Genomic DNA, 57,671 nt, shown 5'->3' on the forward strand with positions numbered 1-57,671 from the left:
CTCGCTTAAAGAAGGCGTTGAAATGGTTATGCCTGGTGACAACGTAGAAATGTCAGTAGAATTAATCCACCCAATCGCAATGGACGCTGGCTTACGCTTCGCGATCCGTGAAGGTGGTCGTACAGTTGGTGCGGGTGTAGTTTCTAAAGTAACTGCATAATCACTAAATGTGTGTAAAAAAGCGCCTCTTTGAGGCGCTTTTTTTATGCTTATTCAATGTGATAGGGAAATTGTCTGACAATATTTTTTAAAGCTGTCCTTTAGTGATAATTCACTGTCCTTAACTGAAATAATTACGCGTCAATAAAACCGTAATATGAACTCAAGAAAACCAATAAAAGTTTGAGTATTTCATAACTCAAAAAGGAGTTAGGCATGAACGCTAAAGTAAAGATCACTAATCGAGCAGGTGCAAGTTTCCCTGTGCGTCGCATGAATTTTGATTTTGATGCGGTACCAGAGTACTGGATGAATGGCTCAGCAGGTTTGACACATTTTATGACCGCATTGTCTGCTTTATTTCCCGCGGGTGAAATGTTCTTTATTGATAGTGTGCGTGCAGTACGTAAACACCCCGCGATCGCAAATAATGAAGCCCTACAAAAAGAAATTAGTGCTTTCATTGGTCAAGAAGCAATGCATACGCAAGAGCATGAGGGTTTTAATGCTTCTGCACAAAAATACGGTCATGATGTCGAAACACTTGATAAGGCAACGGGTCGTGTTATCCAAGGTGTGCGCAAAGTCTTTGCACGTATTGGTAAACCTGTTGGTATTACTCAAGAAATGGTGGATCTTACTGCAACTACGGCACTTGAGCATTTCACTGCAACGATTGCTTCACAGTTATTGGTAAACCCACATATTCAAGCCTTAATGACTGATGAAACCATGAAAAATATGTGGTTATGGCATGCGATTGAAGAAAATGAGCATAAAGCCGTAGCTTATGATGTATTTGAAGGTGTCTTTGGTCAGGGAATAAAGGCCTACGCACTCCGTACAGGTTCATTGATTGGCGCAATGGTGACATTATTCTTCGTACAAAGTTATTTTGTCGCTCGTTTATTAAAAGAAGATAACAAGCTTAATTTTGAAGCATTAAAAGATATTTATACCTATGGTTATAGCCCTTCAAAAGGCATCATCACTGGTATGGGTAAAGAAATGTTGATGTATTTTAAACCTGGTTTTCACCCGAATGATTTAGATACTTCAGGTTTGTTAAAAACGTGGAAAGCATATTTGGGTCTCTAATCTCAGCGCCGTGGTGACTTTTTGAGAAGGGCGATGTAAATCGCTCTTTTTTTTATTCAACTTTAGAAGCAAACTTTTTATAATGCGCATACCCTAGCCATAGAAAGATAAACGAAGATGATTCGTTTGATGCAAGACGCTGATGTACAGCAGGTTTACGATATTGAGCGCCGTGTACAAAGCCATCCTTGGACCATAAAACAATTTCAAGAATCGATTGCTGCCTATCAAAGTGCGGTGATTGAGCGACAAGGAAAAGTTGTAGGTTTTTGCATTTTACAACCCGTTCTAGATGAAGCAAATTTATTGTTAATGGCGATCGATCCGAGCCAGCAAGGCAGAGGATTAGGTTTTCAATTGCTCAATGAATCTATTGCTTTACTCAAAAATAACCCCATTCAAATCTTCTTAGAAGTGCGAGAAGGTAATCAACCAGCGATCCGTTTATATGAAAAAGCGGATTTTCATCAAATCGATTTGCGAAAGAATTATTATCCAAATGCCGATGGAACTCGTGAGCACGCCATTATTATGGTGAAGACTTGTGGTGATGATTTTGCAGCTTTATTTAAATAAAAGCGATGAAGAGTGATCAAATTTAAAGAAAGCATTCGTGAATAAACGGATGCTATTTTATTGAATATCTTTTGTTTGATCCCGTTTATTTAATAATAGGATTGTTCCAGCCGGAAGGTAAGGTGGTCATCAGGGAATCCCCCAGTTGGCTAATTTCTTCTTGGGTCAGTGGTCGGTTGAGTCGACGCCATTGTCCATCAAGCAGAAGTTCCAGTGGAATGTACTGAGATTTATAATTCATTTTTTGCGAATCGGGCACCCAATAGCCCAAGTAGACATATTGCAGTCCAAGCTTTTGTGCATGCTCAATTTGTTTCAGAATGGCAAAAGTACCTAGTGAGCGACGGCTTTCATCAGGATCAAAAAAGGTATATACCGCTGAAATACCATCATCAAGTGGATCACAGGTAGATACACTGATCAGTTGCTCATCTAACCACAGCTCTAAAAAGAAACTGTCAGTGCAGCTATTAATTAAAAATTTTTCAAATTGATCTTGGCTAGGTGGGTACATATCACCATCAGCATGCCGCTCATTAATGTAGCGTTCGTACAGCGCATAATGCTTTGCATCGGCATCTTGAGGGCGGCTAATTTTCACCGTTAAATCTTGATTCCGTTTCCACGCTTTTTTTTGCACGCTGTTCATTTGAAATTCATGAACAGGAACGCGAGAGGACAAACATTGGCGACAAAGATGACATTCAGGGCGATAGACAAAATCACCACTACGACGAAAACCCATGCGGGAAAGTTCGGATAACGTGACCACATCAATACGATGGACCGGGTCCAAAAATACCATCCGAGCAGATTTATTTTCTAAGTAGCTACAATCATGCGGAGGCGTGATGTAGTACTGTAATTCGTTCAACAGGGACTTTGGTTGATAGGAATTCATCGTAATATCCCTCTTTTATTGTCATGCGCTGAGACTTGCCCATTGCGCTATTGTTTTACTTGAAAATACACTGTCCTGATACTTTTTCCAATCGATAGAGGGTTGTTTAACAACATCTTGTAACGAATTAAGGTATTGTTGGCGAGAAAGTGTACTCGCACCTAAGCTTAAGAGGTGATCGTTGACCAATTGGCAATCAATCCATGGCAACTGATTCTCTTGCCCGATGAGCATTAAGGTGTAAAACGCCATTTTAGAGACATCTGTTCGTGTACTAAACATAGACTCGCCAAAGCAGCCATGTCCAATATTGACACCATAGAGGCCACCGACAACGATCTCGTTTTCCCAAACTTCAATGCTATAAGCATAGCCTGCGTCAAACAGCGCAGAATATCCCTGAATAATATCTTCTGAAATCCATGTTTCATTGGCATAACTACGCGGCAAAGAACATGAGCGAATTACAGTTTCAAACGCATGATTAATGGTGATCTTATAGTCCATTTTTTTCATGCTGCGTAATAACGATTTGCTTGGATGATAGTCCTGCGGTCGAATAATGCAGCGGGGTTCAGGACACCACCAACAAATTGGATCACCTTCACTGAACCATGGGAAAAGACCGTGACTATAGGCTTCAAACAGTGTGGAAGGGGAGAGGTCAGCACCGATGCAAATTAAGCCTTCACCTTCGGGATCGCATTCAACAGGATCGGGGAAAGTAAATTCAGAAGGAGGGAGTATCGGCATGCCAAGCTTCTTATTGAGTTACACGGATATTTATCATACATAAAAAAGCCGACCATCAGGTCGGCTAATTTTTAAAACTATTTAGCTAAGCAAATGACTGAAGCAAAAGATTATTCACCGAGTGCATCAAGATATTTTTCAGCATCGAGTGCAGCCATACAGCCTGAACCTGCAGAAGTAATGGCTTGACGGTAGATACTATCGGCAATATCACCCGCAGCAAATACGCCTGGAATAGACGTTTGTGTTGCGTTGCCTGCGGTGCCACTTTGAACTTGGATGTAGCCATCACGTAAGTTCAATTGACCTTCAAAAATACCGCTATTTGGTTTGTGACCAATCGCCACGAACATACCAGTGACATCAACGTTTTGAGTTGAATCATCTTGCGTAGATTTAATACGTACAGAAGTCACACCGGTGTTATCGCCAATAACTTCATCCACTTGGTGATTCCAGATAATACTGATTTTACCTTCTTTTTCTTTTGCAAAAAGATGATCTTGAAGGATTTTCTCTGAACGTAAAGTGTCACGACGGTGTACAAGAGTGACATGAGAAGCAATGTTTGAAAGATACAGCGCTTCTTCCACAGCAGTATTACCACCGCCGACAACCATGACTTTTTGATTTTTATAAAAGAAGCCATCACATGTTGCACATGCGCTTACGCCTTGACCCATGAAAGCAGCTTCTGATTCAAGACCTAAATATTGTGCAGTTGCACCTGTACAAATAATCAATGCATCACAAGTAAACTCTTCCATATCGCCTTTAAGCACGAACGGACGAACATTGAGGTCCACTTCGTTGATATGGTCATACACAATTTCTGTACCAAAACGTTCAGCATGAGCTTGCATTTGTTCCATTAGGGCAGGGCCTGTTAAACCTTCTGCACCACCTGGCCAGTTGTCTACTTCTGTCGTTGTAGTCAATTGACCGCCTAATTGAATACCTGCGATGAGTGTCGGTTTCAGGTTCGCACGGGCAGCGTATACCGCAGCGCTATAACCTGCAGGACCAGAACCTAAAATAATTAGACGTGAGTGACGAGCGCTCATCCGTAGAATCCTTTTTTTATATGATAATTTGTGGAATTATACGTCAAAGTTTGAAACGATTGTGTGAGATTAAAGTCGATATTATTGATCATCGAAATCGTTTTGAGCTATATAGAATAAAGTTAACAACTATACTTAAATTATCTTGCATCTTTTTTATTGAACAGGTGCATAATAACAGGTTTAGATTCAGCCCATTTTTGTTGTGGGTAATGACAAAAACATTCATGAAGAATTGGTTACAGGAACGTATATGACAGCGGTGTCGGGTGCATATGCACAGCGCTTAATAATGACATTATTCCTTGTTTCATTTGGGATATATCTGTTCCTTGCAACAGTCACATATACGCCATTTGATCCGGGATGGATGCATTTATCCAGTGATACTCAGCAAGTTTCAAATGCCAGCGGCGTCGCAGGCGCATGGATCGCTGATTTACTCTATGGATTTTTAGGTTGGGCAAGTCTGCTGATACCTGTCTATTTATTTCTCGAAGCAATTCAAGTCTGGTGGCCACGTAGTTTTCTAAACCGTCCATTTCGCTATGCCGCTCAGTTCTTTATTTTACTGGCAACTTCAAGTTTACTTTTCCTGTTTTGGAATGTTCCCGAAGATACTTTAGAAAATGCATCGGGCGGGATTATTGGTTATGAACTGGGTCAAAGTCTTGAACAAATTTTAACGGTCTATGGTGCAGCAGTATTTCTCATTGCATTTTGGATCATGTTGTTCACTTTGGCCTTTGGTATCAAGTGGAATAAGACATGGGCAACCATGAAATCGACACCGGCTTATCTCCAAGATTTGTTCTATCGCAATGTCCCTGAAGGAGATACTGCTTTTGACCGTACCGTACCATCTACTAAAAAAGAGAGTGCTGCTGCGCATGCATCAAAAGTGATTGCACCAGTCACACCCGCCCATGAGCATCATGCTGTAGAGGTTGACCCTGTAGTACGTGATCGTGTTGCTGAGCGTTTATTTGATGATATTGCTGATAAAGAATGGGCAGACAAAGAAGGCAATGCACAGCATTTATCTAAGGTAAATTCGCCGGAGACTGCCACACCATCCGATGAAGATTTTGAACATACTTTGGCGAAAGTGCGTCAGCTTGAGCAAGATCAACAACGTGTTGTTGCGACGGGAGAGGTTTGGCGTGCCTTGCATTCAAATGATGACCAACGGCACAAACAAGATATTGATGCTTTACTAAAAGCTGCAGAAGAAGAGCAGCCTGCCAATCAAACTGAATATTTCAACAAAGCAGCGGATGTGCATTCGACTTCTCCGACAGAAGCGGTGCAACCTGCTAAAAAATCAGTGGATTGGGATGATGATGAAATCTTCGATGAGCTGTTAGCGGCTGTCCCGAATGGTAAAACAGCGACTGATGTGCATAGCCCATTTAATACAGCACAAAGTGAAAGCCCTGCAACGCATTCAAATGATTTTGCAACAGGTACTGCTGCAACTGTTGTAGGATTAGGTGTGGCAGCTGCACAAACGACAACGCTCACCACACCGAAAAATATCAATGCTGAAGCTGAATTTAATGATCTCGATGATTTGCTGGTTGAAGAAGCAGAGCGAGCGATAGAACAGGTACAGCCAGTTCGTACAACCAGTAGTTATGCGCAATCTACGCCTTTGGTTCGTGCTGAAATCAATACACAGCCGCAGACTTTTGTATCTGATGATGAAAAAGCCTTAATCAGCTCGAATAAAGATGCTTTCCGTGAAGTGTGGCAAGAAACAGCAGGTAAGCCTGAAGACATCGATTTAGATCTCGAAGATGATTTTGACTTTGATGCGCCTTTAACCGATGCCTCTGGTCGTCCAATGTCTCGTGCGATGCAAGTGGCACAAAAACGTTTGGATTTACCGACTTTGCCGGGATTGGAAATATTAGATCCTGTAGATCCGAATAAGAAAGTTAATTTTACCGCAGAGCAATTGTCTCGCTTGTCTGAACTTTTAGAAATTAAGCTGCAAGAGTTTAATGTCAAAGCTAAAGTTGTAGAAGCACAGCCGGGCCCTGTCGTGACACGTTTTGAACTAGATTTGGCACCCGGTGTAAAAGCATCGAAAGTGACCAATATTTCACGTGACTTGGCACGCTCAATGTCTATGGCTTCTGTACGTGTGGTGGAAGTTATTCCGGGTAAACCGTATATCGGGATTGAAGTCCCAAATAGTTCACGTGAAATGGTTCGTCTTATTGAGCTGTTAGAAACGCCGGCATACCGTGATCCAAATGCCTTACTTAGTATGGCGATGGGTAAAGATATTTCGGGTAATCCTGTCTTGGCAGATTTGGCGAAAGCACCGCATATGTTGGTGGCAGGTACCACGGGTTCTGGTAAGTCAGTCGCAGTTAATGCCATGTTGTTGTCGATGTTGTTGAAATATACACCTGAGCAACTGCGACTCATCATGATTGACCCGAAACAGTTGGAACTTGCCAACTATAACGATATTCCACATTTATTAACGCCTGTTGTAACCGACATGAAAGATGCGGTGAGTGCATTGAACTGGTGTGTGAATGAAATGGAGCGTCGTTATAAGCTGATGTCTTTGATGAAAGTGCGTAAGCTGACTGACTTTAACCGCAAAATTGAAGAAGCAATGGCCAACGGGGAAGATCTCATCGATCCAACTTGGAAGCCAGATGACTCTGCAACCCAAAGTCGTGCGCCACGTTTACAGCCTATGCCGTTGATCGTAATTGTTGCCGACGAATTTGCCGACATGATCATGCAAGTGGGTAAAAAAGCTGAAGAAATGATTACCCGTCTTGCACAAAAATCACGTGCAGCAGGGATTCATTTGCTGTTGGCGACGCAGCGTCCAACCGTAGATGTAGTGACAGGTTTGATCAAAGCCAATATTCCAACGCGTGCTGCGCTACGTGTCAACAGTAAACTGGATTCACGTACTATCTTAGACGCTGGTGGTGCGGAAGACTTACTGGGCCATGGTGATATGTTATTCCTCGGACCGGGGAAAATTGAACCTGAACGGGTACATGGCGCGTTTATTTCAGACGATGAAGTGAACCGTATTTGTGATGCATGGCGTGAGCGCGGTGAACCGAATTATGTCGATGAAATCCTCACGCCTTATGATGAAGAGCCGACATCTCGCGGTTTTGAAGATGGTGATGGCGGATCAGATCGAGATGCTTTGTATGACCAATGCGTTAGCTTTGTACTGGAAACTCGTAAAGCTTCTACTTCTTCGCTGCAACGTAAATTTAGCCTCGGTTATAACCGTGCTGCACGGATTATTGATCAGATGGAAGAAAATGGCATCGTCAGTGGTATGGGACCAAATGGTAAGCGTGACATTTTGGTTTAATCAATTGGATTAGATCTTTCTCTAAAACCTGCTTCGGCAGGTTTTTTTATTTTTAGATTGAGAACTTATCTTGGTAGAACATGGACTGGGCCAGTTCGATAAAAGCTTTGCAGGCCGGGCTCATGAGTTTTTGATTTTTTACGGCGAGTCCAATCTGCCGTTGGGTATTTGGAAAGAGTGGACGTTTAACCACATGTGGATGTAGCGCCAACAGCTCAGCAGGCATAGCCATATCCGCAACGATAGCGATACCTTCTTGTAAATTCACCATATTTAAAATGGTTAAAAGTTGCGACATTTGATAGGTGATTTTGGGTTGAATTTGATGTTGTTGCAGTAACTTTTCCACATGAGACTGACTACCTGCACGGGTCATAATAAAGGGGTAATTTTGCAGGTCTTGGATATTTAAATGACTGTGTTTGGAAACTGAATAACTATCTGGAATCAAGGCAATGAAAATGTCTTGGATTAAAGGGAAAGTGAACAGCTGCGGCTTAGGGAGTACGGCAAAACCAACATCAATCTGACGTTCATAAATCCAACGAGACACTTCTGCATCGGTACCTTCTTCGACATAGATCTCAATGTGCGGATAGCGCTCTCGATACGCTTTTAATAGCTCTGGAAGCAGATGAATCGAACTAGAAGAACCAAAAGAGCCAATTCTCAGCGTCCCTTGTTGAATACCATGTGCGGCATGCACTTCTTGTTGCATGATTTGTGCGGTATTAATGACTTCTTTGGCATGTAGTAATAACTGCTGACCGATGTGGGTCAGACTTATTTCGCCTTGTTCACGGCTAAATAAGCTGACATTCCAATGTTGCTCTAAACTTTTTAAGGCATGCGAGACAGCTGACTGAGTAATTCCCAGCTGCCGAGCAGCGAGAGTAAAGCTTTGTTGTTCTGCGACTTTAATAAAAATTTCAAGCTGAGAAAATGTCATTGCCATGAGTAATTACTCATTTTGTTATGAGTTTAGATGAGGATTATATTGTGCTACATAAATGGTTAAAGATGAAATAGCTTGTTTATTTCAAGGCGTACAGCATGAATATCGTCGTCGCATTGTTTCCCCTCGTTGCATTAATCGCGATGGGCTATGTGCTTAAATATACACAGTTTGTTCAGGATGAATTTTGGGCAAATTCAGAAAAAATCAATTACTATGTTTTATTTCCTGTGCTGCTTTTTTTGAATGTTTCAGCCGTGCAATTGGATCTGAACACTGTTTCACGAATGTTGACAGTACTGGTTGCGGGCACCTGTTTGATCAGCATCGTGTTGTGGGGAATCAAGCAGTTTATGCATATCCCCGTGCAGCGTTTTGGCGTGTATATCCAAAGTCATATCCGTTTTAATACCTATATTGGTTTGTCGCTCATGGGTGCTTTATTTGGCTCCACAGGCATGCAGATGTTTGCCATGTTAATTGCCGTTGCCGTGCCCTTAGTCAATATTATTTCAGTCTTGGCGTTTTCAAATTTAAGCCTGAAGCAATTGGGGCAGACCTGTCAGTCCATCGCAAAAAATCCCTTAATTTTAGGTTGTGTGGTAGGGGTATTGTTTAATTTATCAGGCTTGAGTCTGTTTAAAGGCTTACCTGAGTTATTAAAAATATTGGCAGCCATGAGTTTACCGCTCGGACTACTTTCCGTTGGGGCAGCATTACAGTTTCAGCAAATGCGCGCCGATCTACGTCGTTTAAGTTTAAATACGATAGGGCGTCTCATGTTAATGCCATGTATTGCTTATCTATTGAGTACTTGGATGGGTTTGACTGATTTTGAGCGGATGATTTTAGTGGTCTTTTTTGCTTTGCCAACTGCATCTTCGTCTTATATTTTGACACGCTATTATCAAGGCGATTCACAAATGATGGCGGCCATTATTAGTGTACAAACCATTGGTTTTGGCTTGATGTTTCCATTGCTCATGTTGATCGTGCATTAATCATGCTGAAATACTATCACGCTGATTTTAAATAAGATAAAAAAAGCCCACATCATGCGGGCTTTTTTTTCGGTACTCGAAATTAAGCAAATTTTGCCAATACTTCGAGGAAACCTGCGCTTTGACGTGGATATTGAGCAATCACGTCATGAATACGCTGACCTTCAGGATTAGTTGCGTTCACATCACGGCCATCGGCAACGAATTGAGTCAAAAGACGCTCATAGTCATTTGGACGCATATGTTTGAAAGCATGGTAAAGCACGTGAAAGTCGCCATTCACTCCTTCAGGAGGAAGCTGAGTAAGGTAGGCAAATACACGCTCATCTGACCATTCTTCGTTGAACGTTGCTGGCTGAGATAATGCCATCGCAATCTCCTTGCTGGTTTAAAAATACAAAAAGGCAAAAATGAGTACGCAAGTAAAATGGTTTTATTCGCCATCTCTAAGTTAAGCGACTCATTTTATGGTTGGATCTAAAGTTATTTTTTTTATCCCGTTTACTCGAAGCAAAGCTTTTGATCTAACAAAGGAATAAAACTAATCCAGCCCACTCGAAGCAAAGCTTCTCATCTTGCGGCTGGGTAAAGCAGCGCTTTACTGATCCAGCCTCACATTTTGCCTTGATTCAATTTACTTGGCTAATCAGAATTCAGATTAACGTTCTTCAGGCAAATTGATATTCATTTCAAGCATTTCAATATTCGCTTCAGAACGAACAGACATTTGAATATGTTGCTCATCTACACCACGAACATAGCGGTTTACTACTTGCATGATTTCTTTTTTCATCATGTCAATCTTGTCTTGGCTGAGGCGTTTACCTAAACCATTTTCAGATGCCACGATGACTTTTAAACGGTCTTTTGCCGTTTGTGCGCTTGAGGGTTTCTCGTCGCTGCTAAAAAGTTTGCTCCAAAATCCTGCCATGATTACGCTCCAAATAGACGTGCTAACCAACCCTTAGGTTTTACCGTAATGTGACGGTAAGGGCGTTCTTCACCAAGGAAACGTGCAACAAGATCATCATACGCTTGGCCAGCCGCTTCTTCTGTAAAGAGAATCACTGGTTTACCTTCGTTTGATGCTTGTAGAACGCTTTTACATTCAGGAATAACACCTAAAGTCGGTACGCGTAAAATATCTTTTGAAATGTCATCAATCGTCAACATCTCTTGCTTATCCGCACGTTCTGGATTGAAACGTGTAATACAGAGATGCTTACGGATACGACCTTCGTTTTGTTCTACTTTTTTGGTTTTGCTGTCGAGCATACCAATAATACGGTCAGAGTCACGTACCGAAGAAATTTCTGGGTTCGTCACAATGATCGCTTCATCAGCATGATACATTGCTAAAATTGCACCACGTTCGATACCCGCAGGTGAGTCACAAATAATGTAATCGAACTCTTGAGAAAGTTCGTCCATTACACGAGCTACACCTTCATCTGTTAACGCGTCTTTATCACGTGTTTGAGATGCTGGCAAAATGTAGAGATTTTCAATATCTTTATCGCGAATAAGCGCTTGTTGTAATCGAGCTTCGTTATTCAATACGTTTACAAAGTCATATACAACGCGGCGTTCACAGCCCATGATCAAGTCAAGGTTACGTAAACCCACATCAAAGTCGATCACAACAGTTTTGTGGCCGCGAAGGGCTAAACCTGTTGCAAAAGATGCGCTTGTAGTTGTTTTACCTACGCCACCTTTACCTGATGTTACGACAACAATTTTCGCCACCGAATCCACTCCTGTTATGGTTTAAATCCCCTTTTTTAATTAGGGGTTTGGTGATTATTTATACATTAAAATTGCAAAGCTTCAAATACTAGCTCTTGCTGGTCATTCAAATAAATATGTACTGGCTGTTTGACCACATGAGGTGGAATGTCATCAGCGACACAGTAAGTCCCTGCAATTGAAACCAATTCAGCTTCTAATGAATGGCAGAAAATACGTGCAGCCGTGTTCCCACCAGCTCCGGCAATGACTCTACCACGAGCACTACCATAAATATGTATATTTCCTGAAGCAATTACTTCTGAACCGCTATTAATCCCAGCATTAATAATGATATCGCCATGGTCTTGGACTAAACATTGACCTGTACGTAAGATTTCATTGTGATACGACGTAGCATGACGAATGGTTGGTACTTCGACTGCAGCAATTTTATCTTCGGTTTTTTCTTCTGCAGGCGCGGGTTCTTCAACCACTTGTTCGCGTGTCGGTTTAACTTGTTGTAGTTTGCGATCCGCAGGAACTACGGGAAATTGGATAGCACGTGCTTGGTCCGATAGCGGACCTTCAGTGACACCAATCGGTTGAATTTCAATACTAATAAGTAGTTGAATCAGTGCAATTAGTTCTTGATCAACCGTACTTTCAATCACGGCTAATGTTCCGGGTGGAAAAGCCTTTTGGAACATTGGAGTAAGTTGCTGGCGGATCGCATCATGATCATTGGTATCGAGGTGAATGCGAATCGCATTGACCATTTTGCCTTTTATCCGTATATCAGCCATATTGAATCCTTGAGACTTCTAACTATTACTTTTGTGCCGAAGTAGTTATGTTGTAAATAGAGCAAATCCTAGAACAATTTGCATGAATACTCTAGCGGAGTTCGCAATTATTTTTGACTAAGTGTTTATTCTGTAGCTTGGTCCTGTTCCTGCATAATCTGCTGCCACTGTTTTACTTTCACTTGCTTACGAATAGCCTCTAGACTTTCAAAAACCGCAGAGCGAACCAACTCATCCAGCTGGGCATTATTTTCGATTTCAATACGGCTAACACGCTGTGAAATGTCTAAATATAGATTGGGTTTTTGAGCCGTCGATGTATTGGGATAAGCCAATGGGGAAATTAAACCTTGGGTAATATTTTCACCCAAACGTTGCCCGATACTTTGAATCTGCTGTTCAATGCGGCTGCCAACGATTGGCACTAAGCGCAATAGCTGCGTGAGTTCTGGAGTGTCTTCGATGGCCTGACTGACGATTTGTCCGACATTTTTGGCGATCAATTCACGTTCAGTACGTAGCTCTTTGCTTAAATTTTCTTGCAAAATCTCAGCTAAAACTTGGGTGAACATCTCACGGTGATGCTGCACAAGATTACTAATTAGGTCTTTATGGGTTGTACTGGTATTGAGCTCATGCTTAACACCATCTAACACGGTAAGTACCACACGATCTGACAGTTCTTCCATCACGACTCGATAGTAGAACAATGCCTTTTTCTGCCATGCAGAAGGCACGATTTGATAGCCCATTTCATACAGTCGATAAGCAATAATGCCCGCACGAAATAAACGCAGGAAACGTAAATGCGGCACAATGGCTAAAATTTCGTACCAATGTATAAACGGGAAGAAGAACCAGCGCTGATGGTGCTTGTTGATGATGGCAATCGCCCAACGCACCAATAGTTCTACAATCAAAAAGATAATGAACCACGCTTCGGTGGTAATCACCCACGGATGCAAATGTTCACGGTAAAAACTCAGCACATCGGGCAGGTGGATACTGTTAAAGAACCAACTGCCAAGATTGCTCATAAGGAAAAAGTTCATGCACAGGCAGAACAAGTTAAAAACAATAATAAACACCATGAAAATGTCATAAATCAAAAACAGTTTGAATGACCAACTGTTTGGATTGACATGATGATATTTAGATTTCTTGTTTTGCGGCATGCTGTTCTGCGACATAAAACTTCTTCTTAATTATTCAGTAACTGAGTATTTAGCTTTCATACGAGTAATGAGTTGGTCTTTCTCCGTCCACAGCTCATCTACCCAATGCTGAAATTTTTCACGGAATTCTGCATCATCTTCATAGTTGCCGCCATGCACCCACGTTGGAATTTCAATTTTACGTAAATCCACGGCGATACGTGGAACTTCACCGAGCCAAAATTCGCCATAAGCTGGTGCACCATTTGGATAGACGATGGTCATATCTACGAGAGCATCAACTTGATCCCCTAAAATATTGAGTGCTAGTGCTAAACCACCCGCTTTCGGCTTAAGAAGGTTTTGATACGGTGATTGCTGCTGCGCATGTTTTTCAGGGGTGAAGCGAGTGCCTTCCAAATAGTTCAGCAGGGTAAAAGGCTGGCTCAATAACTGTTCACAAGATTTACGCGCTTCTTCCATATCTCGATATTTAAGTTCAGGATTTTTCGCGATTTGTTCTTTGCTGTGTCGTTTCATCATTGGAAAGCCTAAAATTTTAAAAGCTTGACCAACGAATGGAATGAAAATGAGTTCCCATTTGGTAAAGAAACGCGTCAGTGGCATACGGGTTAAACCAAAATATTGGTTGACTGTCGTATCGACCCAACTCTGATGATTACAGGTCATGAGATAGCGACCATGCAAATTTAAGTCGAGGCCTTCATCGATGGTGATATCCCATTTTGTGTTGGGTAAAACGTGATCAATTAACCAGTTATTGACCATTAGCCAACTGTTGGTAATTTTTATGTTGGTTTCATCAACCTTTTTTGATTTTTTAAAGAGTTTGGTTAGACCAAGGGCTAGTACAGGAGGACCATGGAAAAAAGTACTGCCTGTCATAACTGAACCGACGGTAAGTCCTTTGCTAATTTTTTTTAGTGTCGGTTGCTTATTTGTTTGAGATGACATATAAAAAGTCCTAGCGGAAATTGTCCAAATAATGATTGATTCTAATAAATATAGTTCGAGTTGATTAAATAAAAAAGGGCATCTGCAGAACTGTGAAGAAATTGTGATGGTATTAACAAATAAATCTCGTATTCATATTACAAATTGTAACTAAACGTTTTATTATTAACAAAAAATCAATGGTTCAGCCATTTGTTTTACTTCATCATTTCAACCATACAACAAAACACAAAGAAGGAGGCATGCAATGCGTGCACTAGTAATTTCGGCAGTAGTTGGGGCAATGGCACTTACTGGTTGTCAAAACATGGAATATGACAAAGCAGCAATCGGTACTGGTCTAGGTGCTCTTTTAGGCGCTGGTATTGCTTATTCTAATGCTGATAAAGACAAAATGGGTCAAGCAGCTGCAATTGGTGCTGTAGTTGGTGGTGGTGCAGGTCTTCTTCTTGATAAGAAAGAAAAACGTCTTAAACAAGAATTGGCTGGTACTGGTGTTGACGTAGGTCGTAATCCAGATGGTTCGATCAACCTTGTTATGCCATCAGTAACTTTCGCAACTAACTCTTCAACTATTCAATCTCAGTTCCAATCTGCGTTGAATGATGTTGCTAAAGTATTGCGTGAAGACGGTACTGCAAACAAACTTGCAATCGTTGTACACGGTCACACAGATAACACAGGTTCTGATGCGATCAACAACCCACTTTCTCAAAACCGTGCAAACTCAGTGAAAAACTACCTAGCGTCTCAAGGTATTTCTTCAACTCGTATTACTGCACGTGGTTACGGTTCAACTTCTCCAGTAGCGGATAACTCAACTGCTGCAGGTCGTGAACAAAACCGTCGCGTAGAAATCTCAGTTTACGAAACTAAATAAGTTTTAGTTCGAAACGAAAGGCCACCCTCGGGTGGCTTTTTTTATGGCATTTTTAATGACCGATAAAATACATTTTGCATTAGGCAAGATCGTTTCAGATGACTATAATCATCCTCGAATTAATAAGAGGAAAGACTATGTCACTGGCAAGTCAGTTGAACGACAAGCAACTTGAAGCAATGAAATACACTCAAGGACCCTTGTTAGTACTTGCAGGGGCAGGTTCAGGCAAAACATCGGTGATTACCCGTAAAATTGCCTATTTGGTGAAGCATTGTGGTATTCCTGCGCACCGTATCACCGCGATGACCTTTACCAACAAAGCTGCGCGTGAAATGAAAGAGCGTGTGACGAAGCTGATGAGCCGTGAAGAGGCAAAAGGGCTGTCGGTTTCTACATTCCATAACTTCGGGCTAAACATGCTCCGTTTGGAATTAAAAAATACACCACTGAAAAATAACTTTTCAATTTTAGATGCAGATGACTGCAAACGCATTTTGATGGACTTAATGCATCGCGACAATTTATCCGGTGCAGAAAGTAAAGAGCTGATTGCCAAAGCCATGAAAATGATTTCAGATTGGAAAAACGATCTGATTCCACCTGAGCAAGCGCATACCACCTGTGAAACAGCAGAAGACGTTCAGTTTGCACATCTGTATCAACTGTATGAGCGTAATTTACGTGCCTACAATGCTGTGGATTTTGATGATTTGATTGTCATGCCGACGCGCTTATTACAAGAAAATGCAGAAGTGCGCGATCGTTGGCAGAATCGAATCCGCTATTTATTGGTCGACGAATATCAAGATACCAACACCGCGCAATATATTTTGGTGAAATTACTCGTGGGTGTCATGGGACAGTTCACCGCGGTAGGTGATGATGACCAATCGATTTATGCATGGCGTGGTGCTAAGCCTGAGAATATGGCTTTATTGAAGGAAGATTTCCGTAATCTGAAAGTGATTAAGCTTGAGCAAAACTATCGCTCGACCAGTCGTATTTTAAAAGCTGCCAATACAGTTATTGGCAATAACCCACATATTTTCGATAAAAAGCTTTGGTCAGATAAAGGCCATGGTGAAGTGATCCGCGTGATTACTTGTCGTAATGACGATGATGAATCAGAACGCGTCGTAAAAGACTTAATTACACACAAGCTGATGAACGGTAAAAATTGGAAAGACTACGCCATTTTATACCGTGGTAATTTCCAAGCACGTGCTTTGGAGACACAGCTACGCCAAATGCAGATCCCGTATAAATTATCGGGTGGTCAGTCTTTCTTCGCTCGTGCTGAAATTAAGGACTTGATGAGCTACTTGCGTCTGATCATTAACCCTGAAGATGACAGCGCATTCTTACGAATTATCAATACACCAAAACGTGCGATTGGTCCTGTGACTTTGGAAAAGCTTGGTCTATTTGCGCAGGAAAGTAATTTGTCTTTGCTCAGTGCAGCAGGGGATCAGCGCTTGAGCATGGCGATTCCGAAAAAAGCTACAACCCAATTGGCTGAATTTGCAGACTTTATTTCGACCTTTACCCGTGAATTATTAGAAGATGATGAGCCTGTTCCCATTATTCGTCGCATGATGATTGAAGCAGGTTATATCGACTATGTTAAAGAGTCTGCTGCTACTCCTGCGCAGGAAAAAACCAAACTGGATAATATTGAAGTGCTATATAGCAGTATTCAAAGTTTGATAAACCGCGCTGAAGATGTAGATGAAAAGAACATTGAAAGTGTGATTCGTAAAATGGTGCTGCTCGATATGTTAGAACAGCAACAAGAAGAAGAAGACACCGATAAAGTCAATTTGTTAACACTTCATGCGTCGAAAGGTCTGGAATTTCCATTCGTTTATTTGATTGGTCTGGAAGAAGAAATTCTACCGCATAAAAACTCCATTGCTGCCGACACGGTTGAGGAAGAACGTCGACTGATGTATGTGGGGATTACTCGTGCACGTCAAGGTTTAACCATGACTCTTGCAGAGCAGCGTAAAGCCGGTGGTCAAATGCGACAAATGACACCAAGCCGTTTCTTGGACGAACTGCCACAAGATGAATTGGAGTGGTTAGGGCGCAAGAAAAAGCTGGCAGGGGATATCGATCCTAAACAGCAAGCACAGCATTATTTAGAAAATTTACGCGCGCTGATTAAGCGTTAAAGCTTAATGCGTAGAATATTTTATTTATTTTTTGAAATTCGTTTTATTGAAACAGGAATGAACCATGAAAGTTCAAGTTAAAGTTCTCGACACACGTTTAGGTACGGAATGGCCAATGCCAACTTATGCCACAGCAGGTTCGGCAGGTCTTGATCTCCGTGCATGTGTAGAAGAAACCACCGTAATTGAACCGGGTCAAACTGTTCTGGTAAAAACAGGCCTATCGATTTATATCGAAGACACTAACTTTGCAGGTTTAATTCTGCCACGTTCAGGCTTAGGTCATAAACACGGAATCGTGTTGGGTAACTTGGTCGGTTTGATTGATTCAGACTACCAAGGTGAATTGATGGTATCTGTTTGGAACCGTAGCCAAACGGCATTTAGCCTAGAGCCGGGTGAGCGTTTAGCACAATATGTTTTAGTGCCAGTTGTACAAGCTCAGTTTGATATTGTAGATGAGTTTGAAGCCACTGAACGTGGTGCAGGCGGTTTTGGTCATACAGGTAAAAACTAATCAGCGCGAGACTTTTGATCCAGTGTGTTGACAAGTAAATGCCTACAATCAAGTAGCGAATAAAAAACCATCCTCGTGATGGTTTTTATTTATATCATTTTATTTAAATTTTAATTTATTCAAATTCAAATTCAAATTCAAATCTATATTTAGAGTATTTTGGATCTTATCAGGATTTTTAATTCTGATGAGTTTACTTGGTTTATATTTTAGGGGTGAGGGTAAAGAATAATTAGAATTTTGTGTATTGGTTTAAATTTGATCGATTTACTATATTTATACACATTTGAATAAATAATCAAAAATATTTGAAAAGTAAAATATTTAAGACTGAATGATAATTTGATATTTTTATTAATTTAAGCTATTGATTTTATTTTAAAAATAAATTATTGGATAATTGTGAGTGTAATTTTTAGATCAGTATTTAAATATTATTAATTGATTGTTAACTAAATTTGTTATAAAAAAAGCTACACTTTTTTTCAGGATTTTATCCTTTAATTAAAAGCTTAAATTCTCAATAGAATTTTAGATTTTTTAATTAATAAAGATGTAATTAGAAGAACATAGTATGGGTTCACTGTTTAGTCACTTTCCGCAACATATTTTTCGTGCATATGACATTCGCGGGAAAATATCGCTCTTAAATGCTGATTTAGTTCAGTCAATTGCTTGTGGCTTAGTCAAACAATATTTAGATGTAGGGCAAAAGAGACTTGCCATTGGCTATGATGCGCGTTTAACCGGTCCAACCTATGCAAAAATAATTCAAAAAGTCTGCCATGAGGCTGGCCTTGAAGCGGAAATTATTGGCTGCTGCTCAAGCCCGATGTTGTATTTTATTGCGGGACAATTTCAAGGCAATGGCATTATGGTGACGGCGAGCCATAATCCAAAATCAGATAATGGTATCAAGTGGATTATCAAAGGTGAGCCACCTTGTCCAGAGATGATTCAACACGTTGCAGTCGAAGCACGAAATTGTTTTTCATCGGAACGTGTGCATTTGATGACTGAACTTGAGCCACACGAAATCAAGCCTGAATATTGTTTGGCCTATCAGAAATTTATTTTAGATGACATTCATTTACAGCAACCGCTTAAAGTTGTGATCGATGGCATGCATGGTTCAGCTGGGCATTGTGCAGCCTTATTATTAAATAAATTAGGCTGTGAAGTTTTGGCATTACGTTGCCAAGCTGATGGACATTTCCCTGATCATGCTCCAGATCCATCACAGCTCAAACATTTAACCCATCTCCGCCAAGCCATACAGCTACAAAAAGCCGATATTGGCATTGCTTTAGATGGTGATGGAGATCGTTTAGTGCTGATTGATGAAACTGGCAAAGTCGTTTCTGCAGATCGATTATTGTGTTTATTTGCTGAAATTTGTTTGACTCAAAAACCACATGCAGAAGTGGTGTTTGATGTGAAATGTTCAACGATGATTCGCGATACCGTGTGTGATCTAGATGCGCAGCCTGTCATGATTCGAACAGGTAGTAGTTTCTTGCGAAAATATATTTCCCAATCTAAAGGCAAAGCGGTTTTTGGTGGTGAATACGCAGGGCATTATGTTTTTAATGATGGTCGTGGTGGTGGCTATGACGACGGTCTATATGCTGCCTTAAGGGTCTTAGAATATATTCAAACTCAGGGGCTGACATTGTCAGAAGCTTTGGCGAAATATCCGGAGCGCTTTAGTACCGAAGATTTATATGTCAGTACGCATCAGCATGATCCAGCGGAAGTTTTAAAGCAGGTTGAAGCTAATTCTGCGCGAATTCCAGCACAAATCAGTAAAATTGATGGAATACGCCTTGATTTTGATGATGGATTTGGCATCATTCGAGCATCGAATACAGGTGAGTATTTCACTTTACGCTTTGATGCCAACTCATCAGCACGCTTAAAAGAAATACGAGATCTGTTTGTTTCCATGTTAGTTGAGCACTATCCAGACATTGCTCATGACATTCCAGATGCTCAATAAGGAGAGGCAAATGCCACATCAACATACTGGCATCGACAAAGCACAAATCCTGACGGAAGCTTTGCCGTATATTCAACGTTTTGCGGGTAAGACGCTGGTAGTGAAGTATGGTGGTAATGCCATGACCGATCCTGAGCTTGAGAGCTCATTTGCACGTGATATCGTGCTGCTGAAAACGGTTGGTTTAAATCCGATTGTGGTTCATGGCGGTGGTCCACAAGTGGATTCATTCCTCAAACAATTAGGCCGTGAGTCTGATCGTATCGACGGTATGCGCGTGACTGATCCTGCAACGATGGAAGTTGTCGAGATGGTCTTGGGCGGCAGCGTGAACAAATCGATTGTGAACTTAATCAATAAACACGGTGGCCGTGCAATTGGTTTAACGGGTAAAGATGGTAATTTGATCCGTGCGCAAAAATTATTGATGGAAAAAACAGCCGAAGATGGTTCAGTAAAACAGATTGATTTAGGTCTAGTTGGCGAAGTGGTTGGTGTGAAAACTGACGTACTTGAAATGTTTACCCAAAGCGATTTTATTCCTGTGATTGCACCATTAGGTGTAGACGAAGACGGCAACACCTATAACATCAATGCTGACTTGGTTGCAGGTAAAGTGGCTGAAGCATTGGGTGCGGAAAAGCTAATTTTATTGACCAATATCACGGGTGTTTTAGACGAAAATAAAAATCTGCTGACTGGGTTAACCACCCAAGAAGTCGATCGTTTGATTGAAACTGGCGTGATCTATGGCGGCATGATTCCGAAAGTTGGCTGTGCATTAGATGCAGTCAAAGGCGGCGTAATCAGCGCACATATTGTTGATGGTCGTGTACCTCATGCAACATTACTTGAAATCTTTACGGATCATGGTGTGGGTACATTAATCACCAATCGAACCAATGTGAAAAAAGCTTAAGATACTTAGCATTTTTTGATATAAAAAAGCCTCTTTTGAGGCTTTTTTATTATTTATCAGTTGGCTAAGTAACTTTTGAAAAGATCAAATAATGTATTTGCCCTGTTGGATTATAAAAACTCTTACAATGGCGCCGATTTTAGATTTACAACAACTAAAACTGTCATGCACAATAGAGAAATCATAGATTTACTGCTGAAATGATCGATATGTGCCAGCTGCTCGGAATGAATTGTGCGACTCCTACCGATATAACTTTTTCGTTTCGGGGATTTTCGCAGCGAGCAGGAATTACCTCAGATCATTGTGATGGCTTTGGTATCGCTTTTTTTGAAGATAAAGCATGTCGTTTATTTGTCGACAATCAATCTGCTGTAGAGTCTCCGATTGCTGAGCTGATCCGAAACTACCCGATTAAATCTCGCAATGTGATTGCACACATTCGTAAAGCGACACAAGGCAAAATTAATCTTGAAAACTCACATCCATTTAGTCGTGAATTGTGGGGCAGACAGTGGATTTTTGCACATAATGGCGACCTACATGGCTTTCAGCCTGAGCTCACAGGGCGCTTCAGCCCCGTCGGCAATACCGACAGTGAATTGGCCTTTTGCTATTTGCTCGAGCAAATGGTGAAACGTTTTGGTTATACCGAACCTACACTCGATCAGGTGTTTGATCTGTTATTAGAAATTTCTCCTAAAATTGCAGAACATGGCACCTTTAATTTTTGTTTGTCTAATGGGCAGGCGCTATTTAGTTATGCGATTACCAAGCTGCATTGGCTGGTTCGAGAGTTTCCATTTCAGCCTGCACAGTTGATTGATATTGATGTTGAAGTCGATTTTAGTGAAGTCACTACGCCTGAAGACCGTGTTGCCGTGATTACCACTGAACCCCTAACGCAAAACGAAGTTTGGACAGCATTTGAGCCGGGTGAAATGATTTTATTTCAACATGGTCGTCCGATACGTGCTGCAAAGACGGTTGTTGAACGTTTAGAACGTGAGCGGCTGGACCCATCTTTAAAACGTGTCACACGTGCAGATCAGTATTAATTTTGAATGAAAGATATTCATTATAAAAATGAATATCTTACACTTTATTGAATTAAGGGTGTTTTCTAAGATATTGAATTGATTAAAAAATATCTTAGCTTTATACTCGGGATTAAATAAATTAACATAATAAAAACAATTGATTACAATATAAATGGCAGTATTTCAATTAAAACCAACCTTTTTACTTCATTTTTATTTAAGTTCTTTAATTATATGATGAAATTTACGTGATAAGTCCTTCATATTTATAGGTGGTCGTAATGAAAATGAAATGGGTTCCAGAATACAATACTGGTATCGATGTGATTGACGATCAACACAAACGGATTCTTGACTACATCAATGAAATTGATGGCATTGACGCAAATACAGATCGTGATCGTGTAAAACAAATTCTGGAAAACATTATTGATTACACGCAATCACATTTTACCTTCGAAGAATCTTTACAAGAAGAAGCGGGTTATAAATATCGTGTGCCACATAAACGCGTACATGATTTATTTATTAAAAAAATTGAATCTTACCGTGACCGTTTTGAAATGGGGCATGCGATTGAAAATGAATTACATGAAGTGCTTTCAAAATGGCTGATTAACCATATTCAGCACGATGATGCTGATTATGTCGGTGCGGTTAAAGAAAATATGATGGGTATCATCAAAGAAAAAGAAAAGAAAAAAGGCAAAAATTGGTTTGCACGTTTCTTTTCATAACCTCAAAAAATGAAATAAAAACAATTAAATTCTAATAATATCATTTGCGCAGCAAATCACCTTTAAGGTGATTTGCTTTTTGTTTTTGATTTTCAAGGCACAGCAAGGCAAAATAGCGCTAGAATTTTCAAAGGAATTTGTCATGCAGGACAATGCGATGTCGAAATGGTTATCGCCACTGATGGCGTTCTGTTTATCTTTTATCATTATTGCAACTTTAGCACCGGTAACAGGTATTCAAATTGAACGTCAGCTAGATTTCTGGCTGTTGTGGCTAGGTACAATGCTTATTTTAGCTTTACCGCTATGTTATTTGGAAATTGCTTTAGCAAAACGTTCAAAAATTACAGCAGTTCAAGCACTGTCTTCGCTAACACGTGATGCGGATGCTTCACCCAAATGGCGTATAGTCGGTTGGCTTGCCGTAGTATTTATTCCATTTTTAGCAGGTGCCATGCTTTCAGCCGCGTCGCAATATGTGGCAATTTTTACAGCTAATGGCTTTGCCTATAGCATTATTTTGGCTGTCCTTGCGGTCATTGCATTTGCATTGTCGTTTGTACCACGCCAATTTTTAGTGATTTTGACCGCTATTGGTGTGATTGCTGCAGTAGTTTTAGCGAATGTTATGGGAACTGCCTTACCAGAGTGGAAAATGACTGCGCTCGAATTTAGTGAGTGGGGCAATGCAACTGTCTTGGCGCTCGTAGCAAGTGGTTTGGGGATGGGCTTGTATTGGCAGTCAAGTTTACCAGCCGTGAAGCAACAAGAGATTGCAAGCAAAACGGTATTTCCGATTTGGATCGCTCAACTTTTGGCAGTGGTTGCTTTTGCCTTTTTCGCAGCAAAAGCACAAGTATCTGCTTTAGCACTGGTTGTGGGTTTAGTCGCAGCTTCAGCATTGCTGATTCAAATGGCACGTGAACAATTACAACAACGCCAATTGGCCATAGTGGTGCAATGGGCGATTTTATTGGTTGCGGTTTTTGTATGGGCACTGAGCACTGTTGTTCCAGTATTTAATATTGCCTTGTTGATTTGGGGCTTAATTATTTGTCTGATTTATGCGATTTTCGCAGGTTGGATTATGAAGATTAGTCATCTACGTAAGTCAATGAACTTCAGTCATGAAACCTTTTATAATATTTGGCGTATTGCTGTACGTATCGTAGTGCCCTTGTCAATAATATTGGCATTGGTGGCTGTGATTGGGCAGTTATTCTAATGACAGCTCAGTTACAAGTGTGGGTGGCTTATGCGAGCGTGGAACAGCAGATATTAATTCCTCTAATCTTTAATCCCGGTATGACGGTTGAAGATGCTATTGTGCAAAGTGGCATTCGAAAACAAGTAGATTTACCAGAAGTATTAACACTAGGAATCTTCGGGGCGCGTGTAAGCGATTCATCTCAGTTACTTGAAGCAGGTGATCGTGTCGAAATCTATCGTGCATTAACCATTAATCCGAAAGATATTCGTCGTAATCGCGCCAAGAAAAATCCCGTTGGTCGTTATTGTCGAGGCAATCGTTTCAAACAATTGTACTTATAAAAAAAACCCCTAAATTTAGGGGTTTATTTTTATCTGAAAGCGACTATAGTGGTGGCGCAGTTAAAATCGCTTCTTTAGAACCTGGTAAGCCAGGTTGAGACTCTGGAATGGTTTCTAAGCCTTCAATTTTTTGAACGATACCGTTTTGGTCAAAGAAGATTTTTAAGTGTTGACCATGTGCAGCAGGAATCTTGGCTTTTTTAGCATATGTTCCTGGGGTATACTTATAAATGTAGTCCCAACGTAACGGATTCATTGGATCGGCAACAGTTGGACTACCTAGCAAAAAGCGAACTTGTTGGTGGCTCATTCCCACTTGAATTTTAGCCGCTTGTGCTTGAGTTAAAGGTGTACCTTGTGGAATATCAACTTTATAAACGCCCAAGGTTGAACAGCCTACGAGCAATGAAGTGACGAATAACGTCAGCATGATTTTTTGCATTTTGCTAAACTATCCCAAATTAATTATGATGCATTTGATCCAAGGATAGATCATACTGCATCTACACTTTGTTGCATATTCCAACTTTAATTTTGTTGAGAGACCTTTTTTCATGCCTATTTCAAATCAAGATTTACGTAAAGCTGGACTTAAAGTTACACTTCCACGAATTAAAATATTGGAATTGCTTGAAAATTCAAGACAACATCACTTAAGCGCAGAAGATATTTATAAGACTTTACTTGAACAGGGTGAAGATGTGGGTTTAGCAACTGTGTATCGCGTGTTAACACAGTTTGAAGCTGCAGGTATTATTCAACGCCATCATTTTGAAAACAATCATTCTGTTTTTGAGATTATGCAAGAAGATCACCATGACCATATTGTGTGTCAAAACTGCAATAAAGTGGTGGAATTTACTAATGATGTGATTGAGCATGAGCAACATCAAGTGGCAGAAAAATTTGGTTTCCAACTTACAGGTCACTCATTAAATCTTTATGGCTATTGTGATGCACCTGAATGCCAAGAAGCATATCGTAAAAAATAATCCGATGCGGATGAGAATAAATAAAAAAACAGACTTCATATGAAGTCTGTTTTTTTATTTCCGAAAGCATCATGCAGAATTAATGTTGACCATCAAAGGTAATATTTGAATTTGCACGCAGTAAATGCTCACCGCCTTCTTCAGACAATTTAATCTGTAGACGCAGGTCGTTCGGTGAATCGGCATGTTTGAGCGCATCTTTGTAGCTAATTTGCTTGGCTTTATATAGATCATATAAAGCTTGGTCAAAGGTTTGCATACCCAGTTCACGAGAACGCTTCATCAGGTCTTTAATTTCGTGCACTTCACCCTTACGGATTAAATCTGAAATTAAAGGTGAGTTGATCAAAATCTCAATGGCAGCACGACGTGAATTACCATCAATGGTTGGAATCAATTGCTGCGCAACCATTGCTTTTAAATTCAAAGACAAGTCCATGAACAGCTGACTATGACGATCCGCTTCAAAGAAGTGAATGATACGGTCGATGGCCTGGTTGGCGTTGTTGGCATGCAGAGTAGCAAAAACCAAGTGACCCGTTTCAGCAAAGGCAATCGCATAGTCCATGGTTTCACGTGAACGAATCTCACCAATCAGAATCACGTCTGGTGCCTGACGTAGCGTGTTCTTTAAGGCAACTTCGAAAGAGTCGGTATCAATCCCCACTTCACGTTGAGTAATGATACAACCTCGGTGCTGATGCACAAATTCAATCGGGTCTTCGATGGTAATGATATGACCTTTGCTATTTTCATTACGATAGCCAATCAAAGACGCCAAAGAGGTTGATTTACCCGTACCTGTTGCACCTACGAAAATAATAATGCCACGTTTGGTCATCGCCAATTCTTTTAAAATCGGCGGTAATTTCAACTCATCCATCGTTGGAATGACGGTTTCAATACGACGCAATACCATACCTGGCTGGTCACGTTGTTGAAATGCGCTGACACGAAAACGAGCAGATTTGCTGGTATTACTAATGGCAAAGTTACATTCACGCGTATCGGCAAATTCCTTACGCTGTTTTTCAGACATTATCGAATGTAAAATTTGACCGACAGTCGGACCCGGTAACTTAGTCGAGCCAATTGGCAAAATTTGCCCATTGATTTTAATCGAAGGTTCAACATCGGCTGTAATGAACAAATCCGATGCTTTTTTCTCCACCATATAATCAAGTAAGCCGTTAAAATCCATAACGATCGCCCCAAAAAAATAAAAAAATTACAAGAAAGATTCGGGTTGCTTCGCTGCAGTCCGTGCCGTCTGCGTACTAATAATGCCTTTTGCGACAAGATTTTTTAGGCTTTGATCGAGTGTGGTCATACCGTAGTTGGCACCCGTTTGAATCGCAGAATACATTTGCGCGACTTTGTTTTCACGAATCAAGTTACGGATCGCAGGAATACCGATCATGATTTCATGCGCAGCCACACGACCGCCACCATTTTTCTTGAGTAGGGTTTGTGAAATTACGGCTTGAAGTGATTCAGATAACATGGCACGAACCATGTCTTTTTCTTCAGCAGGGAATACGTCAATCACACGGTCAATGGTTTTTGCCGCAGAGGTGGTATGTAGAGTACCGAAGACCAAGTGACCTGTTTCAGCGGCTGTCAGTGCCAAACGAATGGTTTCAAGGTCACGCATCTCACCGACTAAGATAATATCCGGGTCTTCACGCAGTGCGGAACGAAGTGCTTCGTTAAAGCCGTGGGTATCACGGTGTACTTCACGTTGGTTGACCAAGCATTTTTTTGATTCGTGTACAAATTCGATCGGGTCTTCGACCGTTAAAATATGGTCATAACGGTTGTCGTTAATGTAATCAACCATCGCAGCAAGCGTGGTTGATTTACCCGAACCTGTTGGACCGGTCACCAATACGATGCCACGTGGATATTCACAAATATCTTTGAAGATTTGGCCCATGCCAAGATCTTCAATGGTTAGTACTTTTGAAGGAATGGTACGGAATACGGCACCAGCACCACGGTTTTGGTTAAATGCGTTCACACGGAAACGAGCCACACCAGGTACTTCAAATGAAAAGTCAGTTTCTAATTTTTCTTCGTAATCACGACGCTGTTTATCGTTCATGATGTCGTAAACCAATTTGTGCACTTCTTTGTGTTCAAGAGCAGGAAGGTTGATACGACGAACTTCACCATCCACACGAATCATTGGTGGCATACCAGAAGATAAATGTAAATCCGAAGCGTTATTTTTGGCAGCAAAGGCCAATAGTTCTGTAATGTCCATAAAATCCCCGAGATAAAAATTAAATCTTAATTATTTTGATAGAATAATAAGGCTTTCCCACAGCTTAACCAACACTTAGTTGCAGGGCAATGCAAAAAAAGATGAATGAAATGAGAACCCCGTCAATGAATAAACTTCAAGAAGCACGAAATCAAGTCTTGCAGCAAATTGAGCAGGCTTGCCAACTTGCGGGTCGACCACAGCAGTCGGTTGAATTGTTGGCTGTATCTAAGACGCATCCTGCTGAAATGCTAAGAGAAATGTATACAACGGGGCAACGATCATTTGGTGAAAATTATCTGCAAGAAGCGCTTGAAAAAATTGAGGCTTTGGCCGATTTAGAGATTGAATGGCATTTCATTGGTCATGTACAGCGAAATAAAACCAAACATTTGGCTTCAAACTTTGCATGGGTACATGGCGTCGATCGTTTGATTATTGCAGAGCGTTTATCAGCTCAACGTGACGTTTCACAACAGCCATTAAATATTTGTCTACAAGTGAATATTGATGATCAAGATTCAAAAGATGGTTGTGCTCCTGATGAAGTTGCAGAGTTGGTTCGTCAAATTAGTCTATTACCAAATTTAAAATTGCGCGGGCTCATGGTGATTCCTGCGCCTAACAATACTCAGGCTTTCTTTGATGCTCGGCAGCTCTTTGAGCAAGTTAAAGCAGAGCATGCCCACCCTGAAGATTGGGATACTTTAAGTATGGGAATGTCGGGCGATATGGTTGATGCTATTGCCGCAGGCTCAACTATGGTGCGTGTAGGCACAGCCTTATTTGGTGCACGTGATTATTCCAAATAATGACTATGCAAGTGCCGAGGTGCTGAGAACAAGGTGCCTTATGCACTTGCTAAATCCGCAATTATTTCAAAACGCAAAGCTAAAAAAAGTATTTCAATCAAAATAATTTAAATAAGCACATCATTTCCTCTTTCTCAAATTTTGAAACCCTCGGGTTCAAATTTGGGCTTTAAAATTGAACTTTCCAGCAAAGTTGCGTACAAAACAAGCAGGATGTCACGCACATTTTGAGATGAAAGTGATTTGATTTTTGGACAAATAGGAAAGTTCATGATGGCATATTATCAACTGATTCAGCGTAATACGGATGCGCAAGGCATTGTCACAGCACATTATCGTTCAACAGTCTTAGCACAGGGCGCATGGAATGAACATGAGCAACATATGGCACCTGCAACAGGCATTATTTGCGCAGAACTAGATCGATTTTTACCCCGTGAAGATGTGCGCATAGGGCGAATTAGTTTGGATATTTTAGGCTTAATTCCTGCGGGAGAGTTTGAAATAGTCAGTAAGGTGATACGCCCAGGTAAAACCATTGAGTTGATTGAGTCTGAAATGCGTGCTCAAGGCAAAGTTTGTATTGTGGCGCGAACGTGGCGCATGATGACGCAAAACAGTCAAATCGCTCATGGACTTGAAGACCAGTCGGTCAATGGACCTGAACAAGCGCCTCTTTGGGAGGGGATTCGTCAATGGCCCGGTGGTTTTATTCACTCTATTGAGGCACGAAGCCATGAACGACGAGCAGGTCGGGGTATTGTTTGGTTAAACACACCTCATGAAATGATTGAGGGCGAAACGAGTAGTGATTTCGTGCGCTTAATGGGGTTGGTTGATACAGCAAATGGCATTGTGCCACGTCAAGACTGGCCGTTTAAATGGGGTTTTCCAAATTTAGACCTTCAAATTCATTTGCATCGAATGCCGCAGGGGCAGTGGCTAGGTTTAGAAACTGTACAGCAATATGGTGACGACGGAATCGGATTAACCAGCTCAATCCTACATGATGTTAATGGCCCATTTGGACGTAGCGAACAAATCCTTACGCTGCGTAAAATTTCAGAATAGCAGATAACACAATGCAAATTTGATTGTGTTCATTGCTACTTTATATTGAAAGTATTAGGGATATTGTTAGGCCTTAATTATTCCAATCATGAATGCAATCAAATTCTGGGTTAGTTGAATTCCAGCTGTATGTTATTTGGATGAATCTGATCCGGTTATTGGTTACAGTGCTTAGCATAAGTCAACAATTTGCAGCACTATTGTTCAGCCTAGTTTTTTATACTGGCAAGATAAGTATTCTAATAAAGGGCAGAGCAATGAAAAATAGATGGATTGTGATTTGGAGTTTGTTGGGCGGTTTTTTTAGTTTAATTTTATCGGCCTGTAGTTCGGCACCAGTTCAGCAATCAGCAGATGACATGAGTTCAGATGTTCAAATTGAAAGTGAAATGGCTCAAGTATCTACACCGAGCATGACTGCCAGTCGAACTTCAGCTTCTTTAAGTAACAATAAAGTTAAGGATGAGCAGCGTCTTGGAACGAAATGGGGGGATGAAATCAGTTCATCGGTTAAACCCGTCAATTTAAAACGCTTAAGTTCAACGCCTATTGCTGAGTCGCAAATCCGTTATGCAGGAAAAGACTTTTCAGGGCGTAGTATTAACAGCATTTCCTTGGCGGCGGGCAAAGTTAGCTTTTCAGTGAAAGACGAGCGTGGACGTAATTTAGCCTTATATCGAGATGGGCAGCAATACTTTCTATCTGCTAATGATGGCCAAAGCTATGTATTGCATTATACCAATAACAGCCCACAAACCTTTGAGGTAGTGGCAAGTGTAGATGGTTTGGATGTATTAAATGGACAGCGTGCATCACGTTACAACAGTGGTTATGTGCTGTGGCCTTATAGTCATTTGGATATTGAAGGGTTCCGTAAGAGCAATAGTGCAGTGGCTTCATTTACCTTCAGTAAACCTAAAGATTCATATGCAGCGCACTCTACCAGTGGCTCGATTAACAATACAGGTGTGATTGGTACGGTTATTTATGAGCTAAATGCACCACGTGATCAAGTCAAACCTACAAGCCAATATGCCCCACCACCAAATGCTTTTCCTGCGGATTAAGGTGGATGTAGGACCATACACTTCTTTGTCATTCCTAAGTCAAGAAAATCAGGGCTGAGTGGAAAAATTCATTCAGCCTTTGCTTTCTAATCAGCTCTCAAATTTTGAATATCGTCAATATCACGCATCGTTAGATTGATTAACCATTTACTCAGGAACTCAGCATACAACTTCAATGGTACTTGCACCAGCACCGACAGGTTTGACTTGAATCTGTACTGGAATCCGTTCATGCATTTCATGTACATGCGAGATCAAGACAACTTTACGACCCTGGCTTTGTAAGTGATCGAGTGCATTCATCACCATATGTAAGGAGGCAGGGTCAAGCGTACCAAAACCTTCATCAATAAACAGTGATTCGAGCTTCATGGAGCCTGACGCCATATTGGCAATCGCTAAAGCCAGCGCTAAAGATACCAAGAAAGTTTCACCACCAGATAGGGAGAGGACAGGGCGGACTTCGCTGTTCATATCGAGGTCGATAATCGCTAGACTTAAACTGTCAGGAATACGATGTAATTGATAACGCTGTGAAAGAGGCTGTAATTGTTGGTTAGCATATTCCACCAAGATATCCAAATGATGCTCTTGGGCGATTTTCTTAAATTTCGTGCCTTCTTTGTGACCAATTAAGTCGTAGATGCGACCCCAACGATATTCTTCAGTTTTGATTTGCTCAATCTGTGATTGATATTTGGCGTAGTTACTTTGATTATTAGCATTCATACGCAGTTGCGCATCAGCTTCGTTAAACGCATTTTGCTGCTGCGCTTTCTCCGATGCCAATGTCATCAGTTTGCTTTGTAGCTCTTCAAAGCTGAGTTCAGGCTGTTGTTTGAGATGCTTTTGATACTGTTCTTCAAGCGTTTGCCATGAAGTCTTGGCAGTATCCAATGTGTACTGATGATTCAATAAGTTGTGACGGATGTCTTGGTGCTGGTCATGGTCAATCGTCAAACATTGTTCAATAAGACTTGGATAGAAATCAGGATGCGTTTCTTGCCATGTGGCAATGTGTTGGCTTGCCTGCTGAAGCTGTTGTGTATTTAAGCTGATTTGACTATTTAAATTTTGCTGTTTTAAAAGCAATTGCTGTAATACGTCTTCAGAGCCTTTGAGCTGCTGACGTATTTCAGTAATTGCGTGTTGTAATTGCTGCTGTTCTCGATCAAGCGTTGCTTGCCATTCGCTGACATACTGATACTGACGACCTGCATAGGTTTCGGTCAGAGTATTGAGTTGTTCACGTAAGTGTTTACCAGCGCTAGAAATCTCTGCCAATTGATCTAATTTTTCCTGAGATTGTTTTTGTAAAAATTCAAGTTTTAATTGCTGTTGATTCTGTTCAGCCTGCAACTGCTCACACTGTTTTTGTTGCTCATTGATCAGCGTCAATAACTGCTGACGTTGTTGTAATTCCTGCAAGATCTGTTGAGCATAATGAAGTGGATGCGCCTGCCAATGCTGTTGCTGCATGGTATTAAGTTGCTGAGTAATAGGTTCGATCAGGTATTCGAGTTGTTGTCGCTGTTGTATACCATATTGTAGTTGTTCAGCTTGTCGCTGTGTTGAACGCCATGTTTGGAGGGTGTGTTGATCTTGCTGTAAATCATCAAGCAGTTGTTGCGTTGTTTGCGTTGTTCGCGCTAAAGCCACTTGAATCTGTTGTAAAAGATCAGCAGAAGATTGCTGTGTATCAAAGTCCAACTGCTGTGATCGTAGTTCATTGTTAAACTTATGCTTCTGAACGCTGATGCTTTGTGAGAGTTCATCGATTTGACGCTGTTGTTGCTGCGTCGTTGCTTCGATTTTTGAAGATTGTATTTCTAATTGATTCAGCTGTTTGCACAGATGCTCGTGATCTTTTTTGGCTTGCTGTAATTGTTGGTCTTGCAATTGTTCCAAAGCATGCTTCAGCAAATCTTTATGTTCCACAAAGGGATGAGCATGGCTACCACAGACCATACAAGCTTCATTCGGTTTCAGTTGGGCGCGTAAATCTTGCACGCTCTGATGCTGTAGTAAACGCTGCTGTTCAAACATATGCTCGAGTTGTTGCAGGGACGTTTGGCTAAGTTGTACGTGTTGCTGCTGTGTAATGGTCTGCTGTTTTAAATCCGCTGCTTTTTTTGCATCGGCTTGTAATTGTCGTTGCAATTGCTGACATTGTTGCTCGTGCTGTGAGAGGTGTGTGGCTTGTTGTTCAAGACGTTCCAAAATGCGAGTAGCTTGATCTTGCTGCTGCAATGTTTGCTGAGTTTGCTGCGTTTTTTTCTCAAGTAAGGCAATGTCTTGGTATTGCGCTGACCATGACTGCATACGTTGTTTGAGGTCAGTGTATTGTTGTTGCAAGCTCTCTACTGACTGTTGCAATAATTCAGGTTGTTTGCTGTTCAAAGCTTGATATTGCTGTACATAATCATCTAGACGTTGTGCAGTGGTGGCAAATGTTGCATCAAAAATTGCCCATTGCTGTTGTTGCTGGAGTTGTTGTTCGAGTTGTTGCTTGCGTTGCAGCGCTTGATTTAAGTTTGCTTGCTGCTGAGCGAATTGTTGCTCAAGGGGTTGAACGTGGTGATGGGCAAATTGTTGGTGCTCAAGCTTAACACTCTGATGTTGTTTAATTTTGCTTTGAATATCGTGATCGAGTTGATATGCAATTTCTAATTGCGGTTTAAGCTGTTCGAGGTGTGTTTGCCATAATTGCGCATGTTGCTCAGCTTGATGTAATTGCTTTAATGCTTGTTCGTGTTTCGATTGAGCCTGTTGTAACTGCGGCTGAAAATCTTTCAGTGCTTGTGTCAATTGATTAAGTTGCAGTTGCGCACTGTTTTGCCTCTCATACTGTGCACGAATCGGCTGAAATGAATCCAATTGTGCTAATAATTTTTTTTGTGGTTGCAGTTTTAGATCAGCGTCCACTTGAACATCATAGACTTCTTTTTTCGCTTGAACACTTGCATATAGCTCATGTTTATCTTTGTGCCATTTCAGATCATTTTCGAGCAATTTTTCGGATTGTGCTAAATGATGTAAGGCAAGTTTTAAGGCGTGATGTTGTTGATTGAGCGTGGCGAGTTCATCTTCCGATAAAATCTCTAAATGTCCAATATGTTTTTCTAAGTCGGCACGTTGCTGTTTGATTTCACTATATTTATCTGCTGCTTTTTTACTCACTTCGCTAAAAATTTGCGAATTCGTGAGATATTCCAATAAGTCGGCACGTTCATGATCTTTGGCTTTTAAAAATGCACCAACCTCAGATTGTGCCAATAACACCGCACGAGTAAATTGCTCAAAACTTAAACCAATCAGCTTTTCGATCAGTGGAGTGACTTCAGAGATTTTTTGGGTCAGGGTCGTACCGTCATCAAGGCAGATGACAGCGCGCTCAACTTTGAGATTACCATCGATTTTTTTACGCGCACGGCTAATGTCCCAACGCGCTTGGTAGCGTTTGCCATCCAGGGCAATAAATTCGAGTTCAGCAAAACCTGAAGTCGTCCCACGGCGCAAAATATTTTTGGAATCTTTAATGGAAATATCTTTACCACCAACATCGCGAATACTGCCCGCAGCGCCACGCAGACGAGGTACTTCGTCATAGAGGGCTAAACACATGGCATCGAGTAGCGTGGATTTACCTGCACCTGTTTTTCCCGTAATCGCAATTAAACCTGCTTGAGATAATGGACTATTTTCAAAATGGATATGTTGTTCACCCGCCAAAGATGCCAAGTTGTTTAAACTGAGTCGTAAAATTTTCATGGCATATCCTTATTGTACTTTTTGATCCAAATCGTGTTGCGCGGCTTCGAGCAATGTTAAAAAATCACGTTTAACCGATTCATCTTGCTCATAGCCCATCTTTTCCCAAAGATTCAAGAACAGTCGTTCAGGCGTTGGTGGTTTAAGATCGACTGTAGTGAAAGTGTCATGTTGCTCAGTTTGCTTTTGATAGATGCGCGCAATCCGCAGCAAACGATAACGATTTGGAGGTAGTGCCATTTCAATTTGCTGACGTAAATCGACAGGGGGCGGTGCATCGGTGGTGTACTCGATCTCTAAAAAATGTCGCGCATTCAAATGTTCAATTTCACCTTGCGGTAAGGCTTGTACAGCACTAATCAAATCTTTTAATTCTTCACGAATCCGAATTAAATCAACGGTACGAGGAATAATCAGCGATTCGTATTGGCAGCGCTCAGTTACGCTTGCTTTAGGATCAATACGGACATCGACCACTTGATGTTTATAATTTCGTTCACTAAATGACAATGGAATAGGTGAGCCACTATAACGAATATGCGTCTGTCCCACTTTTTGCGGTTTATGCAAGTGTCCAAGTGCCACATAATCAATCACATCATCAAACAACGCTGTTGATAAAGCTTCTTCATTACCGACCACAATCGGGCGTTCCGAATCAGACGTTTCACCGCCTTGCATATGTGCATGTGACATCAGAATCAACGCCTGATCAGGCTGTTTACGAGCTTTTGCTGCCGTAATCAACTGCTGATGTAAATAAGCAATGGCATTTTGACTGTTGGTGGTTTGCTCATTTAAACCTGTGATTTCAGCACTGCGTAAATAAGGTAAAGTTAAACACCATGCAATGATGTTTTTATTAGCATCATAAATCGGGACAAGTAAACGATCGAGGTCAAATTGCTGGTTTTGTTTTGAAATAATCCCCACGGCTTTGGCATTAAACTTCGCTAAAAAAGGCTCAACCTGTTCAATGCGATAACCCGAATCGTGGTTACCTGCAATCATCAAGGTTTGCATATGTGGGGCAATAGCATGGGCATCGGTTAAAAATTGATACAGTTGTTTTTGTGCACTGGATGCTGGATTCACCACATCAAAAATATCGCCTGCAATCAGTAATGCATTCGGTTGTTTTTCTTGGATTTGCTCAAGTAACCAATTTAAAAATTGGGTGTGCTCGTAGTCACGCTCATGACTATGAAAAAATTGTCCTAAATGCCAATCTGAAGTATGAAAAAAACGAACAGTCATGCAAGCACCAAAAAATCAAAAAATTGATTGGGCTATAAAGTATCACAGATGGTTATGTTTACGAGGGAGATTAATCATTCATCAGTCCAACTAAGTCGTTATCGACAGTTACAAAGTACCCAATCTAAACTATGCGATAACTTCCTTAATGTGCATTTGCATCTACTTGCAGGAGGCAAAAAGTATTATGGGCTGGATTTATGAAATAGCCTTGCCAGTATTATCCAAGTATCACAAATTTTTCTATAGCAATTTGGCCATCTTGTACCAGATTTTTCTTAGTGATTTGGTCGAAATCTTTAACTTCAAAACTACGAGTAAATGTATTGGTAATGCAATGCATCGGTGGAGTCTGTACAGAGCATTCTAAGAGGTCACCATGAAGTCTGGGGTTACTGATTAGGGAATCCTGTAACTCGTGTAAATGACCAACCAAAAACGGCAGAATAATACACAACTTAAAGCTTGGTATCATAACTTTGAATTTCAAAATAGTAGAGCTGGTTCATTGTAATTATATTTTCTTTGATGGATTACACATTTCAAATAGTAGAGATCTGAAATTAGGTTAAAAAATACCAAGAACTAGGAATATAAAATGTTGTTCTAATCCTGTATATAGGTGAATTATTGTACAGCAGGTGTATTACCTGCATTTGGGGTAGCAGGAGATGCAACATGCCAAATAATCCTTTTGACGAAGAAAAACTTGCAAATAGTATGGTGTATAAGACTTTATTAGAGTCTACATTAGCCATTCCTTGGTGTATTGATTGGGACAGTAAAACATTTAGTTATATTGGACCGCAAATTGAAAAGTTACTCGGTTGGAAACAAAGTAGTTGGAAAACGGTAGATGATTGGGCATCACGTATGCACGAGGAAGACCGTAATTATGTACTGAATTATTGTGTTTCACAGTCGATGGCTGGTATAGATCATGAAGCAGATTATCGTGCACTTAAAGAAGATGGTTCATATCTTTGGATACGTGATGTTGTTCATGTCGTGCGTAAACCAAATGGTGATGTAGATTGTCTTGTCGGCTTTATGTTTGATATTTCCGAGCGGAAAAAACAAGAGGAACAACTACAAAAATTGCAACGTCAGCTCGAAGAATATTCATATAAAGATGGCTTAACTGGTATTGCAAATCGACGTTTGTTTGATGACTTTTACCAGCGTGAATGGTTAAACGCAATCCGCACGCAAAAGCCGCTGAGTCTAATTTTGATCGATTTAGATTATTTTAAACAATACAATGACTTGAATGGTCATGTGATTGGGGATACATGTCTGCGTCAAATTGCTAAAAGTTTGGAATCTTGTTGTACACGACCTCGTGATTTAGTTGCGCGTTTTGGTGGCGAGGAATTTGCTTGGATTTTACCAGAGACCAATGAAGCCGCAGCAGCAGTGATGGCCGATAGAATTATGGATGCCGTGCGTGCTGCACGATTACCGCATAAAGCCTCTGCAGTGTCGGAACTCGTCACACTCAGCATGGGGGTAAAAACCATTATTCCTTCAGATCTGGATAATCCAATGCAATTTCTGGATCAAGTTGATAAAAACCTTTATGTAGCCAAAAGACAGGGGCGTAATCGCTACTGTGCTGCATAACATAGATTTGCAGTTGTGACTTATTTTAAACTTGCATAAAATTTTCAGTCAGTCGATATTTTATCGGCTGATTTTTTTTGGGTGTAGAATATAAGAATAAAATTCGATGCTAAATGCATGAGGCACAAAATAAAAGACCGACGATTCGAGTGATGATGAAATCGTCGGTCAAAAAATCGATTTTAAATTTAAGTGATGGCTGCTGTTCATACTTAAATTCAAAATGAAACTTATTGCTTTTAAAAAGGTCACCGAAACATTGTGGATGCCGTCCAAATCATCGGTTGCTACAGACCTTGTACCCTATATAACGTAGCCGTTTACAGATTGGTTGACATGAAAATGAAAAAAAATGCATTTTTTTTTATACTAGGTGTCAACTTCTTCTTGGGTTAGGGTCATGGTGTCTTTAACACGTTATTTTTTATTGTTTTTTTTCATTTGTTTAATCATGACCTGTATTTGCGGTGTGATCGCTGCATTATTGCCACAGGGTGTAGGTGGTATTTTAACGGTCGTACCCTACCTGATTGCCATGATCGTGGTGTTATTTCGGTTTTTAAATAAAAATCAGAGAGCACCGACACAGGCAGAGCGTAAAAAATTTACCTTAGGTTTTAGCCTGATTTTTTGGTTATATAATTTAGCTTTTGTACTTTTGGGTATCGCAATTTTTTCAAGAAAAGATCCTGAAATTTGGCAAAATTTAATGCTCTATGTTCAACATCCTCAGTTTATGAGTTTAATGGTGATCATGTTGTTACTGATGGCTATCCCTTTGTATTTAATAACCTATTGGTTTTATGGTCCGCAAGCACAGCGGATGGCTGCTCAAAAGTTTGGTGCATAAAGCTTGATCGTTTGGTGATCTTGTTCTATAGATAATAGTATTATTTCATATAGATAAGAACAAATTATGCATCAGCCCACAGTACTGATGACAGGTGGCAGCGGTTTTATTGGCACACATCTCATCAAGGCACTTTTAGCTGCGGATTATAAAGTGATTGGGCTCAGTCGTAAGGCTGGGCGTATTTCTAAATCACCTCATTTAACTTGGGTACAGCAGCTCGATCAAATTCCTCATGACAGAATTGATTATGTGATTAATCTTGCAGGTGAAAGTATCGGCAAAGGTCGCTGGACAGAAACGCGTAAACAGCAATTATTAGAAAGTCGAGTCAAAACCACAGAAGCGCTGTATCAATATTTACGAAAACGTAAAATTTTTCCGAAATGCATTATTTCAGGTTCAGCTGTTGGCTATTATGGTATTGATATTGAAGAACAATGGACAAAAGTGTGCGATGAAAATGCTGCACCACAAGCCATTTTTATGTCAGAGCTATGCCAAAGTTGGGAGCAAGTCACACGCCAATTTCCTGAACAAAATACCATTATCACACGACTAGGTGTGGTCTTGGCTGAAGGTGGCGGGATCTTACCGCAAATGCTGCGACCGATTCAGCTCAATTTGGTCAACAAAATAGGTTCCGGTCGGCAGCCTTTTGTGTGGATACACATACAAGATGTGATCCGAAGTATGCTGTTTTTAATGAAACAAGCTGAGAAAAAACATGCGTTGCTTGAACCCACGCCAATCGATCCGCATATTTTTAATTTAGTTGCGCCTGAAAAATCGACGCAGGCTCAGTTTGCGCAGATTGCAGCACGTCAATTAGCGAAAAAGCCATGGCTCAATGTGCCTGCAACTATCTTTAAAATTTTATTGGGTGAGCAATCGCAATTAATTTTAAATGGTCAATTGGTTCAGCCAGCCGCATTATTACAGCAAGGCTTTGAGTTTAAATTTCCGATGTTAAAAGAAGCCTTGCAGGATTTATTGGCTTAGTTGAATTTGACGGATTGACCATTATTCGACGCTTAACAATGCATCTTGAAACAGGCGACTCGGACTATAGTGGTCTGCATTGAATGAAGGCGTTTCCCCAGTCATCAGTTCAGCCAATAACTGAGCTGAAGCTGGTCCCATGCATAAACCATTTCTAAAATGCCCAAAATTTACCCAAAGATTGTCGAAATTTGGCATCTGCCCAATATATGGAATCCCTTCAGGCGAAGATGGGCGCAGGCCAGCCCAAGATTTCACAATCGGAAAGTTGGCAAGCTCTGGTACCATGTCAAAGCAGGATTTTTGAATATGCTGCAAGGTTGTATTTGTTGTCTGAGTATCAAAGCCACATTGGCGCATACTTGAGCCGCAAACCACATGACCGTCTTGGCGTGGAATCAAGTACATGACTTTATTCATGCACATGGTCGGCAACCAATTCTGCGGGGTTTTAAAAAGAAGCATTTGTCCTTGAACAGGTTGTACTGGAATCTCGATTTCTAAATGTTTGCTCCATTTCGCTGACCAAGCACCTGTTGCCAGTACATATTGATCTGCGAAGTGTTGTTGACCATCAGCAGTCCGAATCGAGACTAATCGCTGTTGCTGTGTATTTAAATCAGTAACAGGGCAATGCTCATGAATGATCACATTGGGATGCTGCTGTAAATAAGCCGTTAAAGACTGCAAAAGTCGTGGATTACGGATGTTGGCTAATTGCGAAAAATAAATGCCATGTGCAAAGCGTGCTGAAATGTGAGGATTAATCTGCTCAATTTGCTCGGATTGTAAATATTCCGCCTGTTGCATTGGGTTTTGGTGCAAACGGGCATAATCTAAGCCAATTTCAAAATCATCTTCATCAAAAATCAACATGCCAGTTTCATGAATTTCAAAATCAATCCCAGTGATCGGTTTTAATTTTTCATTCCATTTTTGGTAGCTCTGCTTGCCATAACGTGCGAGCGCATTGACTTCATTGGGATATCGCCAAGGATACATCGGGGAGAGGATGCCACCACCAGCCCAAGATGCGGCAGAACCTGTGCGTTGTTGGTCGAAAATCGTCACCGTACAACCGCGTTCAACGAGTTCCAATGCGCTGAGTAAACCACTAATACCCGCCCCAATAATGGCAATATTCATGTTCTTTTAACCGATGAATGTATGAGTTTGATCTTAACTTCAGCAACGCCGAAGTTTTTCTTCCAAGACTGTTTTTTAAATTTTACAGATATAAAAAAGCCTTCCTGAACGTTACCATTTCAGGAAGGCTTTGCAGGTTATTTCATGTCTTTCAACATGAGTGCTGCATCTTCAGCAAAGTAAGTCCAGATCCCATCTGCACCTGCACGGCGGCAGCTCATAAGCGATTCGATAATCACGTTTTCAGATAGCCAACCATTTTGAATGGCACCTGCCAACATGGCGTATTCGCCACTCACTTGATAGACAAATGTTGGAACACCGAAATTATCTTTGACTTCACGGACGATATCTAAATACGGCATACCCGGTTTTACAATCACCATGTCGGCGCCTTCTTGAATATCGAGTGCGATTTCATGTAAAGCTTCTGCACGGTTACCGATGTCCATTTGATAGTTATATTTATTGCCACCTTTGAGGTTGCTTGAAGAACCTACCGCATCACGGAATGGCCCGTAAAAGCTAGACGCATATTTTGCAGAATAAGCCATGATGTTGGTATAGATATGGCCATTGGCTTCAAGGGCTTGGCGAATTGCACCGATACGACCATCCATCATGTCACTAGGTGCAACCACATCTGCACCCGCTTCGGCATGGCTGAGCGCTTGTTTAATTAAGCATTCAACGGTTTCATCATTCAGTACATAGCCGGTATCATCAATGATACCGTCTTGACCATGTGTGGTGTATGGGTCGAGAGCACCATCAGTGATGAGAACCATTTCTGGTAGTTCTTTTTTTAATAAGCGGATGGTGCTTTGGACTAAGCCATCTTCATGCCAAGCTGCTTCAGCCGTTAAGCTTTTATCTTCCTGTGGTGTAACTGGGAACAAAGCTAATTTTGAAACACCCAATTCGAGTAAACGTTCTGCCTTTTTGAGTAACAAGTCAGCAGATAGACGCTGTACGTTTGGCATGCTTGGAATATCTTGAGTTTGTTGCTGGCCTGGCAACACAAATACTGGATAAATGAGATGATCAGTCGTCAGTTGAGTTTCACGCACCATGGCACGAAGCTGGTCATTTTTACGAATGCGACGCATGCGAGTGGCAGGAAAAGCTGGACGATTGAACGTATAGGTCATAACAATCTCATTGATCAGTATTAAACTTTGACTATTGTAGACGCATAATGAGGGTTTGGCGCACCCCGTATTATTTTTTTATTCAATGACAGCGATTCGAGTAGGCTATGACAGATGTAAATAAGAGTTGGACCGGTAATATTGACCTAAACTCGAAGAATGAAATCGATACTTTATTAAATAACATTGCTCAAGCATTTAACAGCTCCCCATTTTTTTTACACAATGCCATGAAAATGACGGTGATCGATGGTCAGATCGAAGCACGTGTGGACATGGCTAGTAATCTAATAGGAAATGTCGCATTCCAAATTTTACATGGTGGTGTTGCGGCAACTTTACTCGACAGTATCGGTGGTATTTCAGCGATGGCTGAATTGTATAAAAAGGCCACAGCTGAAGATCTAGCAGAAACTAGTAAAAAGGTATCTCGCTTAGCGACCGTTGATATGCGTGTGGATTATTTGGCGCCAGGACGTGGACAGTATTTCGTTGCACGAGCTGAAACCTTACGTTTAGGCCGTAAGGGCTGCACCATGCGTATGACCATGGTCAATGATGAAGGTAAAGCGATTGCAACAGCGATTGCATCGTATGCTTATTAAGCCATTTTTAAGTTAACACATTCAAAATGATGAAAAAATAAAGTCCAGCATTGGCAGCAGGGCATGATTTTATCCTGTTGCCGACGAAAAAAAGACTGACGAGTTACATTTTCTATTCTCAGGATATGATTTTTTAGCTTTAAAATGCCGGAAAATTGAAGAAGATAGACTTTCTCACGACACCATTATCTGACAGCAAAGTTGACATGCTTTGCAAAGCTCATGATGCCATGACCAAGTCTGCTAGATTTAGGACAAATCTATGACAGATACCGTTAGTAACCTGCCAGAAACCCCATCTACAGAGCAGCCCACCGATCAGGAATTAAAAGCACGCAGAAAAAAAGGCCTTGGTATAGTGGCTGTATTGATCGTGATTGCTTTGGTGATGTATTTGATTTGGTCAATATTTCTAAATCATTCCGTCAGTACCGATAATGCCTATGTCGGTGCAGAAACAGCGTCGATTACCTCGATGGTCACGGGGCAAGTGGCAGAGGTTTTGGTGAGTGATACGCAGCAAGTGAAAAAAGGCGATGTGCTTGTTCGTATTGATGCTCGTGATGCTGAAATTGCCTTAGCTCAAGCTCAGGCTGAATTACTTAAAGCAAAACGCCAATACAAACAAACTGCGGCGAATAGCAGCTCTTTAAACTCACAAATCTTTGTCAGTGATGATGCAATTCATAGTGCAAGCGCACAAGTGGCCAAAGCACAAGCCGATCTGAATAAAGCACAAGATGAATTACAACGTCGTCAACAATTGGCTGCTACGGGTGCGATTTCTAAAGAAGAATTAAGCACAGCGCAGAGTGCTGTGAATACCGCTAAAGCCAGTTTTGATGTGGCACAAGCAGGACTCGCTCAAGCCAAATCTAGTCAAAAAGCGGCACAAAGTAATAAAGCTGCAAATGATGCATTAATTCAAGACAGCAATGAAAATTCAACCCCAGATGTTTTAGTTGCGCAAGCACGTCTACAACAAGCTCAGTTGGACTTAGAACGTACACAAATTAAAGCACCCTTTGATGGTGTAGTGACACGTCGCAATATTCAAGTTGGGCAACGCATTGCACCGGGAACGTCATTAATGATGGTGGTGCCTGTCTCTCAGTTATATGTCGATGCCAACTTTAAAGAAAGCCAATTGGCAGGGGTGCAAGCGGGTCAAAAAGTTGAACTGACATCTGATCTGTATGGTGACAAAGTTAAATTTAATGGCATAGTCACTGGTTTTTCTGGTGGCACAGGTTCAGCATTTGCCTTGATTCCAGCACAAAATGCCACAGGAAACTGGATTAAAGTGGTTCAGCGTTTACCTGTGAGGATTCGTTTGGATCCAAAAGAGTTGGCAGAACACCCACTACGTGTGGGGCTGTCTATGGAAGCGACGATTGACTTGAAATCGAAGTAATTGCCTATGAATCAGCAAATGCAAATGACTGACCTAAAAGGTGGTCGTCTGATTCTCGCTGCCTTGGTTTTGGCATTGGCGAACTTTATGGTTGTGCTCGACATGACCATTGCCAATGTTTCAGTGCCGCATATCACCGGTAGCCTTGCAGTATCGGCATCCCAAGGGACATGGGTCATTACCTCCTATGCTGTGGCAGAAGCGATTTGCGTGCCATTAACCGGTTGGCTCGCTGGGCGCTTTGGTTCTGTACGGGTTTTTGTGATCAGCCTGTTTGGCTTTACGGTATTTTCGATACTGTGTGGTTTGTCGACCAGTTTAGAAATGTTGGTGTTTTGCCGAATTGGGCAAGGTTTGTTTGGTGGTCCGATTATGCCACTGAGCCAAACGTTGTTAATGCGCATTTTCCCTCCTGAAAAGCAATCCCAAGCCATGGGGATGTGGGCAATGACCACTGTGGTTGGCCCCATTTTAGGTCCAATTTTGGGTGGTACGATCAGTGATAATTTATCTTGGCATTGGATTTTCTTTATCAATATTCCTGTCGGGATCGGTTGTGCTATCGCGGCGATGCGCTTACTGAAAACGGCTGAAACTCCAACACAGAAATTGAAAATTGACCGCGGTGGCTTGCTGCTGTTGGTGTTGTGGATCGGTGCCTTGGAATTGATGTTGGACTTGGGCCATGAACGAGATTGGTTTAATAATCCATTTATCGTGGTGCTGGCACTGACGGCATTTGTTGGGCTGATCGTTTTCACGATTTGGGAGCTGACTGAGCGGCATCCTGTGGTGAATATACTGCTGTTTAAGTACCGAAGTTTTACCATTTCGGTCTTGGCTTTAGCCTTTGGTTTTGGTGCCTTCTTTGGCAGTATTGTCTTGATTCCGCAGTGGTTACAAATCAACTTGGGCTATACCGCAACGTGGGCCGGTTATCTTACTGCAACGATGGGCGTCGGTAGTTTGACCATGTCGCCAATTGTTGCAAAGCTTGCAACCAAATACGATCAACGTGCTTTGGCGAGTTTTGGTTTAAGTATCTTGGGCGGAGTCACCCTTATGCGCGCCTTTTGGACCACGGATGCAGACTTTATGGCTTTGGCTTTGCCGCAAATATTACAAGGTTTTGCCGTTCCATTTTTCTTTATTCCCTTGTCAAATATGGCCTTGGCATCGGTACTGCCACAAGACATGGCATCTGCGGCAGGTTTGATGAACTTCTTAAGAACCATGGCAGGGGCAATTGGAGCGTCGATTGCAGTAACCATTTGGGATGATCACACCAAAGTCGCACGCAGTGAAATGGTCAGTAATTTACATGTTACTGAGGTACAAAACACCTTAGTGAATCATGGAATGAGTTCAGAATCCGCATTGGGTTACATCTCCAGTTTGGTGGATAAAGAAGCCTTAACGCTTTCAGCCAATCATGTGTTTTTAGTCTTGGCGGGTGTCTTTATATTCGCCGCACTGATCATTTGGCTCTGTCCGCGACCTAAAGCAGGTGTGGGTGGCGGTCATGCACACTAAATAACATCAAGTATAAAAAACCGCTCATTCGAGCGGTTTTATATTGCATACGGCGTTGATTGAAAAAAATTAAAGGTCCGAGCGCGCCCGTTTGAGTGCAGATTGCCACTGGGCCAAATGAAATTCACATTGATCAGCATTCATTTTGGGTTCAAAAGCACGTTCTAATTGCCATGATGCGGCAATTTCATCAAGATTTGAAAACACACCCGCTTTGAGTCCGGCCATTGCGGCAGCGCCCCATGCTGTTGATTCTAAAAGTTTAGGACGCAGTACAGGCACATTTAAAATATCGGCCTGAAATTGCATCAGCATATCATTGCTACTGGCACCGCCATCGACCCTGAGTTCTTTAAGTGGACTAGACAGGTCTGACTGCATGGCGGTCAATACATCCGACACTTGAAAGGCAATGGCCTCTAAGGCGGCACGAGCTATGTGGGATTTATTTGTACCACGTGACATTCCACAGAGGAGGGCACGGGCATCACTATCCCAATGCGGAGCGCCTAGCCCAGTAAAGGCAGGAACCAAAACCACGCCATCGGTATGCTCCACTTGGCATGCGAGTTTTTCAACATCACTGCTTTTTTGAATAATCCCTAAACCGTCTCTTAGCCATTGCACAATTGCGCCAGCCATAAATACACTGCCTTCAAGTGCATAATGGGTTTGACCTTGAGCTTGCCATGCAAGGGTCGAGAGTAATTTATTATGGCTATATTGAACTTCGGTGCCGGTGTTAAAGAGCATGAAACAGCCGGTACCATAGGTATTTTTTGCTGTTCCTGCGTCAAAGCATGACTGTCCAAACAGCGCGGATTGCTGGTCACCTAAGATGCCGGTAATGGGAATGTTTGCGCCAAGTAAACCTGTAGCGGTATCTGCAATATATTCATCTGAACTGATGATTTTAGGGAGGACCGACAGGGGAATATCGAATAATTCTAAGAGTTCTTCATCCCAAGCTTGTTGCTGTAAGTTCATTAGCATGGTTCGTGAGGCATTGCTGGCTTCAATCACATGCTCTGCACCTTGCGTCAGGTTCCACACCAACCAACTGTCAATCGTACCAAAAGCCACATGACCTTGCTGAGCGAGTTCACGTAGACCTTGTGTGTGTTCTAATAACCAGACCAATTTCCCAGCACTAAAATAGGGGTCGATACGTAATCCAGTCTTTTTGTGAATGAGGTCATTGAGGTTTTGTTGGGTCAGTTGTCCACACCACTCGGTTGCACGGCGGTCTTGCCAGACAATTGCAGGGGCAAGGGGTTGACCTGTGCGCTTATCCCAAACCACAGTGGTTTCACGCTGATTGGTCAGTCCAATGGCTTTAATATCTTTTGCGAGGATACGAGCAGAAGCGAGTGCTTGTTGCACGACGGCAATTTGTGTACTCCAAATTTCTTGAGCATCTTGCTCCACCCAACCTGAATGCGGGGTTTGAATATGGGTTTCCCGTTGAGCTGTAGCTTGAACTTGTCCATGTTCGTTAAAAATGATCGCACGACTTGAAGTCGTTCCTTGATCGAGTGCCAATAAAAAGCTCATATATTTTTCTTTTGCGGTCTTGAAAAATAAAATATTAACGCAATTATGTAATTAAGCGCAGATCAATGTGTAATTGTTTCGAAATTGCATCGCAATTTTTTGAAGTTATGCTATGATGACGCTACTTTGGGGATGTTTCTGGCTTCGACGCTGGTGATGAAACTCATAGATGCATGTCGAGAGCGCATTTTCTCTCGTAAATCAAATTTGCATATTTTAGTCGCAAACGACGAAACTTACGCTCTAGCTGCCTAAGGGCAGCTTGTCCGCATCCCTGAATACTTGTGGTTAGGGGTCCCGACTGAAGCGAACGCACACAAGTCCGTATAAGATCAAGCCTTGGGGTCTTATACTAAATCTTAAAGGATCGCGATTTGTACCCTGTTCGTCGGGTCACAAAGAGCTAAATCAATAGACGATATCTAAGCATGTAGTATTCTCGAGCGTAGTGCTGGCGGACGCGGGTTCAACTCCCGCCATCTCCACCAAATTTCTAAAAAAGCCTTTAAGCTTAATGTTTAAAGGCTTTTTTTATTGGCTATATTGCTTTTCTCTTAAGCAGTGCACCTCAATTTTTGCCTTTTAAGGGTAATTATTTGAACAATTTCTCCATTTAATTTTTAGTCTAGATAATGGGTATATAGATTCACTCATAGATATGAGATGCAGAAAAACATAGGCCCAAGATAAGCATTATCGCCATTTCAAATAAAAATGGCTTATCACCATTAGTCACACCCATTGGACAAAAATAAAGAAATGTATGCTATACCGTTCATGGTGAACGTAAGTCGGACTCACTCAGTCTATATCCTTACGGGAGTTTAAAGAAAGCAAGAGAGCTTGCCCTTGAACTGAAATAAATGTATTACAAGTCAGTCTATTACAAATATATCAAGCTTTTTTTTTAAGTGGTCGTTGAGAATCAAAGAATAAATAGTCATGATCTAAAAATGATAATCTGCTTTATTCAACACTCTTGAGATAACAGTGCAATCTTTAATCCCTTAGGAAAATTCGGTTCAAATTGGATGGTATAAGCATATTGTTGCAGCATTATTTTGACCAAAGATAAGCCCAGTCCATGACCTTTCTGCTGAGCCGATTTACGCCAAAAACGTTGCCCTAAGTAACGAATGTCTTCGGCATTTAAATGTCGGCCGTTATCTTGAATGCGTAACGTATTTTCCTGCATTTTCACCTCAATCACATCAGCGTTTGCATGCAATAAGGCATTTTCAAGCAGGTTTTTAAGAACAGAATACAAGACAAATTCAGGTAATGCCAAATTACCAAGACTGTGCCAATCGACCTGAATTTTAGCTGTTGCTTCAGGATAAATTAGTGCTAAATCATCAAGTACTTTGGCAATAATGGGCTGTACCTGAATGCTTGCTTTGATCTGTTCAATAGATTGATCGGTATTCGATAACATCAGTAATTGCTCAAGTAAATCAGCATAGCGACGGACACTTTGATTTGCTTGATCCAAGCTATATTGCAATTTCATATTGCCGTCCGTTTTTGCCATCAGTTGTGCCAATTGCACATTGGTTTTAATTGCGGTTAAAGGACTCCGTAATTCATGCGCCGCGTATGCACTAAAGACTTTTTCATTTTCAAGACTTTGATGCAGTTTATGGACTAAGCGATTCGAATTTTGCACAAAAGGGTAGACCTCTGAGGGCATGGTATTGGCATCTAAGCTCGTTAAATATTGGCTTGCTTCATTGAGCGATAAATTAGACTGACTTAAATCGCTTACAACCTGATCCAAGGCTTTAAATTCTCGACGAACAATTAAAACAATTAAGCCGATACACAACAATAATGACAAGATCAGCGGAATTAAGACCGATTGCAAAATCTGTTTTAGCAAAGACTCCCGCAAAAACATACGCTCTGCAGCCACCACTTGAATCTCACCACGGCGTAACACATAACTGCGCCATTGCGTCTCACCTTGTTGCCAAGTACTAAAACCAACTGCTTGCTGACTTAAATCTTTCGGTGCACCGCGTGTTTTGGCAATGACATGCTGTCCTACACTGATGTCAGAGCTAAATAATGATACTTCGCACGCGATCAATTGTTCTTGGTCTGTGGAATGAAGTTGTTGGGCTAAGGCAGACTCATCCAAGCTTTGCACTGGTAATTGTTGAATTAGCCGTGCCACCATTTGTGCGGAGGCATGTAGACGTTGATCTAGAGTCTCCTGTAGACGTTTTTGTAAGTCGATATACAGCCAAACAAATACTACACTCCATAAGCCGATCATCAAGGCCAAAAGACTGCTGACCAAGCGCCATTTTAAGCTGTGTGATTTTTGCATGGGATTGACTCAGCAATTCTAAACATATAACCGACACCACGAATGGTTTGAATATAGTCCGCATTCAATTTTTGCCTTAAGTGATAAATATGGACATTCAGGGCATTACTTTCAATGCTATCTTGAAAGCCGTATAACTTGTCTAACAGCACTTCGTTTTTAAGTACTTGATTTGGATGGCTCATCAAGGTTTCAAGCAAACTGTATTCACGGCGTGAAAGCTGAATCATCTGATCTTGATAATGGACTTCTTGAGTGTCTTTATTGAGCTTTAAGTGGTCAAATTGAATGACATTCGATGAAAAACCGCGATGACGTCGGGTGAGTGCATGAACCCGTGCAATCAGTTCATCCAGTTCAAAAGGCTTGGTTAAATAGTCATCAGCGCCGACATTTAATGCCTCAACACATTGTTGGGTCTGTAACCGTGCGGTTAAAACCAAAACAGGAACATGAATCTGATCTCTGCGCCATGATCGCAGTAAGTCTAAACCATCTTGGTCAGGTAGGCCTAAATCAAGTAAACATAGATCGACCGCACTGTGGCGGATAAAATAATCCGCATCACGCGCATGACTCACATGTTCTACTGAAATATTTAAAAAATCCAATGTGGCACAAATACTTGAGGCAATATATGGATCATCTTCAACCAAAACAACAAACATAGCGTTTTCCTGACTTCCTACCTGTATTTTATAAATGATTTATCTTATTAATGCTCCCTTAATTTATGCTTTTGCATAATCAACCAAAATAGATTCGTATCGGGTATTGGAAGTCATCTATGCGTATAGGGTTAGTAGGGTTGTGTGGAATATTCAGCATTTTGAGTGTGCAAAGTGCATCCGCTGATTTTTTACCCCCTGATCAAGCATTTGCTTTTCAGGCTGTATCGACAGCGCAAGACCAAGCCAGTTTCACGTGGCGTATTGCTGATGGATATTATCTATATCATGATCAGCTTAAAGTCATGGAAAATGGCAAAGCATTATCACTGCAACTGCCTCGTCCACAGCAAAAAGATGACCCTAATTTCGGCATGACTGAAGTACATTATGGGCAAGTGCAAGCGACTGTCGCCATGCAACCGAATCAAAGCTATAAAATTGAATGGCAAGGCTGTGCCGAAAGTGGCTTATGTTATCCAGTACAGCGTACAACCATTCACACCGATGTAAATGGATTACTGCCGGCAAGCAAGCTGAGTCAGCAAAGTACAACGCAAAAGAAATTATTAGATGTAGTCACATCGTCGTCATTACCCAATACTGCAATGCCTGCAGATCCACAGGCGAAAAACACTGAAACTGTAACAGTTGTAACGCCAGCAAATACAGCAGAAGTCAAAGAGGATGAAAATGGTTTAAGTCCCTCTTCTGAACCGACTGCATTAACAGGACCTAGCGAAGCCAGTGCGCCAGAGCTAGATGATGCCTTGATGATGCAGGCAAGTTCTGAATCTGTGACTACAAGGAATGCTGAACAGCGTACGAAGCAGGCCGATTGGAACAACGACCAGTACTTCTTTTATTTACTTTCAACAGACAATATTGCACTGAATCTGATCATTTTTTTAGGTTTAGGTGTATTGCTCGCATTCTTACCTTGTTCCTTACCATTGATTCCGATCTTATCCAGTATTTTAGTGCAACGTCATCGTGGCTATCGTGCCGGCATGATTGCAGGTGTCTTTGTGGTCGGAATGGCATTGATTTATGCCTTGATGGGTTTAGCTGTGGCAGGACTCGGCTATAACTTCCAACGTTGGTTACAAAGTCCCATATTTATTGGGTTATTTGCCGTGATGTTCGTGCTATTTGCATTGAATTTATTTGGCGTATTCCAGTTGTCTTTACCACAAGGTGTATTACAGCGTTTAGATCAATGGCAACAACGACAAAAAGGTGGAACCTTATGGGGTTCATTCATTATGGGCATGATCTCTGCGCTAATTGTCGGACCCTGTATGAGTGCGCCATTGGCAGGGGCTTTGCTGTTTGTTGCGCAATTGCCTGAACCGTGGATGGGGGCTAGTTACCTGTTTATTCTAGGTCTAGGTGTGGGCTTACCATTGTTGATTGCTTGTGTGTTTGGTGCACAGTACTTACCCAAACCGGGCGTATGGATGGATCGTCTGAAATTCACTTTTGGTTTTGTCATGCTGTTGTTGGCGGTGTATTTCCTACGTCCTTTACTGCCGAGCGTGGTTTATTTGACGTTGATGGGACTCTTATTCATCGATATCACGGTTTACATTTTATGGAAGATACGTCCGCATATTTCGCAGATGCCGACGCAACTACTGTTTATTGTTATGAGCTTAGCTACTGCAATATCCGGTGGATGGTATATCACGCAAGCATGGTCACAACTGAGTACAACACAAGCCACATCATTAGTCGCATGGCAAAAAGTACGTACCCAAGCTGAGCTTGAACAGGCACTCAATAAAGTCAAAGGACAAGCAGTACTCATCGATGTGTATGCTGATTGGTGTGTGGCTTGTCAGCCGATTGAAAAAGAGGTGATGCCTCGTGCCGATGTACAAGCTGGTTTAGCACATGTTGCTCGGATCAAACTCGACTTAACAGAATACGAAGTAAGTCAGGATGTCATACTAAAACAATGGCAAATTTTAGGGCCACCGACCTTAATTTTCTTAGATACAGAGCATCAGGAACAGCGCAATCTACGTTTGACGGGTACCTTTAGTGCAGAGCAACTCTTGAACCGACTTAAGGTAGGAGCACAGCGATGATTTCAAATGAAGCCTTGCATCTTGGACCATTCATGTTGCCTTGGGGATTGTTATGTTTGGTGTTGGCTTTGCTGATCACTGCCATGGTTGGACGAAAAATCGGGCAACAAGCACAGTGGTCAACCGAAATCCAACAGCGTTTTCAAGATTCGATTTGGAGCAGTGTTTGGATCGGATTAATAGGTGCACGCCTAGTCTTTATTGCATTGAATCTGGAATCTTATCTCGCATCGCCCATTGATATGCTAAAAATTCAAGACAAAGGGTTTCATCTGATTGGCGGAATAATTATAGGAAGTGCATGGTTTTGGTGGCGAAATTCAGCCATTGCGAACAAAGCAAAGACCACATTATTGCTGATCTTTGTCATGCTCGTGGGGGCAGGATGGACAGCACAAAAAATCACGCATCAAGACAGCCATTATCCAAGTTTGAGTTTTCCAAGTCTGAACCTAGCCAATCAAGGTCAGTCAGAAATGATTGCGCTAGAACAATTTCAAGGTCAGCCGACGGTTGTGAATTTATGGGCGAGTTGGTGTCCGCCGTGTCATCGTGAAATGCCTGTATTACAGCGTGCACAGGATCAATATCCTGAGGTGCATTTTGTCATGCTCAATCAAGGTGAAGAGGTCGATACAGTCCGTACTTATCTCACAAAACATCAATTCAGTTTTCAAAATATTTTGCTCGATATGCAGGGTGAAATGCCACAAGCAGTGAACAGTTTAGGTTTACCCACTACCTTATTTTTTAATGCACAAGGTCAGTTAATTGAGCGTCATCAAGGCGAAATCAGTCAAGCGATGTTGCAACAATACCTGAAGAAAATGAATCCATAAATTAATCATAGGATATGCGTCATGAATACTTTACTTAAAACCAGTTTATTCATCGGAACACTGTTGACGGTGGCATGTGGTGTCAGTGCTAATCCGAATGCCATTAAAAAACAACTAGAAAAAGAAGGCTTTCAATTTGTCAAACAAATTCCTGCACCCGAAGGTTTAACAGGTTGGGTAGGGCATGAAGACCAATATTCCAATACCATTTTTATTTCTAAAGATGGTAAATATTATATAAAAGGAGAGTTGTTTGATGCCCAAGGCAATAATCTTTCAAACACCCAAATTGAAACCCATATGAAAAAAGCCATTTTGGATGATGTATGGAAAACATTAGAAGATTCAACATGGATTCAAGATGGCAAAACCGATGCGCCACGTATTGTCTATGTATTCTCAGATCCGAATTGCCCGTATTGCCATAAATTTTGGCAAGAAGCACGTCCTTGGGTAGAGTCAGGCAAGGTTCAATTACGTCATATTCAAGTGGGTGTGATTCGTGAAGAAAGCCGTGCTCAGGTGGCAACTTTACTCATGTCAAAAAATCCAACAACCGTATTTAATGACATTAATATCAATCGTGGCAAAAATCGTCTTAAACCAGCTGAAAATATTCCTTTAGAGATTGCAGAAAAAATTGATTTTAACCAAAGCTTAATGGGCAAATATGGTTTCTTCTCAACACCATCCATTGCTTGGCGTGATAGCAAGGGGAACTTCCAGTCTGCACAAGGGATGCCGAGTGATCTCAAAGAAATATTTGAAAAATAAGGAAAATAGATGCTCACCAAGCCAACACAACAGCGCGTCTAAGATCATGCTAAGCTCAACGTCAACGACTTAAACATCAGGGGGCGCAATGTCAAATTTACAAGATCCACGCGTATTGTTCGCTTTGGAACGTACAGCATTGGCATGGAACCGCAGTGGTTTAGCCCTGATAGCCTTTGGTTTTGTGATTGAAAAATCAAATGTATTGCTACAACTACTGCACCCTGAGGAATATCAGCACAAAATTATCTATGGACAGTGGCTTGGCATTGCCGTGATTGTGTTTGGTTTATTGGTGAACTTTGCCTCAATTTTGCAATATCGTCGAGGATTAAGCTCATTAACCGAACAGGAATTTATTGAGGATTATCATACACAACATCCCGTGTGGCTGAATTTATTGACCATGCTGACTGGGTTTTTACTGATCATCTCATTTTGGATTTACTAAGCTTGGCTGAGCTTCCATACAAAAGCATGAACAAAAATGTTTATTCCTGACAGTACAATTGATACAGCGTTTGCATAATACCCAGCACTTTAGGGTCTGCCAATTGATAAAAAATTTGTTTGCCTTCGCGACGTGTCGAAACAATTTTATTGTTCCGTAAAACGGTCAATTGTTGCGATAGGGTCGGCTGATGAATATCGGTACATTCCTCAATTTGCTGAACATTTAATTCGCCATTGATCAACACACATAAAATTTTTAAACGGTCAGGATTTGATAACACTTTCAAACAATTGGAAACGGTATCAACCTGCGTAAATTCAATTTTTAAGTTATCGAATGCGATGTTCATAACGTCTAACCTGAATCATAAAAAGCAAAAGGAGCAAAGTATATCGAGATAATAACATAAAATGACTTGATTAATATATAAGATTATATAATATAAGTTTAAATATTGTTTTATGGCGCATTAACTATGCATGATTTTGTGACAGCGTTTCTTGGTGGTGCTCTGTTGGGTATAGCAGTGGTGGGTTATTTGTATGTCCATGGTCGTATTGCAGGCATCAGTGGCTTGATTGCGCAGGTACTGAATCCACAGACGATTTTTAAAACGCCTGCAGTGTGGTTTCTTTCAGGCTTGATCATCACGCCATTTATTTATGGTCTTTTTGTACAACCAGAGATTATCGTGTCTGCTAGCCCATTAATGATGATTATTGCTGGTTTACTGGTGGGTTTTGGTACCCGCTTAGGTTCTGGTTGTACTAGTGGTCACGGTATTTGTGGGATCAGCCGATTATCTAAACGTTCCATCATTGCAACTATGACCTTTATGTTTGCAGGCTTTATTGCTGTATATGTCGTTCGTCACTTGATTGGAGCATTGTAAAATGAAAAACTTTTTAGCTTTTGTATTTGGTTCGCTTTTTTCAGTAGGTTTGATGTTCTCTGGCATGTCTAATCCGCAAAAAGTGATCGATTTTTTAGATATATTTGGTAATTGGGATGCAAGCCTTGCCTTTGTCATGATGGGGGCAATTGCTGTGGCATTTATTCCATTCCAAAAAGCGGTACGTAGCAGTGCACCAACCACAGTATTTAATGAGCAGATTGATTTACCAAGTAACAATAAAATTGATTCAAAGCTTATTATCGGTGCCTTAATATTTGGTGCAGGATGGGGGATTGCCGGCATTTGCCCAGCGCCAAGTTTCACCTTAATTGGCTTAGGGCATTATCAAGTTTTATATTTTATAGTGGCGATGCTTGCAGGCGTGTTGATTCACCGTAAATGGTCAGGAGCTTAACTATGCAACAACCGATTGTTCAGGATTTTTTTGATCAAGCGACCAATACATTTAGTTATGTGGTGAGTGATCCGGTAACCAAGCGCTGCGCTATCATTGACAGTGTTTTGGATTATGATGCGGCTTCGGCAACCACCTCGACCACCCATGCTGATGCAATCATTGCATATGTCAAAGTACAAGATTTAAAAGTAGATTGGATTTTGGAAACCCATGTGCATGCCGATCATTTGACTGCAGCACAGTATTTAAAATCTGTACTCGGTGGCAAAATTGCCATGAGTCATCATATTGCCTTGGTGCAAGAAACCTTTAGTGCCATTTATAATTTAGATATCAAGCAGTTTAATGCTCAACAACCATTTGATTATTTATTTGATGATCATGAGCATTTTCATATTGGTGAGCTAGAGGCATATAACATCCCGACACCAGGTCATACGCCTGCATGTTTAAGTTATGTAGTGGGTGATGCAGTTTTTGTCGGTGATACTTTATTTATGCCAGATTATGGCACAGCACGTTGTGATTTTCCGCGTGGTAGTGCAGATACCTTATTTGATTCGGTGCAAAAACTGTATCAATTGCCAGCGTCCACCCGGGTGTTCTTATGCCATGACTATTTGCCAAAAACGCGTGATGAATATCACTGCCAAACCGATATTCAAACGCAAAAAGAGCACAATATTCATATTCATGAGGGAACTACAAAATCTGAATTTGTGCAGATGCGTCATGAGCGGGATGCAACATTAAGTATGCCTAAACTGATTTTGCCGTCGATTCAAATCAATATGAAAGCGGGTCAATTTCCCGAACCTGAAGAAAATGGGGTGTCGTATTTAAAGTTACCGCTTAATTTTTTTAAAACCTAAAAATATTGTATTTCAAATTATTAAAGACTTATTTATGTCTTTATCTTAAAAATTCATATTTATATCTTTAAAGTGAATATTCACTTTAAAGATCTTGGTATTTTAGGTATATTTATTCTATAAAGCTGACTTGTATGATCGGATTTCAAGGAAGCACTGATTTTTTTAAGTATTTTTGCTTTCGTTGGCATCTGTTGAGAGAATATGTTGCTAAGACAGAGTGGACTGTTTTTTGCAATTTTAACTTTAGTTTTGCAAATCGCAGTATATTTACAACCACTATTACCCGAAGAATTTCAAATTGCTCCGGTATGTCTCTCTATTACACATAATTTACTGTCCCCAGAAAAGCACAAACACGTACATGAGACGTATAACGAACTTGTTCATCATCTGACCCACGATCATAATCACGACGATCACAATGGACATAACCATCAATGCCAATACTGTACCGTCTATGGTGATGTTGTCCTACCTTTTGATTTTGAGATAGTTGAAATCATCGATAAGATTCAAGTCCGTCTAAGTTTCTATAAAGATGCTTTCCGACATGTATATTTCTCACTGCAAAGGCTTTACTTACTTCCACAAGGTAGGGCACCTCCACACACACTTTAAATCCTAATCAGACCAACAATTTGAATTGTTGATTTACCTCGGTATTTAAAGAGTGATTTTATGAAACTTTATATTTTTGCATCGTTTAGCGGATGCGAACAGAATCGGTTCGCCTATATCATTAGGCTAAAACAATTGATCAAATCCCAACAGATTCACAACAGTCTGCGTCATCGTACTGATCTATCTTTCCTAAAGCAGTCCCGAAATTATGGGCCGTTAGTGGTTCACCGCATAATTCCACAATAAGGTGATAGACATGGATTTAGGTTTGACAGCACTTGAATTGGCGCGAATTCAATTCGCTTTTACAGTTTCTTTTCATATTATTTTCCCTGCAATTTCCATTGGGCTAGCAAGTTTTCTTGCGGTCTTAGAATGGCGTTGGCTTAAAACACAAGATCCCGTTTACCGAGATCTGTTCCAATTTTGGATCAAGGTGTTTGCATTGTCTTTCGGAATGGGAGTAGTTTCAGGGGTAGTCATGAGCTACCAATTTGGCACCAACTGGAGTGAATTCTCTCGTATTGCGGGTAGTGTCACTGGCCCCTTACTCAGTTATGAGGTCTTGAGTGCCTTCTTCTTAGAAGCGGGTTTCCTAGGCATTATGCTGTTTGGGTGGGGAAGAGTGGGTCCTAAAACCCATTTCTTTGCCACACTGATGGTGGCAATTGGCACCTGTATTTCCATGTTTTGGATTTTATCTTCCAATAGCTGGATGCAAACTCCACAAGGCTTTAGCTTTGAAAATGGCATTATAGTGCCGCAAGATTGGTTTGCTATCGTTTTTAACCCATCATTCCCTTATCGCTTAGCGCATATGGCTCTAGCAGCATTCCTTGTATCTGGCTTATTGGTCGCTGCTACTGCAGCATGGCACTTACTCAAAGGTCGCCGTGATGCCTTAGTAAAAAAATCATTTTCTATGGCGATGTGGATGATTCTTGCACTTGCACCTTTACAGGTATTTGTGGGGGATATGCATGGTCTAAATACTTTAGAACATCAACCTGCGAAACTTGCTGCAATTGAAGGACATTGGGAAACTAATAAAGATCATGGCATGCCGTTATATTTGTTCGGTATTCCTGATATGGAGGCGGAAGAAACCAAGTATGCAATTGGCATTCCGAACCTCGGTAGTCTGATCATGACGCACACCTTAGAGGGAGAGGTGAAAGGCTTAAAAGAATTTGCCCCTGAAGATCGACCAAACTCGCTCATAGTATTTTGGAGC

54 protein-coding genes and 1 other RNA gene (1 of these 55 running past the window's edge) are annotated in these 57,671 nt (G+C 41.2%); 34 read left to right on the top strand and 21 right to left on the bottom strand.

From position 1 onward, the window contains the following. From AC25JC_RS14645 to rimI, 3 genes are all read left to right on the top strand, one after another. The coding region (locus AC25JC_RS14645; RefSeq protein WP_486923805.1) for an EF-Tu C-terminal domain-related protein at positions 1 to 160 on the top strand (160 nt) is incomplete at its 5' end. A gap of 215 nt (positions 161 to 375) precedes the next feature. Next, a complete protein-coding gene (locus AC25JC_RS14650; protein WP_078193116.1) occupies positions 376 to 1,257 on the top strand; it encodes a metal-dependent hydrolase in 882 nt (293 codons plus the stop codon). Positions 1,258 to 1,374: 117 nt separating this feature from the next. Next, entirely contained in the window at positions 1,375 to 1,833 is a 459-nt protein-coding gene (gene rimI / locus AC25JC_RS14655; protein WP_486924318.1) for a ribosomal protein S18-alanine N-acetyltransferase, read from the top strand. A gap of 85 nt (positions 1,834 to 1,918) precedes the next feature. Here rimI and AC25JC_RS14660 read toward each other — a convergent pair whose 3' ends face one another. From AC25JC_RS14660 to trxB, 3 genes are all read right to left on the bottom strand, one after another. Further along, complete coding sequence (locus AC25JC_RS14660; protein ID WP_078190044.1) at positions 1,919 to 2,734, bottom strand: arginyltransferase; 816 nt, start codon at positions 2,732 to 2,734, stop codon at positions 1,919 to 1,921. Positions 2,735 to 2,755: 21 nt separating this feature from the next. After that, on the bottom strand, positions 2,756 to 3,487 hold the full coding sequence (aat, locus tag AC25JC_RS14665; RefSeq protein ID WP_180089343.1) for a leucyl/phenylalanyl-tRNA--protein transferase: 732 nt from the start codon (positions 3,485 to 3,487) through the stop codon (positions 2,756 to 2,758). A 110-nt stretch (positions 3,488 to 3,597) separates the two neighbouring features. Next, complete coding sequence (trxB, locus tag AC25JC_RS14670) at positions 3,598 to 4,551, bottom strand: thioredoxin-disulfide reductase (protein WP_180024006.1); 954 nt, start codon at positions 4,549 to 4,551, stop codon at positions 3,598 to 3,600. Positions 4,552 to 4,804: 253 nt separating this feature from the next. Here trxB and AC25JC_RS14675 point away from each other — a divergent pair, with 253 nt between their 5' ends. Further along, the gene (locus AC25JC_RS14675; RefSeq protein ID WP_486924319.1) at positions 4,805 to 7,918 is read left to right on the top strand and encodes a DNA translocase FtsK; all 3,114 of its coding nucleotides are present in this window, start codon (positions 4,805 to 4,807) and stop codon (positions 7,916 to 7,918) included. A gap of 52 nt (positions 7,919 to 7,970) precedes the next feature. Here AC25JC_RS14675 and AC25JC_RS14680 read toward each other — a convergent pair whose 3' ends face one another. Then, entirely contained in the window at positions 7,971 to 8,867 is an 897-nt protein-coding gene (locus tag AC25JC_RS14680; RefSeq protein ID WP_486924338.1) for a LysR family transcriptional regulator, read from the bottom strand. A 104-nt stretch (positions 8,868 to 8,971) separates the two neighbouring features. Between AC25JC_RS14680 and AC25JC_RS14685 the strand changes: the two genes are divergently transcribed. Next, positions 8,972 to 9,874 carry an AEC family transporter gene (locus AC25JC_RS14685; RefSeq protein ID WP_486924320.1) on the top strand — a complete coding sequence of 301 codons (903 nt, stop codon included), beginning with the start codon at positions 8,972 to 8,974 and terminating at the stop codon, positions 9,872 to 9,874. Positions 9,875 to 9,956: 82 nt separating this feature from the next. Here AC25JC_RS14685 and AC25JC_RS14690 read toward each other — a convergent pair whose 3' ends face one another. The 6 genes from AC25JC_RS14690 to AC25JC_RS14715 form a co-directional block, all read right to left on the bottom strand. After that, complete coding sequence (locus tag AC25JC_RS14690) at positions 9,957 to 10,244, bottom strand: PA4642 family protein (protein ID WP_067766167.1); 288 nt, start codon at positions 10,242 to 10,244, stop codon at positions 9,957 to 9,959. Between the two features lie 288 nt (positions 10,245 to 10,532). Continuing rightward, positions 10,533 to 10,805, bottom strand: coding sequence for a cell division topological specificity factor MinE (gene minE / locus AC25JC_RS14695; protein WP_078190039.1), 273 nt, complete (start codon positions 10,803 to 10,805; stop codon positions 10,533 to 10,535). 2 nt (positions 10,806 to 10,807) lie between these two features. After that, a complete protein-coding gene (gene minD / locus AC25JC_RS14700) occupies positions 10,808 to 11,620 on the bottom strand; it encodes a septum site-determining protein MinD (protein WP_067670152.1) in 813 nt (270 codons plus the stop codon). Positions 11,621 to 11,685: 65 nt separating this feature from the next. Next, positions 11,686 to 12,405, bottom strand: coding sequence for a septum site-determining protein MinC (minC, locus tag AC25JC_RS14705; protein ID WP_078193110.1), 720 nt, complete (start codon positions 12,403 to 12,405; stop codon positions 11,686 to 11,688). A 125-nt stretch (positions 12,406 to 12,530) separates the two neighbouring features. Then, positions 12,531 to 13,595: a preprotein translocase subunit SecA gene (locus tag AC25JC_RS14710; protein ID WP_372491125.1), complete on the bottom strand. Its 1,065-nt coding sequence runs from the start codon at positions 13,593 to 13,595 to the stop codon at positions 12,531 to 12,533. Between the two features lie 15 nt (positions 13,596 to 13,610). Continuing rightward, the gene (locus AC25JC_RS14715) at positions 13,611 to 14,534 is read right to left on the bottom strand and encodes a 1-acylglycerol-3-phosphate O-acyltransferase, YihG family (protein ID WP_249707380.1); all 924 of its coding nucleotides are present in this window, start codon (positions 14,532 to 14,534) and stop codon (positions 13,611 to 13,613) included. Between the two features lie 247 nt (positions 14,535 to 14,781). On the opposite strand from AC25JC_RS14715, the gene AC25JC_RS14720 reads away from it, so the two are divergent. From AC25JC_RS14720 to AC25JC_RS14760, 9 genes are all read left to right on the top strand, one after another. Next, on the top strand, positions 14,782 to 15,414 hold the full coding sequence (locus AC25JC_RS14720; RefSeq protein ID WP_168379081.1) for a YiaD family glycine zipper/OmpA-like lipoprotein: 633 nt from the start codon (positions 14,782 to 14,784) through the stop codon (positions 15,412 to 15,414). 137 nt (positions 15,415 to 15,551) lie between these two features. Further along, positions 15,552 to 17,591, top strand: coding sequence for a UvrD-helicase domain-containing protein (locus AC25JC_RS14725; protein ID WP_078193107.1), 2,040 nt, complete (start codon positions 15,552 to 15,554; stop codon positions 17,589 to 17,591). A 64-nt stretch (positions 17,592 to 17,655) separates the two neighbouring features. After that, positions 17,656 to 18,108 (top strand): dUTP diphosphatase, encoded by a 453-nt coding sequence (gene dut / locus AC25JC_RS14730; protein ID WP_111885270.1) that lies wholly within the window; start codon positions 17,656 to 17,658, stop codon positions 18,106 to 18,108. A 574-nt stretch (positions 18,109 to 18,682) separates the two neighbouring features. Beyond that, the gene (locus AC25JC_RS14735) at positions 18,683 to 20,107 is read left to right on the top strand and encodes a phosphomannomutase/phosphoglucomutase (protein WP_486924321.1); all 1,425 of its coding nucleotides are present in this window, start codon (positions 18,683 to 18,685) and stop codon (positions 20,105 to 20,107) included. A 10-nt stretch (positions 20,108 to 20,117) separates the two neighbouring features. Continuing rightward, the gene (argB, locus tag AC25JC_RS14740; protein ID WP_078190033.1) at positions 20,118 to 21,026 is read left to right on the top strand and encodes an acetylglutamate kinase; all 909 of its coding nucleotides are present in this window, start codon (positions 20,118 to 20,120) and stop codon (positions 21,024 to 21,026) included. Between the two features lie 209 nt (positions 21,027 to 21,235). Next, positions 21,236 to 22,084 carry a class II glutamine amidotransferase gene (locus tag AC25JC_RS14745; RefSeq protein WP_111885279.1) on the top strand — a complete coding sequence of 283 codons (849 nt, stop codon included), beginning with the start codon at positions 21,236 to 21,238 and terminating at the stop codon, positions 22,082 to 22,084. A gap of 263 nt (positions 22,085 to 22,347) precedes the next feature. Further along, complete coding sequence (locus AC25JC_RS14750) at positions 22,348 to 22,803, top strand: bacteriohemerythrin (RefSeq protein WP_078190032.1); 456 nt, start codon at positions 22,348 to 22,350, stop codon at positions 22,801 to 22,803. A gap of 142 nt (positions 22,804 to 22,945) precedes the next feature. Continuing rightward, on the top strand, positions 22,946 to 24,028 hold the full coding sequence (locus AC25JC_RS14755) for a hypothetical protein (protein WP_180004250.1): 1,083 nt from the start codon (positions 22,946 to 22,948) through the stop codon (positions 24,026 to 24,028). Next, positions 24,028 to 24,354, top strand: coding sequence for an RnfH family protein (locus AC25JC_RS14760; protein ID WP_180004252.1), 327 nt, complete (start codon positions 24,028 to 24,030; stop codon positions 24,352 to 24,354). Before AC25JC_RS14755 ends, AC25JC_RS14760 begins: the two co-directional genes overlap by 1 nt. Before the next feature lie 43 nt (positions 24,355 to 24,397). On the opposite strand, the gene AC25JC_RS14765 is transcribed toward AC25JC_RS14760, so the two are convergent. Further along, the gene (locus AC25JC_RS14765; RefSeq protein WP_078193102.1) at positions 24,398 to 24,796 is read right to left on the bottom strand and encodes an outer membrane protein assembly factor BamE; all 399 of its coding nucleotides are present in this window, start codon (positions 24,794 to 24,796) and stop codon (positions 24,398 to 24,400) included. A gap of 112 nt (positions 24,797 to 24,908) precedes the next feature. On the opposite strand from AC25JC_RS14765, the gene fur reads away from it, so the two are divergent. Then, a complete protein-coding gene (gene fur / locus AC25JC_RS14770) occupies positions 24,909 to 25,346 on the top strand; it encodes a ferric iron uptake transcriptional regulator (protein WP_078193101.1) in 438 nt (145 codons plus the stop codon). Between the two features lie 79 nt (positions 25,347 to 25,425). Here fur and AC25JC_RS14775 read toward each other — a convergent pair whose 3' ends face one another. Together AC25JC_RS14775 and AC25JC_RS14780 are read right to left on the bottom strand one after the other, a co-directional pair. Beyond that, positions 25,426 to 26,547: a PilT/PilU family type 4a pilus ATPase gene (locus tag AC25JC_RS14775; RefSeq protein WP_078193100.1), complete on the bottom strand. Its 1,122-nt coding sequence runs from the start codon at positions 26,545 to 26,547 to the stop codon at positions 25,426 to 25,428. A gap of 27 nt (positions 26,548 to 26,574) precedes the next feature. Then, positions 26,575 to 27,612, bottom strand: coding sequence for a type IV pilus twitching motility protein PilT (locus AC25JC_RS14780; protein ID WP_078190026.1), 1,038 nt, complete (start codon positions 27,610 to 27,612; stop codon positions 26,575 to 26,577). A 125-nt stretch (positions 27,613 to 27,737) separates the two neighbouring features. Here AC25JC_RS14780 and AC25JC_RS14785 point away from each other — a divergent pair, with 125 nt between their 5' ends. From AC25JC_RS14785 to AC25JC_RS14795, 3 genes are all read left to right on the top strand, one after another. Beyond that, complete coding sequence (locus tag AC25JC_RS14785) at positions 27,738 to 28,424, top strand: YggS family pyridoxal phosphate-dependent enzyme (RefSeq protein WP_486924322.1); 687 nt, start codon at positions 27,738 to 27,740, stop codon at positions 28,422 to 28,424. A 270-nt stretch (positions 28,425 to 28,694) separates the two neighbouring features. Then, positions 28,695 to 29,495 carry a thioesterase family protein gene (locus AC25JC_RS14790; RefSeq protein ID WP_180115512.1) on the top strand — a complete coding sequence of 267 codons (801 nt, stop codon included), beginning with the start codon at positions 28,695 to 28,697 and terminating at the stop codon, positions 29,493 to 29,495. A gap of 257 nt (positions 29,496 to 29,752) precedes the next feature. Beyond that, positions 29,753 to 30,562 (top strand): hypothetical protein, encoded by an 810-nt coding sequence (locus AC25JC_RS14795; protein ID WP_180115511.1) that lies wholly within the window; start codon positions 29,753 to 29,755, stop codon positions 30,560 to 30,562. Between the two features lie 159 nt (positions 30,563 to 30,721). On the opposite strand, the gene AC25JC_RS14800 is transcribed toward AC25JC_RS14795, so the two are convergent. Beyond that, complete coding sequence (locus AC25JC_RS14800) at positions 30,722 to 34,333, bottom strand: SbcC/MukB-like Walker B domain-containing protein (protein ID WP_486924323.1); 3,612 nt, start codon at positions 34,331 to 34,333, stop codon at positions 30,722 to 30,724. A 9-nt stretch (positions 34,334 to 34,342) separates the two neighbouring features. Continuing rightward, positions 34,343 to 35,590, bottom strand: a complete 1,248-nt coding sequence (locus tag AC25JC_RS14805) for an exonuclease SbcCD subunit D (protein WP_486924324.1) — start codon at positions 35,588 to 35,590, stop codon at positions 34,343 to 34,345. Positions 35,591 to 36,268: 678 nt separating this feature from the next. Here AC25JC_RS14805 and AC25JC_RS14810 point away from each other — a divergent pair. The 3 genes from AC25JC_RS14810 (at position 36,269) to AC25JC_RS14820 (ending at position 39,065) form a co-directional block, all read left to right on the top strand. Next, positions 36,269 to 37,213: a GGDEF domain-containing protein gene (locus AC25JC_RS14810; RefSeq protein ID WP_078193095.1), complete on the top strand. Its 945-nt coding sequence runs from the start codon at positions 36,269 to 36,271 to the stop codon at positions 37,211 to 37,213. Positions 37,214 to 37,613: 400 nt separating this feature from the next. Then, entirely contained in the window at positions 37,614 to 38,063 is a 450-nt protein-coding gene (locus AC25JC_RS14815; RefSeq protein ID WP_078193094.1) for an ABZJ_00895 family protein, read from the top strand. Positions 38,064 to 38,129: 66 nt separating this feature from the next. Next, positions 38,130 to 39,065, top strand: coding sequence for a TIGR01777 family oxidoreductase (locus AC25JC_RS14820; RefSeq protein ID WP_486924325.1), 936 nt, complete (start codon positions 38,130 to 38,132; stop codon positions 39,063 to 39,065). Positions 39,066 to 39,086: 21 nt separating this feature from the next. Here AC25JC_RS14820 and thiO read toward each other — a convergent pair whose 3' ends face one another. Together thiO and hemB are read right to left on the bottom strand one after the other, a co-directional pair. Further along, positions 39,087 to 40,211 (bottom strand): glycine oxidase ThiO, encoded by a 1,125-nt coding sequence (gene thiO, locus AC25JC_RS14825; RefSeq protein ID WP_486924326.1) that lies wholly within the window; start codon positions 40,209 to 40,211, stop codon positions 39,087 to 39,089. Between the two features lie 137 nt (positions 40,212 to 40,348). After that, positions 40,349 to 41,362 carry a porphobilinogen synthase gene (gene hemB, locus AC25JC_RS14830; RefSeq protein WP_180010032.1) on the bottom strand — a complete coding sequence of 338 codons (1,014 nt, stop codon included), beginning with the start codon at positions 41,360 to 41,362 and terminating at the stop codon, positions 40,349 to 40,351. Positions 41,363 to 41,469: 107 nt separating this feature from the next. On the opposite strand from hemB, the gene AC25JC_RS14835 reads away from it, so the two are divergent. The 3 genes from AC25JC_RS14835 to AC25JC_RS14845 all read left to right on the top strand — a co-directional run bounded on the left by AC25JC_RS14835 (position 41,470) and on the right by AC25JC_RS14845 (position 44,914). Next, positions 41,470 to 41,967 carry a thioesterase family protein gene (locus AC25JC_RS14835; RefSeq protein WP_180108025.1) on the top strand — a complete coding sequence of 166 codons (498 nt, stop codon included), beginning with the start codon at positions 41,470 to 41,472 and terminating at the stop codon, positions 41,965 to 41,967. 262 nt (positions 41,968 to 42,229) lie between these two features. Continuing rightward, entirely contained in the window at positions 42,230 to 43,381 is a 1,152-nt protein-coding gene (locus AC25JC_RS14840) for an EmrA/EmrK family multidrug efflux transporter periplasmic adaptor subunit (RefSeq protein WP_486924327.1), read from the top strand. Between the two features lie 6 nt (positions 43,382 to 43,387). Continuing rightward, the gene (locus AC25JC_RS14845) at positions 43,388 to 44,914 is read left to right on the top strand and encodes a DHA2 family efflux MFS transporter permease subunit (protein ID WP_486924328.1); all 1,527 of its coding nucleotides are present in this window, start codon (positions 43,388 to 43,390) and stop codon (positions 44,912 to 44,914) included. Between the two features lie 69 nt (positions 44,915 to 44,983). Here AC25JC_RS14845 and glpK read toward each other — a convergent pair whose 3' ends face one another. Further along, positions 44,984 to 46,468 (bottom strand): glycerol kinase GlpK, encoded by a 1,485-nt coding sequence (gene glpK / locus AC25JC_RS14850; RefSeq protein WP_486924329.1) that lies wholly within the window; start codon positions 46,466 to 46,468, stop codon positions 44,984 to 44,986. Positions 46,469 to 46,596: 128 nt separating this feature from the next. Between glpK and ssrA the strand changes: the two genes are divergently transcribed. After that, positions 46,597 to 46,956: a transfer-messenger RNA gene (ssrA, locus tag AC25JC_RS14855) on the top strand. Between the two features lie 482 nt (positions 46,957 to 47,438). Here ssrA and AC25JC_RS14860 read toward each other — a convergent pair. Beyond that, entirely contained in the window at positions 47,439 to 48,800 is a 1,362-nt protein-coding gene (locus AC25JC_RS14860) for an ATP-binding protein (protein WP_486924330.1), read from the bottom strand. Next, positions 48,779 to 49,468 (bottom strand): response regulator, encoded by a 690-nt coding sequence (locus AC25JC_RS14865; protein ID WP_180085274.1) that lies wholly within the window; start codon positions 49,466 to 49,468, stop codon positions 48,779 to 48,781. Before AC25JC_RS14865 ends, AC25JC_RS14860 begins: the two co-directional genes overlap by 22 nt. A 119-nt stretch (positions 49,469 to 49,587) precedes the next feature. On the opposite strand from AC25JC_RS14865, the gene dsbD reads away from it, so the two are divergent. The 4 genes from dsbD to AC25JC_RS14885 all read left to right on the top strand — a co-directional run bounded on the left by dsbD (position 49,588) and on the right by AC25JC_RS14885 (position 53,625). After that, positions 49,588 to 51,561 (top strand): protein-disulfide reductase DsbD, encoded by a 1,974-nt coding sequence (dsbD, locus tag AC25JC_RS14870; protein ID WP_486924331.1) that lies wholly within the window; start codon positions 49,588 to 49,590, stop codon positions 51,559 to 51,561. Beyond that, entirely contained in the window at positions 51,558 to 52,400 is an 843-nt protein-coding gene (locus tag AC25JC_RS14875; RefSeq protein ID WP_486924332.1) for a prolipoprotein diacylglyceryl transferase family protein, read from the top strand. The genes dsbD and AC25JC_RS14875 overlap by 4 nt, the downstream gene beginning before the upstream one ends. Positions 52,401 to 52,421: 21 nt before the next feature. Next, complete coding sequence (gene dsbG, locus AC25JC_RS14880; protein ID WP_486924333.1) at positions 52,422 to 53,174, top strand: thiol:disulfide interchange protein DsbG; 753 nt, start codon at positions 52,422 to 52,424, stop codon at positions 53,172 to 53,174. Positions 53,175 to 53,262: 88 nt separating this feature from the next. After that, complete coding sequence (locus tag AC25JC_RS14885) at positions 53,263 to 53,625, top strand: YidH family protein (protein ID WP_180035492.1); 363 nt, start codon at positions 53,263 to 53,265, stop codon at positions 53,623 to 53,625. Positions 53,626 to 53,665: 40 nt separating this feature from the next. Here the strand turns inward: AC25JC_RS14885 and AC25JC_RS14890 are convergent, their stop codons facing one another. Next, the gene (locus AC25JC_RS14890; RefSeq protein ID WP_078193081.1) at positions 53,666 to 53,977 is read right to left on the bottom strand and encodes an ArsR/SmtB family transcription factor; all 312 of its coding nucleotides are present in this window, start codon (positions 53,975 to 53,977) and stop codon (positions 53,666 to 53,668) included. A gap of 126 nt (positions 53,978 to 54,103) precedes the next feature. On the opposite strand from AC25JC_RS14890, the gene AC25JC_RS14895 reads away from it, so the two are divergent. The 5 genes from AC25JC_RS14895 to AC25JC_RS14915 form a co-directional block, all read left to right on the top strand. Further along, positions 54,104 to 54,520: a YeeE/YedE family protein gene (locus AC25JC_RS14895; protein ID WP_180085263.1), complete on the top strand. Its 417-nt coding sequence runs from the start codon at positions 54,104 to 54,106 to the stop codon at positions 54,518 to 54,520. 1 nt (position 54,521) lies between these two features. Beyond that, the gene (locus AC25JC_RS14900) at positions 54,522 to 54,938 is read left to right on the top strand and encodes a DUF6691 family protein (RefSeq protein WP_078193079.1); all 417 of its coding nucleotides are present in this window, start codon (positions 54,522 to 54,524) and stop codon (positions 54,936 to 54,938) included. Between the two features lie 2 nt (positions 54,939 to 54,940). Further along, positions 54,941 to 55,813: an MBL fold metallo-hydrolase gene (locus tag AC25JC_RS14905; RefSeq protein WP_078193078.1), complete on the top strand. Its 873-nt coding sequence runs from the start codon at positions 54,941 to 54,943 to the stop codon at positions 55,811 to 55,813. Between the two features lie 207 nt (positions 55,814 to 56,020). After that, a complete protein-coding gene (locus AC25JC_RS14910; RefSeq protein ID WP_078193302.1) occupies positions 56,021 to 56,434 on the top strand; it encodes a DUF2946 domain-containing protein in 414 nt (137 codons plus the stop codon). Positions 56,435 to 56,693: 259 nt separating this feature from the next. Next, positions 56,694 to 57,671 carry the 5' portion of a cytochrome ubiquinol oxidase subunit I gene (locus AC25JC_RS14915; RefSeq protein ID WP_180115464.1) on the top strand. It continues 453 nt past the right edge of the window, so the window shows 978 of its 1,431 coding nt (coding positions 1–978); it begins with the start codon at positions 56,694 to 56,696; the stop codon falls past the right edge of the window.

This window comes from Acinetobacter sp. P37, assembly GCF_057480965.1.

Bases quoted from the DNA above. Each gene is read 5' to 3' on its own strand.
- dsbG (WP_486924333.1), top strand. From the start codon at position 52,422: ATGAATACTTTACTTAAAACCAGTTTATTCATCGGAACACTGTTGACG.
- AC25JC_RS14840 (WP_486924327.1), top strand. From the start codon at position 42,230: ATGACAGATACCGTTAGTAACCTGCCAGAAACCCCATCTACAGAGCAG.
- AC25JC_RS14905 (WP_078193078.1), top strand. From the start codon at position 54,941: ATGCAACAACCGATTGTTCAGGATTTTTTTGATCAAGCGACCAATACA.
- AC25JC_RS14745 (WP_111885279.1), top strand. From the start codon at position 21,236: ATGTGCCAGCTGCTCGGAATGAATTGTGCGACTCCTACCGATATAACT.
- AC25JC_RS14800 (WP_486924323.1), bottom strand. From the start codon at position 34,333: ATGAAAATTTTACGACTCAGTTTAAACAACTTGGCATCTTTGGCGGGT.
- AC25JC_RS14725 (WP_078193107.1), top strand. From the start codon at position 15,552: ATGTCACTGGCAAGTCAGTTGAACGACAAGCAACTTGAAGCAATGAAA.
- AC25JC_RS14835 (WP_180108025.1), top strand. From the start codon at position 41,470: ATGACAGATGTAAATAAGAGTTGGACCGGTAATATTGACCTAAACTCG.
- glpK (WP_486924329.1), bottom strand. From the start codon at position 46,468: ATGAGCTTTTTATTGGCACTCGATCAAGGAACGACTTCAAGTCGTGCG.
- AC25JC_RS14690 (WP_067766167.1), bottom strand. From the start codon at position 10,244: ATGGCATTATCTCAGCCAGCAACGTTCAACGAAGAATGGTCAGATGAG.
- AC25JC_RS14810 (WP_078193095.1), top strand. From the start codon at position 36,269: ATGCCAAATAATCCTTTTGACGAAGAAAAACTTGCAAATAGTATGGTG.
- dut (WP_111885270.1), top strand. From the start codon at position 17,656: ATGAAAGTTCAAGTTAAAGTTCTCGACACACGTTTAGGTACGGAATGG.
- rimI (WP_486924318.1), top strand. From the start codon at position 1,375: ATGATTCGTTTGATGCAAGACGCTGATGTACAGCAGGTTTACGATATT.
- AC25JC_RS14685 (WP_486924320.1), top strand. From the start codon at position 8,972: ATGAATATCGTCGTCGCATTGTTTCCCCTCGTTGCATTAATCGCGATG.
- AC25JC_RS14875 (WP_486924332.1), top strand. From the start codon at position 51,558: ATGATTTCAAATGAAGCCTTGCATCTTGGACCATTCATGTTGCCTTGG.
- AC25JC_RS14760 (WP_180004252.1), top strand. From the start codon at position 24,028: ATGACAGCTCAGTTACAAGTGTGGGTGGCTTATGCGAGCGTGGAACAG.
- AC25JC_RS14660 (WP_078190044.1), bottom strand. From the start codon at position 2,734: ATGAATTCCTATCAACCAAAGTCCCTGTTGAACGAATTACAGTACTAC.
- AC25JC_RS14820 (WP_486924325.1), top strand. From the start codon at position 38,130: ATGCATCAGCCCACAGTACTGATGACAGGTGGCAGCGGTTTTATTGGC.
- AC25JC_RS14675 (WP_486924319.1), top strand. From the start codon at position 4,805: ATGACAGCGGTGTCGGGTGCATATGCACAGCGCTTAATAATGACATTA.
- AC25JC_RS14710 (WP_372491125.1), bottom strand. From the start codon at position 13,595: ATGTCGCAGAACAGCATGCCGCAAAACAAGAAATCTAAATATCATCAT.
- AC25JC_RS14720 (WP_168379081.1), top strand. From the start codon at position 14,782: ATGCGTGCACTAGTAATTTCGGCAGTAGTTGGGGCAATGGCACTTACT.
- AC25JC_RS14715 (WP_249707380.1), bottom strand. From the start codon at position 14,534: ATGTCATCTCAAACAAATAAGCAACCGACACTAAAAAAAATTAGCAAA.
- AC25JC_RS14860 (WP_486924330.1), bottom strand. From the start codon at position 48,800: ATGCAAAAATCACACAGCTTAAAATGGCGCTTGGTCAGCAGTCTTTTG.
- AC25JC_RS14865 (WP_180085274.1), bottom strand. From the start codon at position 49,468: ATGTTTGTTGTTTTGGTTGAAGATGATCCATATATTGCCTCAAGTATT.
- fur (WP_078193101.1), top strand. From the start codon at position 24,909: ATGCCTATTTCAAATCAAGATTTACGTAAAGCTGGACTTAAAGTTACA.
- aat (WP_180089343.1), bottom strand. From the start codon at position 3,487: ATGCCGATACTCCCTCCTTCTGAATTTACTTTCCCCGATCCTGTTGAA.
- AC25JC_RS14890 (WP_078193081.1), bottom strand. From the start codon at position 53,977: ATGAACATCGCATTCGATAACTTAAAAATTGAATTTACGCAGGTTGAT.
- AC25JC_RS14815 (WP_078193094.1), top strand. From the start codon at position 37,614: ATGGTGTCTTTAACACGTTATTTTTTATTGTTTTTTTTCATTTGTTTA.
- AC25JC_RS14680 (WP_486924338.1), bottom strand. From the start codon at position 8,867: ATGACATTTTCTCAGCTTGAAATTTTTATTAAAGTCGCAGAACAACAA.
- minE (WP_078190039.1), bottom strand. From the start codon at position 10,805: ATGGCAGGATTTTGGAGCAAACTTTTTAGCAGCGACGAGAAACCCTCA.
- AC25JC_RS14785 (WP_486924322.1), top strand. From the start codon at position 27,738: ATGAATAAACTTCAAGAAGCACGAAATCAAGTCTTGCAGCAAATTGAG.
- AC25JC_RS14900 (WP_078193079.1), top strand. From the start codon at position 54,522: ATGAAAAACTTTTTAGCTTTTGTATTTGGTTCGCTTTTTTCAGTAGGT.
- trxB (WP_180024006.1), bottom strand. From the start codon at position 4,551: ATGAGCGCTCGTCACTCACGTCTAATTATTTTAGGTTCTGGTCCTGCA.
- minC (WP_078193110.1), bottom strand. From the start codon at position 12,405: ATGGCTGATATACGGATAAAAGGCAAAATGGTCAATGCGATTCGCATT.
- AC25JC_RS14775 (WP_078193100.1), bottom strand. From the start codon at position 26,547: ATGGATTTTAACGGCTTACTTGATTATATGGTGGAGAAAAAAGCATCG.
- thiO (WP_486924326.1), bottom strand. From the start codon at position 40,211: ATGAATATTGCCATTATTGGGGCGGGTATTAGTGGTTTACTCAGCGCA.
- AC25JC_RS14650 (WP_078193116.1), top strand. From the start codon at position 376: ATGAACGCTAAAGTAAAGATCACTAATCGAGCAGGTGCAAGTTTCCCT.
- AC25JC_RS14845 (WP_486924328.1), top strand. From the start codon at position 43,388: ATGAATCAGCAAATGCAAATGACTGACCTAAAAGGTGGTCGTCTGATT.
- AC25JC_RS14885 (WP_180035492.1), top strand. From the start codon at position 53,263: ATGTCAAATTTACAAGATCCACGCGTATTGTTCGCTTTGGAACGTACA.
- AC25JC_RS14750 (WP_078190032.1), top strand. From the start codon at position 22,348: ATGAAAATGAAATGGGTTCCAGAATACAATACTGGTATCGATGTGATT.
- AC25JC_RS14755 (WP_180004250.1), top strand. From the start codon at position 22,946: ATGCAGGACAATGCGATGTCGAAATGGTTATCGCCACTGATGGCGTTC.
- AC25JC_RS14790 (WP_180115512.1), top strand. From the start codon at position 28,695: ATGATGGCATATTATCAACTGATTCAGCGTAATACGGATGCGCAAGGC.
- AC25JC_RS14895 (WP_180085263.1), top strand. From the start codon at position 54,104: ATGCATGATTTTGTGACAGCGTTTCTTGGTGGTGCTCTGTTGGGTATA.
- AC25JC_RS14765 (WP_078193102.1), bottom strand. From the start codon at position 24,796: ATGCAAAAAATCATGCTGACGTTATTCGTCACTTCATTGCTCGTAGGC.
- AC25JC_RS14735 (WP_486924321.1), top strand. From the start codon at position 18,683: ATGGGTTCACTGTTTAGTCACTTTCCGCAACATATTTTTCGTGCATAT.
- dsbD (WP_486924331.1), top strand. From the start codon at position 49,588: ATGCGTATAGGGTTAGTAGGGTTGTGTGGAATATTCAGCATTTTGAGT.
- hemB (WP_180010032.1), bottom strand. From the start codon at position 41,362: ATGACCTATACGTTCAATCGTCCAGCTTTTCCTGCCACTCGCATGCGT.
- argB (WP_078190033.1), top strand. From the start codon at position 20,118: ATGCCACATCAACATACTGGCATCGACAAAGCACAAATCCTGACGGAA.
- AC25JC_RS14805 (WP_486924324.1), bottom strand. From the start codon at position 35,590: ATGACTGTTCGTTTTTTTCATACTTCAGATTGGCATTTAGGACAATTT.
- AC25JC_RS14780 (WP_078190026.1), bottom strand. From the start codon at position 27,612: ATGGACATTACAGAACTATTGGCCTTTGCTGCCAAAAATAACGCTTCG.
- AC25JC_RS14795 (WP_180115511.1), top strand. From the start codon at position 29,753: ATGAAAAATAGATGGATTGTGATTTGGAGTTTGTTGGGCGGTTTTTTT.